Genomic DNA, 55879 nt, shown 5'->3' with positions numbered 1-55879 from the left:
GCAAACAGGAAAAGTTCATATGCTCTACCTATTGCAGGCGAATTTGAGGGCTTGCCCGGCTTGCCACTTACAGACGACGAAATACGCTTCATCGCCTGATTTATGACTGATGGTGGTTTTCACAACGGATGCGTAACAATTTGCCAATCAAAGGATTACCATAACGAGATACGAGACTTGCTCCAGAGGCTAGGATTAGATTTTCGTGAACGCATTAGGGTTAATATCAAAGGGTTCGGAGGCCCCAATAATTTGCCTCTGCATGAATTTCATATTCCAAAGGGAACAGGTACAGTCCGTCGTAATGGATGGTTTAAGTATGCTCCTTACTTAAGCAAAACAGTCTCTCCATTACTCCACAACATGGATAAAAGACAATTTCTCATCTTCTGGGAAGAAATGCTCAAGGGCGACGGCTCCTGTCAGGGAAATAAAGCAGGATGGCTATGGTGTGGAAACAAAGGGAAAGCTAATGCTTACACGCATATGGCTGTGATCAGAGGATTAGCTACCACCTGCACACAAGTGATCACGCCAAAAGGGACAAAGGTATGGCGAGTAACCATACGTGATGCTCAATGGATTACTTCTACCCCTTCAGACAAAAGAAGCGCACGTATACAACTAGAGGATCCACAAGAAAATGAAGTTGTCTGGTGTGTCCGCAACAAGAATAGCACAATCATCACAAGGCGGCAGGGCAAAGTTGCCATTATTGGGAATTGCCCTATAACCTCCTGCATAATCCTGGCCAGGCCCACCAAATCGCGCGCCCTGGTCGTGCAAAAGATCGGACGCGGGGTGCGCCTGGCTCCTGGGAAATCAGATTGTGTGGTGCTCGATATCACCGATAACATCCTCAACCATCGCCTGCAACCTGTGACGCTGGCGCAGGCCATCGGGAAGGAGCTGCGCGACCAGGAGTCGCTCTTGGATATGCTGGCCCGCGAAGAGGATGAAGAAGAGAAGCGCAAGGCGGCTAAGAGCGACGACCCGAAAGAGCGCAAGATCAAGCAGAAGCAACGCGATAAGGACATCGTCCTCAACATTCTGCAGCACTTTGATTGGAAACGGAATGAGCACGGGTATTGGGTCGTCGAGGTTGGCGCACTCAAACATCGCATTGCGCTGATTCCTGCCAAAGACGCCCCCAACATGTGGAAGGTCGCGGCTAGGCTTGCGCCTGCTTACGAACAGCAATGGTGGTCAAAAAGGGCGCTACCGTTGGACTGGGCACAAAACTTCGCGGAGAGCGAGGCCCTCAAGCTCCGTGACGATCCCAAAGCGGTCATGTTGGTCGACCGCAATGCTACATGGCGCCTGAACCCGCCATCCGAAGAACAAATGGCCTTCCTGAACAAACATCACGTCGCCTATCCGACGGATGACGAAGGCCATTGTATGTGGTCTCGTGGAGAGGCATCTGAGGCCATTGGCAAGAAAATTGAGCAATTCAAAAAGCGGCGCGAAGCGAAACAGAAGGTGACAGCGTAAAATGCGTAGTTTTACTCAAGAAGAAGCCCAGGGCCTGGCTGACAAAGCCAGCGCCCTCCCTCGTATTAAAGCCAGCGCGGAGCAAGGGGCAAAACAGCGCGGTAAATATCACATCCTGGTCAAGCACACGCGCGAGCGGCTGCAAACACGTGTGTTTACAAAAGACCAGCTCGACTCAATACTTGAGGCATGGAAGCAAATTGACGGAGGAGAAACAGGCAATGCAACTCACAAACAAAAAGCTTGAAACAGTTCAGGGCCTCTACAGAGACGCGAAAATGCTTGGGACCCAGGGCCGAAAACGAGAGGCCAGCGAACTTGGAGTGAAGGCACTGAGCATCTTCAACGATGCCGCAGTTCAGAAGATCGAGACGAATACCTACGAAAGTAAAGAGCACCTGATCTACACAGATATCTCTGTCCCTCTGCCAGTCAAGGCAGACACCAAGATCTACCGGATTGAAATCGGCCTAATCGACGGTTCCCCGCTGGCGCAGGATATCCTGGCGGTGCTCAAGAAGTACAACGAGCTGGGCTATCCTGAGCCACACGCAGGCGACGAGATCGACCTGAGCACTATGGAGTTCTGAACCTGTCTTGTCTCAGTTGATATACTGAAGGCCGATCAGAAGACCAGGGGACACGCGCCGAGGATCGTGTCATCAAGTCCCACCCAGCGTATGCACAAGGGACCCCTGGTTATTCTTATGATCTGGATAGCGGCAACAAGCAAGATGTTGCGCGACCAACGCAGGCTGCAGCAAGTCAATGCGCCTTCTCTAACCCACGTGCCGTGCGATTGTCATTGGTTCTGCCCCCTGTCCCACAAGAGCGCCTCGAGGCTTGCCAAAGGCGCGCCCGTCATATATACTCATCAATAAACCCGGAGAGAGCTTTATCGATGCACCATTCATCTTCTGGCAAGTCTGTCGCACCAACGCGACGCCATCGTTCATCCCACCAGTGGTACAATGTCCAAACAAAACTTATGAAAATGATCGGGCTAGGCTGCGGTATGTTGCTTGTGGTATTACTGTTGTGTAGTTGCGGAACTGCCTCGGCTACCAATGTTCCCCCAACCCCTACTCAACACATGACTACCAGTGCTCCAGGTACAGCGGTCTCTACAACCCCAACCAGCGTTCCTACCGCGACCCCAACCAGCGTTCCCACCCCAACCCCAACCAAGAAGCCTCAAATGAATGCGACAGATGGTCAGCCACATATAGGTGGGCCAGTCTCGGACTTCGTTGGCAAATATGGTCAGCCAGTCGTGTATACGACATTTAACGATGGGTCCGATATCATCGTTGGCACAAAGCAGGATACTAACAATATTGTCACCTGGATAAGTGTAACCGGCCCCCAGAACTGGACCTTCGATACAACCAGAAATTACTGCCTTAAATTCACGCCATCCGGTGCTGTACAAGATAGCGATTTCAACCAAGGTGGTGATGACACCATTGTCTTTCACAAGAATGCGGACAGGTTTGTCCTGGATATTTTCGTCTATCAAAACTGTGTGTGGAACATGAACATGTAACCGAAACGGGGGTACGATAGAGCAGCAGATTCAACAACAAGAGATGTTGTCATTTATCGGGACAAAAACACGGTTTTCCAGATAACCTGCCACGCGACCAGGCGCGTTCAGCAAATCGGCTTCTCTCATAATTTGGCGTAGCATCGCAAGGGACGCTGTTGCCGTTTTCCATTTCTCTTTACGCGTCAGATTCCGCAACACATTCGCCAAGATACTTGGAGAATGCGCCAAGAAATGCCTGAAAAAGGTCGCATTTCTGGCCTATCTCAGATATACTTCCTCTTGAGAGAGAAAAAGGCACGCGATTTCAGCACGATCTCAGGGAAGATGGTCATGAGAATGACGCCCGAAACATTCCCATGAAGACCCCGAAGGAGAGGAAACAAGCGAGAATCGAGATTTGCGGCGGTTTCGCGTGGATCGTAAACTGTTCTTGGCAATTTTGCATCTCTTCATGAAGTGCAGCCAAAGAAGGCATATGGCTCCAGCATCAGAAGCATTCACCGAGAAAAGCAGTACGCCCCTCACGCGTTTTGCACTGATACTATGTTTAAATGCACATTATTTTGCTTCGCTTCATTTTCGCAAGGCAACCGAAAAAGCTGGGGCGCATTTTTTTGCAAGCGAGATCGGTTTACTCCCCTTGGGAAAGGAGACCAAGAGCCCGTGCTCGTGCGACCGCCTGCGTGCGGTTGGTGACTTCGAGTTTGCTGAGGATGTTCGCAACATGATGCTTAATTGTGTCGGTTGTAACCGTCAATGCTTCCGCAATGTCCTGGTTGGAGGCGCCGCGTGTAAGCAGGTGTAACACGTCCTGTTCACGCGCGCTCAGCGGGTCTAGTGCATTCTGACGAAAGGTCATAGGAAATGTGGTATCATAGAGGGCATGAAAGCCCCCATTTTTATTCGACCACTGACCAAAGACGAACACAGCCAGATCCGGGCGGGGTTGCGTTCGTCCAATGCCTTCGTGTTGCGACGCAGCCAAATATTGCTCGCGTCTGCCCGTGGGGAGCGCGCCCCCGCTATCGCCAAGTATCTGGGCTGCGACGACCAGACCGTTCGCAATGCGATCAAAGGCTTCAATATAGCTGGACTCACCGTGCTCAAAGAGGGGTCTTCGCGTCCCCATCGACTCCGAACGACCTTCACCATCGAAGCGGCCGAGCGGTTGAAAGCGCTCTTGCACCGCAGTCCCCACGACTTTGGACTCGACCGTGGCCTGTGGACCTTGGAACTGGCGGCCAAGATCAGTTTCGAGCAGGGCATTATCCCCCACAAAACGTCGGTGGCGAGCGTGCGCCGAGCGCTCCAAAGCTTAGGGACCAATTGGAAGCGTGCCAAACACTGGATTACCAGCCCCGACCCCCAGTACCAGCAAAAAAAAACGCACGCGATCGGCTGATGGCCTGGGCGAGCACCCAACCAGGCTGGGTCATCGGGTTTGTGGACGAGGTGTGGTGGAGCAGGTTCGCTCTTCCTCGTCTGTCCGCCTGGCAAGGGAAAGATCAACCCGTGCGCTTGGTGGAACAGACGTGGTAAAAAGATGATCCTGATCCCAAAGCTCTCGCCTGTTATGGAGTATTGTGGCAACAGGGACCGATCGATGATCCGATTCGCAAACAGATGTCGCTGCGCTTCGTGACCGGACGCCCCGTCAGCGCCATCACCACCCAATTTCTGGAGTGGTGTTGCACTCGACTGCAAGCTCAAAACAAGACTTCTTGGCTGCTGATCTGGGATAATGCCTCCTTTCACGTGAGCAAGATGGTGCGGACCTGGATCAGAGAGCACAACAGCCTGGTCAAAGCCGAGGGCAAGGGCGTGCGTATTCTGCCTTTGTTTCTGCCCACGAAAAGCCCTTGGCTCAATCCCATTGAGCCCAAATGGGTCCATGCCAAACGCAATGTAGTCGAACATGATGGGCTGCTTACCGCCAAACAGCTTGCCGCACGAGTCTGTGCCTACTTTGGATGTTCCTATGAGCCACATCTTGTTCTTTCCGAAAAGGTTTCGTAATTATGCACTAGCAACGGTTGTAAGCTCGAGGATAGCTTTTTTTTCAGATGCGTCGGCCGGGGCATCGGCTGCTGGTTGAACGCACACAACAGCGTCTCCAGATACGGGAGATCTTCCGCCTGGGGGTTCTGTTTTCTGAGTTGGGGGAGCAATGCAGCCATAAGTGGCCCCTCGTCTACAAAGCAACGGATGTAGCCTTCTGCTGCACCCAGGTGCACAGCTTGCGAAAGCAGAGACAACGCATCTTGTTGTCGCTGGAGCAGATGATATGCCTGCACTTGCAAGAGCCACATTTCCAGCACATGATACCACCGCTGCGTGGCCGTTGCCTGTTTCACCAGGAGCGTGAGCAGGTTCAAGGCAGACTCTGGTTGGGATTCGGCAAGCAGCAGGCGGACGAACGCCACGTTTTGCCGCTCCCGCGCCAGTGGAGAAACCAGCGGCGCTTTCCACTGCAGATCACTCACCCAGCGTCGTGCCTGTTCCAGATCGCCACATGCTAGCCAGAACCGCATCTGATCGACGCAAGTCCAGAGCGCTACGCGATAGGGCGACGGCATCATTCTCCAGGCGTATTCCAACTGCTGAGAGACTTTTCTGGCTTCCTCCAACTTCCCTTGCGAGAGGGTAATCCGCAACAACAGGGTATAGGCGAGGGGTAAAAACGCCAGCATTTCGGCCTGTTCGCCCAGTTGGATCGCCTGTTCGACGAGGGGTTGGGCTTCCTCTAACCGGTTCCACTCGTGCAAGATCCTTGCTTGAAAGGTATAGGGCCAGCATAATTGAGCTGGTTGGTGTCCCTCAAGGGTTTGAAGCGTGTGGATCGTTTGTTCGCTGTATTGCCATGCCTGGCGCAGTTTGCCTGCCATCGTCATTAGCAGTGTTACCTCGAATAAGTAGAGACTTTCGAACTCTCGATCCCCTTCCGCTTTGATCCGGTTCAAGCTCGCCTGCACCTGCTGCAGAGCACGCTCGAGATCTCCCTGAGAGGTGTTCGCCCGAGCCTGGGCAAACGTCACATAGACCCGGGCCGCCCATTGCTGCTCCTCAAGATGGGTCAGCGCCTCCTGGCAGAAAGCCTGTGTTGCTCCTGCATCCCCATAATGCAAGCTGGCAATCAAGCCATGCCATGTGGCGATTTCCCCCAAGAGATGGAGTGGTGCCTCTGGTTCGTATCTGCCTCGCACTTGGCCTGTCTGTTCTTCCCGCTGATGGGCTCGTGTCCAGGCACGTCTGGCATCACGCACCCAGCTTTCGGTGACCCCCGGAGGAGCGACCCAGAACAGGCGCTGAGCAGAGGCCAGGCACAAACGAGGTCGCTCACGCACGACCTCGCGGGGAAGTTGCTCCATCCAGAACGGGTGCAGTTCATCCTTGAACCGGCTCCAGATGCCCTGACTGTGGATCTGTTCCAGAAGCCACGCTGCCCAGGACCACTCGTGCGCCTGCAGCGCGTGCTGGATTGCTTCGCCGCTCATCTGCTGTGCCGCATACCACTGACTGGCCCGCAGATGCAGACCAGGCACCTCCATAGGAGAGGTCTGCTCCAACTGCGCCTGCATGGCCTCGGCAAAGAGGAGGTGGTAGGCATACCACTGGCGCTGGTCATCCAGGGGACTGAGAAAGAGATTGGCTCGTTCCAATTCCTCCAGGAAGAGTTGGCTGTCCTGCTGCTCCAGGACTGTATTACACAGGGAGGTGCACAGGCGGGATAAGATGGACGTTCGCAGGAGGAAGGTCTGCACCTGCGCTGGCTGGCGGTTTAGCACCTCCTGCACCAGGTACTCGAAAAGAGCGGGCTGGTTTCCCTGCAACGCTTGCAGCAGGTCTTTCGGAGGCGCCTTCTCCTTGAAGGCGAGCGCCGCCAGTTGCATACCCGCCCACCAGCCCTGCATGCGTGCGTCCACGTCCTGGATGTCCTGCTCGGAAAGCCGAAGATCCATTACGCTGCGGAGAAAGGCGGTCATCTCCTCTCTGGTCGCGCGCAATTGCTCGGTACGTAATTCCAGGATCTGTCCCTGTGCGCGCAGCCGGGCAAGGGAAAAGGGAGGATCCGTCCGTGTCGCCAGCACCACACACAGGGTAGGTGGCAGGTGCTTGAGCAGCAAGGCAAGCTGGGCATGGATCGCTGGCTCCGTAATCTCCTCATAACTGTCCAGTACCAGCACCAGGTGCTCGCTTTGCCGGGACAAGCCATTGATTAGAGCCGTGAGCATCGCTTGCCAGGAGGGTTGCGGGGTATCATGCAGGGCAGCAAAAGGAAGCCGTGAAAGTCCGGGCCGACAGCGTTCCAACGCCGTCAGCACATAGGTCTAAAACTGAGAGGGAGCGTTGTCACTGGCGTCAAGCGACACCCAGGCTACTGGCGGGTGGCCTGGAACCAACGAGCGCACCCAGCTTGCAAGCAGCGTGGTTTTCCCAAAGCCCGCGGCGGCGGAGAGGAGAATGACGCGTCGACGGAGGCCCGCATTGAGCAGGGCCAGCAGATGAGGGCGCGCAATGATCTCATGAGTGGATACGGGGGGCAGAAACTTGGTCGCAACCAGCCACTCAGAACTTGAGCCTGGGACAGGCTCAAGTTCTGGTGCGTTCCTGAGGTATTTCTGATTCTTGTGGTCCATGATCGTTTTTCCTGTATAATACCCTTTTTTTGCGGCGAATAGGTTAACGCTTTGGAAGCTGCTTTGCCCTTGCACAGAGAGGAGATCCCTGCGCCTCGTTGCTTAAGAATATCTCTTTTTATACATGGAAAATGTCTCCTTTTATACAGGACTCCCCCTCTCGTCTTCTAGTATACTTCAATCGTCAGAGATCATCCGGCAGAAGAAACGCTGGCGAGACGGGGTGCGGTATGTTTTTTTGCGCTGAGCCTATCCAGGTCACAAGCCGCACCCGCCACATTTATGGTAGAGCTACACAATTTATTGTGTTTTTGGAGGAGAAAAAATCAATATCTTGATTCATGGACGCTGTCTCGCGCAAAAAAACTTGTCCCACCCGTCGGCCAGTCGGCCAGGGGTGCGGCATGTTTTTTTGCGTCGAGCTCATCCAGGGCAACGGAGAGGTGGTACGATGTGAGAGAACAACGTGATTGAGGCGTAGCGGAACGATTTTGCACATATGGAGTGGAAGATCATGAGAAAACATCCTGACGAAGTGTATCTGTCCAAGCGCAACAAGATTGAACACTGGCCGGTAGAACTGGCCGAGAAGGTACTTGCCAGCCCACTCCCATGGGGGCCACCAACCTATGCCTTCGGCGGGTATATCGACGACCCAACACAACCTGACCAGAGCGGTGATGTTCATGCCCTCGCTTTTTGTGTCGATGGCGCCTATGAACGCCACGGAGGGGACATCGGTGAAGCCTGGAAATGGGCTCGCCCTCTTCTCCATCACCTGAAATCTGGTGGCTCCTGCGAGCAATATGCAACACAGGATTTGTTGGATCTTGTGTTTCTCAATGTTCGTCTCGAACGCTTCTCAGATGGGCACATCCGTTCCGAGGAAGCGCTCCTGCGTGACATCGTGCGAGAAGTGGTCCGACGGGTCCAATCTTCTCATCCGCCTGTCTTTTTGGTGCAAAAATAGAGACACACGTGATTGACAACACGAGGAGAAGGAGTCGCAACGATACAGGAAGGCCGAGCAAAGTTTGATCTGCTCCGCCTTCGTGTGCTCTCTCATGCCCAAACGAAACAGAGCTCTCAAAAAAAGAGCGAAAGCGAACGTCTTACGACTGCATAGGAGGAAGAACCATGCCCATTCAAGCCATTATAGTTGATTTTTACGATGTCCTCTACTGTGAAAAAGACTCCGTTTCATTGCAAATCTTTGAACAACGTCACAATCTGCCAGAAGGGGGCTTGCGGCAAGCCATGTCGCGATCAAAGTATTTCCGCGAGGCTCGACTAGGCAGAGTGGATGGGGAAACGCTCTGGCGCGATGTCGCCCAACACATCGGGACTTCCCCAGAAGAATGGCGGACACTTGTCTCCCTCTCTGAGTCCGCTTTTGGACTCAATGAAGACCTGGTCGCTTTCTTTGAGAGGCTGCACCCTTACTATAAAATGGCTTTGCTCAGTAATGCGACTCCACACGTGCGCCATCTCGTCACACAACAGTTTCACCTCAGCCATCTATTCGATGTGATGGTGATTTCGGCTGAGGAGGGGGTGAAAAAACCAGACCCAGAAAGTTATGAACGAACCTTACAGCGGCTCCAGGTACCTGCGGCAGAGACAATCTTCGTGGACGATGATCAAGACTATGTGGCGACAGCACAAGCATTAGGGATGTATGGGGTCGCGTTTCACACAACCAAGCAAGCGATGACCGATATTGACAAGCTTCTGCAGTCAAACGAAAGAGAGATCTCTCCCCAGAACACTTGAGCCTAGCTGGTTTGTCAAGAAGGGGTTGATCAGCAAATGAGTATGGATTCCTCTGGAGCGACACAAGGGTCTCAGCTATTGGTGCGCGAAGTTTTTTCCTGGACTCTGCCTCACGCAAAAAAACTTGCCACACCCGGCGAGACGTAATGAATGACAGCATTTGCCACATCAAAGCAGGAGAGATCCTTCATCAGGGATGGGTATATGGAAGGGAAAATAATGATATGACAAGCATAAATAAAAAGAGTATGTAGAAATGGAAGAAGATCAGTATACGCTAATTGATGCTCTTCCCCAATTTGTCTGGATCAGCCGACCTGATGGCTCTCTCGCATACGCAAATCAACGCTGGCGTGACTACAGTCACCTGTTGTCTCAACATATGGGAGAGCAGGCGGGGTTTGCGCATGAGCAACTAGATTGTTGCTCATGCGCAAAGGACAGGCAGCACACGCTGCCCTACACAGGCTCCCTCGCTGACCAAGAGGTCTGGCTGCAAAACCTTCATCCGGAGGATCGAGAGCGTGTCCTGGCACTGCAGCGCCAGGCCATTGCGACGGGTGAACCCTATGCGTTTGAATACCGCCTCAGGGATGGACGCATGGGAGCGTATCGCTGGTTCTTATCACAGCATGTGCCACTGCGCAATGAAGCAGGCCAGATTGTCCAGTGGGTGGCCACCTGCACGGACATCGATGATCAGAAACGAACGGAGCAGCAGCTCAAAGCCAGCGAGCAGAACTGGCGGGTGCTGGCTGAAACGGTGCCCCACCTGGTGTGGGCCGTGCGATCCGATGGCCGTCTGGAGTATGCGAATCAGCACGTGTATACCTACCTTGGTGCTGTTCCTGAATACCTCCTGGGCGAGGAATGGCGGCAATTCGTGCATCCGGACGATTATGAGCGCGTTCAGGCTGCTCGACGTCGCACACTTGAAACCGGTGAGCCTTATGAAGGCGAATATCGTCTCAAGGAGCACCAAACGGGCCGCTATCGCTGGTTTTTAGGACGCATCATGCCGGTGCGCGATGAGACCGGCCAGATCGTCCAGCGGTTTGGGACTGCCACCGATATCGACGAGGAAAAACGAGCCGAACACCAACTCAAAGAAAGCTGGGAAAGGTTGCGTGTGCTTACCGAAATGGTGCCGCAGCTCGTGTGGACAGTTCGACCAGACGGCTGTCTTGACTACTGTAACCAGCACTATTGTGAGTATATGCAGGCCACGTTTGAGCAAGTCCAGGGCTATGGATTGCAGCAGTTTTTGCACCCGGATGATGCTGAACGGACGCTGGCTCATCGGCAGCTTTCGATTAAAACAGGTAAAGACTATGAGATAGAACATCGTATCAGAAACGGCCAAACGGGAGCGTACCGGTGGTTCTTAACCCGTGCGCATCCGGTGCGTGATGGAGCAGGCCAGATCGTCAAGTGGTTTGGCACCTGCACCGATATTGAGGAGCAGAAACGGACGGAGCTGCAGCTCAAAGAAAGCCGGGAGAGCTTGCGTGTACTGGCCGAAGCGGTGCCACAACTGGTATGGGTAAAACAACCCGACGGCCAGGTCGAGTATGTGAACCAGCGCTGGTGTGACTATATCGGGTTGACGCTTGAGCACGTCCAAAGCGACCGGTGGGCGTATCTCCAGTGCATCCATCCTGATGATCGTGAACGCAACCGAGCTCTCGTGCAGCATGCCCTGGAGACGGGAGAAATGTATGAATACGAAGGGCGTGTCAGACAAGCTCAGACTGGGGAGTATCGCTGGTTTTTAGTCCGCGCCCTTCCGGTGCGCGATGAAACGGGCCAGATCGTCAAGTGGTTTGGTACCAGCACCGATATCGAGGAGCAGAAGTGTATTGAGGCAGCCTTGCGCCAGAGTCAGGAGCGGGTGAATGCCTTAATGAACTCCAGTATTATCGGCATCGATATCGCCGAAGGAGAGCAGATTGTGGACGCGAACGAGCCTTTTTGCACATGACGGGGTATACGCGTGAAGATCTGCATGCAGGGCGTATCAACTGGATGCAGATGACCCCCCCCCCAGAATACCTGGCTCGCACCTTGGAGGCTTGTCAGGAACTGACCACCCAACGGTCAACGACGCCCTATGAGAAAGAGTACGTGTGTAAAGATGGCAGTCGCCTTCCGGTGCTCGTGGGTCTTGTCGCCTTACCGCATCACCCATCTCAGGCAATCGTCTTTGTGCTGGATAACTCGGCACGCAAGGAACTGGAACAGCGCAAGGATGATTTTATCAGTATAGCCAGCCACGAACTGAGGAACCCGCTCGCGGCCTTGAAACTGCAGACCATTTTGCTGCACCGGCAACTGGCAAAGCAAGGTACCCTGGATCAGGCTCCGGCCCTTGCTTGCATGGAGGCCCAGATCAAGACCATCACCCGACTGGTGGAAGAATGTCTCCAAGATCCAGGCAGGAAGACTTGAGTACGTCCGGGAGACGGTCGATCTCGACGAGCTGCTCCGGGAGAGCACCAACACGATACAGCAAATCTATCCCAGCCATCGCATTCTGGTGCGCGGTACCGTGCAGACCAGCCTGCTTGGGGATCGAGACCGGCTGGGACAGGTCTTCACCAACCTGCTCTGCAATGCCATCAAGTATTCTCCGGACGCCCAGACCGTCGAGATGGAGCTCTCCGCCTCCGAAGAGGCGGTCACGATCCGTGTGCGCGATCATGGCCTGGGTATCCCGCGCGAGCAGTGTGACAAGATTTTTGAACGCTTCTATCGGGCCGCTAGTCCCAGGCAGCAAGCGATCCCTGGTCTGGGCATGGGGCTCTATATTGTGGCCGAGATCATCAAGGGCCATGGGGGAATCATCACGGTAGACAGCGACGTTGGAAAAGGCTCCACATTTACGGTGACCCTTCCCACGAGGAGGGATGCCTGAGCAGGGAAAGAACACGACGCATGTCATCGGGGGGGTGGTGCAGCGGAACAGGCAAGTGGTTGAAGGCCAATGCTCGCGCGAGAGAGCCTCGGAGAAGCTGTAATGCATGCAAAAAGAGCAAAGAGAGCGGGATTAGCGATCCAACTCTTTTTTCTCTGTGTTGTTAACCAGCTCTGTAAGCCAGCCCAGAGCTTCGACCACGTTTCTGTTCCGCAGCACCACCTACCCCGTTCCCTCCTTTGAGGAACGCAGCACGAGTTGCGCGCGGCGTCCCCAATTTACAAGATGTCAACGGAAGAAGCCCCATCGGGAGCGGCTTCACCTGGATGACCAACACCGAATCCCATGATTCAGATCAATTTCCCTTCGGTTTAAAATCTGCCCACCCTTGAGTGAATTTACCACCACTCGCGCAGGATATCCTGGCGGTGCTCAAGAAGTACAACGAGCTGGGCTATCCAGGGCCACGCGCAAGCGAAGAGATCGACCTGAGCACCATGGAGTTCTAAACCTGTCTTGCCTGGCCAGATACAATAAAGGCCGATCAGAAGACCAGGGGACACGCGCCGAGGATCGTGTCATCAAGTCCCATCCAGCGTATGCAAAAGGGACCCCTGGTTATTCTTGCATCTCATGGTGTAGTATCAAGGCGCACTGTGGTTTGACTCGATTAATCGCCAAAAGGTGGGGATATGCGTCAGTGAGGTTGTGAGTAAAAGAGTGGTCGTTTGAGTCTTAGAGAGCAGAGTTTCTGAACACTTTGTAGTAATCGGGCAGCCGTGAGGCTATCTGATCTGAGAGGCAGCTTTCTGGACGAGGTGCGCAACTTTTTGATCCAGATCCGCTGCGGTCTGCACAAACTCTTCCTCCGTCACCGCGCATACTTGCAGCAAAGAGGATGGCCGATCATAACTGAGACAGGTGTTTCCCCGTGCATTTTCATACAGCAGCACCCGAATCGGCACATAGAGTCCTGCTTGAGCTGAGTACTTCTCGAAGTGCTGGGCTATCAAGGGATTGCCAATAATATAGAGTTTTGCTTTGAGAGGATGAACAAGGCGAGAAAACCACGCGCCATGATCAAGAGCCAAAAACTCCATGAACTCACTTGATCCCAAGAGCTGCTCAATGCCTTGTGTGAACTCTTCCAGTGTACGACTGGATGTGACAACGTTCTGATACGCCTCATGTCCCTTGCGCCCGATTTGCCCCTCAAATGCTTCGGTGACCCGCTCGAATGATTGTGTTGTCTCGACGACCACGTGGTCAACAAGAACTTGCTGCTCTGAAGGAGACATGCTTTTTGTCCTTTTACAGTAAACTAGAAACAAGCCCTCTCGACAAAGGGCCGGAGCAAGCAGTACACTTGCTCATATGAACAGTCAAATCTGGAAAGCGAAAGCCTAGTTTGTCCATGCGGCTCGACCGATTAAGAAAGATCGTGCTTCGCTTTCCATCGTTCCTGGCAAAGCACTCATTGGAGAGTCGTGCTTCGAGCACCACAGTAAAGGGACTGCGCCCTTCCAGGAACCAGTATCTCCAACGAGGAGGACTTGATGTATGTGGTATGCAGGTGTCGATTGGGCGGATAGCCATCACGACATCGTCGTCCTTGACGAGATGGGGCATCGGCTCACCTCGTTTCGCATCATGCACACCCCGAAAGGACTCGACGAATTGACCAGCCGACTGACCGCCATCTGTGGTCAAGAGCACAAGGCGGAGCTGGCGTGCATTGTCGAAACCAATCGCGGATTGTTGATTACGAACTTGTTGGAAGCGGGTTTCGCCGTCTATCCGGTGAACCCCAAAACGGTGGATCGCAAACGCTCGGCATCGGGAGCCAAAACGGACCAGATTGATGCCTATCTGCTGGCAAAACATGGTCGTTCGGAGATCGCAGACCTGCGACGGCTGGAACCTGATAGCCCACTGATTGCCGAACTGAAAGCGTTGACACGGGATCAAGATGGCTTGATCCAGATGCAAACGCGCCTGGTCAATCAACTGACGGCGTGCCTCAAAGCCTACTATCCGGTCGTGTTGCATCTCTTTGGCAAAGTCCAACAACCTTCGACCTTGCACTTTTTGCAACGCTATCCTACCCCAACGGCAGCGATGGAGGCGACGTCGCAGGACATAGCTGCTGTGCTGAAGGAAAGTAGGCATCCAACGGCCGAGCAGACCGGGATGTGGATCGTGGAGCAACTGCATCAACCGCATCTGACTACGGATGCAGTGACGACCCGCACGCGCGTCGCGCTTGATGCTGGCTTTGATCCGACAGCTCTTGCCAGTGCTGGAAGAGGTTGCTGCCTACGATCAGGAGATCGAGCGCCTTTTTTTGACCCATGCTGACAGTCATCTGTTTCGCACCTTGCCTCGTGCGGGCAAACGCCTTGCTCCTCGACTGTTGGCAGAATTGGGAGATGATCGTTCTCGTTACCGAGATGCGAGCAGCTTGCAGGCATTGGCAGGTACTTCGCCTGTGCCCTATGAAAGTGGCAACTATGCCAAACCTCATCGACGGTATGCCTGTATCAAACCCTTGCGCAATGCGCTGCATCAGTTTGCCTGGCAAAGTACGCACACCGAAGCCTGGGCCATGGACTACTATCAACGCAAACGGGCAGAAGGCAAAAGTCATAGTGTCGCGGTGAGAGCACTTTCCAATGTATGGGTGCGCATTCTCTTCGCGCTGTGGCTCAAGCGAGAGGAGTATCAAGCCATCATCTTTGAGTGCGCCAAACGTGAGCATGCGCCTCGTGCTGCTTGAGCACTGAGGATTCTGCTGGATCAGCCGGGATCGCCAAGAGGCAAAACAGCCGCCTGTTTTTTGCCTTTCAATCTGGCATACCTTTTTTTCACCATGCAAGCGGCGGGCTGTCAAGCCGCTTCGCTTTCCTTGACAGCCCGCCGTGGCATGGTAGACTTTCTCATGCCAGATTGAAGCTGTTCCTTTCCTTTGCATCATGGCGTCTTTTCCCTCTCATTCCAAATTGGTCATTTTAGGGCTTGACATAGAGAGTCTTTCTTTTGAAACAGGAAGATGGGAGAGATCGGGTCGTGCTGAAAAGTGAAGACAGGATTGCTCCTCTCCCAACGTCTCTCATCAATCATCTTTCTAGGTTATACGAATACATCCTTAATGTAGCGCTGAGATGCAAACACAGCGCTATATTGACACATAACCTCGTCGTTTTGAAGCATTTGTCCGCCGAAAAAAGGTATCCATTTTGTATAAGCAACCATCACAAAGTATCATCATCTCTTGCATATCTCAAGCAGATAGAGTATACTTGGATGTATGAAGTTATCGAGTTATGCCAAGAAGATTGGGATCAGTTATAACAGCGCCTGGCGTATGTGGAAACGCGGCCAGATTCCCGGCTATCAATTGCCCACCGGCACCGTGATCATTGATCCGCCAGAGCTTCGCTCGGTTCCGGTCCACGCCGTCGCTGTGTATGCTCGTGTTTCAAGCAGCGAAAACAAAGACAACCTGGAAAGGCAAGCCGAGCGGCTGGTGACCTGGTGCAATGCCCAAGGCTGGTCGGTCAGCAAAGTCGTCAAAGAGTGCGGCAGTGGCATCAACGATCAGCGGCCCAAGTTTCTGGCGCTGCTGGCAGATCCCAAAATCGGGCAGATCGTGGTTGAACACAAAGATCGCGCTTCTCGCTTTGGCATGGCCTATATTCAGACCTTGTTGGCTATGCAAGGACGGAAACTGGTCATCGTCAACACCGCTGATACCGCCGACGATGATCTCATGGGCGATTTTATCAGCATCATTCCCTCGTTTTGCGCTCGTCTTTATGGTCGCAGACGAGCCAAACGCAAGACAGAACAAGTGCTAGCGGCTTTGCAGCAGAATGGACCCGCCCGTGAGCAAGAAGCCCCAAAAAGCCTCGCTTGATGAGAAAAAAAAGCGCAAGCGCAAAAAGAAGACGAAGCAGACCATCACTCGAGCGGTGACCCATATCCGTCTCATTGAGGCCAATCCTGGCAAACTTGAGGCGCTCGATCAGCTTGTGGCGGTTTACTTGCCGCTGTGCCAACAGTACACCACCCTGTTTTGCGAGGCCGAGACAAGCCCGGACAAGTACCAAGAAACCGTCTTCAAAACCGATCTTTCCGACCGCTTGCATCGAGTGGCAATACAGCAAGCCGCAGGCATTGCCAAAAGCGTTCGCACGAATCGAGCGAACGCCTATCAGGCGTACCTGGAAGATGTGGCTGATTACGCTCAGGCCAAGGCTCAGGCGGAAGGCCGGATGTCCGCCTTCAAACGCCGCGAACCGACCTGGACCGAATGGGATCTCCCTGTGCTGCGTGTGCCAGTCATCCAAGCCAATGTCAACGTGGTGGTGCTCGAGAAGTCGGAGGACTCCACGTTCGACTACTGGCTGCGCGTGTCCACCTTAGATGTCGGGAATCCGCTTCGAGTCCCAGTCAAACTCGCCTCCTATCACAAACGAGCACTCGAAGGCCGCACGCTCAATGCATCCACAACACTTCACAAGCGCAATGGAGTCTGGTGGCTGACGCTCTCCTTTGACGAGGACGTTCCTCTTCAAACCAAGCCTGACGCCCCTACAGTAGGCGTCGATGTGGGCATTGCCCATTTCCTCACGACCTCCACCAATAAAGCGTATGGCAGTTTTCATGGCAAGATGGCCCGACAGCACAAGCACGATCGGGAAAAGCGTCGCCGCAAGGCGAAACTGCGAGCCTGTCTGGAAAAGAAAGGCGTCCCAAAGGGCAAGCTTCCTTCGACAAGTTCTGAAACGTCGCAACGCTTGAGCCGTCACGTCAAGCAAGAGATCAACCGGGCGGTCAATGCGTTGGTCAAAGATCATCGAGATGCCAGACTCATTTATGAGGACCTCAATGTGGCCTCGATGCGCTTCAAAGCAAGGGTGATGAACAGTTATCTGTATGCTTCTCACCTGGGGCATATCCCAGAGCAGCTGGCCTGGGCCGCCGCCAAACAGGGCATGGCAGCCCACACGGTCCGAGCCGCCTATTCCTCTCAGGAATGCCCCCGCTGCCATTATGTCGATCGCGCTAATCGGCCGAACCAGAAAACCTTCAAGTGCCTGGTCTGTGGTTACGCAGACCAGGCCGACCGCAAAGCCGCACAGACGCTCGCGGGACGCTGGGGGGATCGGAAACTGGCGGCATGTCGCTCGACCTCGGAGGTCAAGGCGCTCCTCATGACGCGGCATGAAGCGTGGAAACAGCAGAATCAGCAGAGGATCCAGGATGCCGGGCCTCCCGTCCAGTTGAGCTTCTGGGATCCCCCAGAGATGTTCCTGGAATCATCTCACGAGTGAACATCTCTCAGTAGAGAGAGGTGCATAGGATGCTCGTAGTGCATCCTCCCGCCTAGTCCGCTGTTTGGTAAACAGGCGTAGGTTAAAGTGAGAAGGATAATCATTGCAATAGATGGTTATGCTTTGATCAACTATTCAACAAACATTTTAGGAGAGAAATCTGCCAGTTTGTAGACACAACTTTTCAGGGCGGGTTTATGCCTCATATTTGAGTTTGGGTGATGTTATGTGTCAGCAAAATGACGAACAGATCTTCCAATCAAGCTCAAGTTTCTGGCAAGGTTATGCGCCAAAAGTGGCGAATTTATGAATCTTACGCAACCTTGCTGATGAGTAATGTGGTATACCAAAAAGTTGAACATTTTTTCGCTTTTTTTCAGAGCTTTTTTGAGGACCCCAAAACATCCCATGATCATTTTTCCAGACCTTCCCAATGTTGAAGTGGAAGGAGTAGAGGGAGCCGAGGAGATCATCCTGACCCTACGTACGACATCCCCAACAGCCTCTTGCCCCTCCTGTGGAACCGCATCTTCGCGTCTCCAAAGTCGCTATACGCGGACGTTGCGCGATCTTCCCTCCGTTGGGCACTCCATCCGCCTCATCATGCATGTCCGCCGTTTCTTTTGTAAAAAGAGTACTTGTGCGCAAAAGATCTTCGTTGAACGGCTTCCAGAGCTTTGTCGCCCTCACGCGGAGCCGCACCAAACGGCTGCAAAAAGCCCTTTGTGAGTTGGGACTCAAAATCGGGGCCAAGCCGGAGCGGATGTAGGAAGTGAACTCGGCATCAGCGGAAGTCGCGATACGATCTTGCGTCTGGTTCGCCAATCACACCCGTCGGCTCAGTCAGCACCACACATTATTGGTCTCGATGACTGGGCACGCAAGCGCAGGCTGCGCTATGGAACCCTGATCTGTGACCTGGAATTGGGCCTGCCCATTGACCTGCTTCCCGACCGCTCGGTCAAAACGGTCTCCGCCTGGCTGCTCAAGCATCCCTCCATCAAGGTGGTTAGCCGCGATGGGTCCTCGGAATATGCGTCAGCTATTCAAAAAGGGGCTCCCCAAGCTGTACAGGTACGTGACCGCTGGCATTTGGTGAAGAATCTAGCTGCATGTGTCTCAGTGCAATTGACCCAAAGCCTGATGCAACTGCGTCGTGCTGAGCAGGCAGAAGCCAAGACCCTCGACGGGCAGCAACCCTCACCTGAGCGTCAAAGTCATCCCAGGACACGCGGCTCCGAAACGAGCACAACACGCTCGTCAAGCGGAGCGAACAGCTCGTTACGAGCAGATGATGGCACTGCAACAGCAAGGGATGAAAAGCATTGAGATTGCGGCTCACATGGGCATGGCACCACGAACCGTTCGGCAGTGGCTTGATCGGGGAGATATTCCTTATTCCGGTTCCCGCAAGCCTCGAGCAAGCCTCATCGATCCCTACAAGACCTATCTCCTGGAACGCTGGCAACAAGGGTGTCGCCAAGGAGCACAACTGGAAAGAGAACTGAGAGCAAAGGGATATAAAGGGTCACCACGAGCCATCTATCGCTACCTGGAGACGGTAGATGCGTTGAGCTTTCCTGCCCGCAAAAGCAGTTCCCCATCAGCGACGAAACCGCTCAATCCCTTGTTGGCTCTCTCGGCACCACAGGCCACCTGGCTCTTTTTCCGCAAGCAGGAGGATTTGCGCGGAAGAAGAACAAGAGAACCTTCGGCAGTTGAGGCAAGCGAGCCCACACCTTGAGACCGCCTACCAACTGGTGGAGATGTTTCTTCACATGGTGCGTAAGCGCACTGGAGAACAGCTTGACGCCTGGTTGGCAGCGGTGAAAGCCAGCCATCTTGAAGCGTTTGAGTCCTTTGTGACGGGTGTGCAGCAAGACAAAGATGCCGTTCTTGCGGGATTGACGTTACCTTGGAGCAATGGTCCTTTAGAAGGAAATGTGAATCGGCTTAAGCTCATCAAAAGAAGTATGTATGGTCGCGCCGAAGTCGATTTGCTCAAGCTTCGTGTGCTCTATCAGAGCAAAACGAGTCGAGACAGAAAGGACAAGAAGAAAAAGATGCAAGGGCAGCAGGTGGTTCATCTGAAGAAACCACAGAGCATGAAAAACGATGCAAACTCTCAGCGTATCACAACTGCGATCAGCAAGGTTGCGTAAGATTCATAAATTGGCTCTTACGCAACCCTGCTGATCTAGAATGTGGTACAATAAGAGCATAAGTTTGTTTTCTCCTACTGAGAACTCCCCGTGCTAAAGCAGTGGGGGTTCCAGAGGTTCAGCCCACGCTTCCTGTTCTTCACCCCCAAGAAGAAGAGCTGGCTCTAGTGGTGGTTCCCCTGAACTTTTCGGCAGACGCGCTCTGGCTCGAGTCACACCCAAGCTTCGGGGCAAGGTCTGCCCCTCTTTCGCGCGTTGTGTGAGACGCTCGTGTGCTGCCATGAGGCGCGCTTCCGCACCTTCCCAATACCCCTGGTATCGGGCACACGAGGGAATGGGGTCTGCTAGATCAAGGTAGGCGGCAAGAAACGCCGAATACAGATCACGTTGGACGGGACCCACGCCACACGCGCATTGGTGCCACCGCTGCGAAAGCGGCTTTTTGACCTTCTTGCCACAGCCATGACACCACTGGCTCAGCGCTGTTGTACGTGTGGGGACTTCCACCAGGGGGCCGCCCGTGCTTGCAACGGTGCGTCTCAGTAGTTCTACAAACATCCCTGGTGCTCTCAGTCCCACACTCTTGCCAAATTGCTTTTGCCATGCCTTGTAGGAAATCTTTTCGATGATGATGGTGGTGCCCAGCTTCACCACCTGATGCATTTTTCTCTCCATGCGACACGCTTCAAGGACGTCAATCATATCGCATGGACGTGATGCAAGCAACTGTCCTCTCGTCAAATGAGAAACCATGTGACATACTATAGTATCTATATTTGTCGAGTGAGAAAGAGAGCATGATGGATTCGTTCCCCCCTGATGCCACATCGGTCCCGATGGTTCCTCCACCATCACCACTTGAGCCGACAGGGATCCCTCATTTGGATCTGGTGTTAGATGGAGGGCTTCCAAAAGGAGCATTAACGGTTATTCTTGGACCGCCTGGGAGTGGGAAAACCACGCTTGCCAGTCAGATCGCGTTCGCCGCAGCTCAGCGTGGAGAGAAAGTTCTCTTTTTGACAGCACTGTCTGAACCAACGACAAAGCTCTTAGATCATCTGCGTTCCTATAGCTTCTTTGCGCCAAACCTCGTTGGTCGCACTGTACAAGTGTTCAGCTTGCAGCAATTTTTCCCACCGGAAGGTCCCATAACGGGGAAGGCGATTGTGGCAGAAGTGCATCGTATGAAGGCGAGTGTCGTGGTGCTTGATGGCTTTCAAGGGTTACGTGGCCAGGACACCGATTTTGTTGCCGCCCGCCGCCTTCTCTACGATCTTGGAACACAATTGAGTATGTTGGGCACAACCTCACTCGTCACAGCGGAGGCAGATCCCCGCGATACAACGCTCTTTCCAGAGATGACCACTGCGGATGTGCTCATCGGGCTCTACAATACATTGCTCGGCGTGCGCACTCATCGGGCTCTTGAGGTGCTCAAAGTACGAGGGAAAGCGGCATTACCAGGCCTCCACGGTTTGGCGATCAACGAGATAGGGATACACGTTTTCCCTCGATTGGAAACCCGCCTCAGGCACCCGTTTAAGGTGGGCTGGAATAAGAAAACGCTCTCAGCAACGCCAGCGAAACGAGCGACCTTTGAATTGCCCGAACTTGATACCTTGCTTGGCGGTGGCTTGACCCGGCAAACAGGGACGGTCCTGATTGGGAGTCCCGGAACGGGCAAGACACTTCTCGCGCTCCAATTTCTCCTTGCTGGCGTAGCAGAGGGAGAACCGGGAGTGTATCTCGGCTTTCGAGAGACAGCAGATCAGTTGGTTCAAAAATCGGAGGACTTTGCGTGGAGCCAACAATTACAGCACGCTTTGTCTGCGAGGAGGGGATTGACCGTCCACCACTGGGATCCGGTTGAATTGGACCCCGATCATGTTGCCACAGAGGTGCTTGCGGCATTAGAGCAAATAGGTGCACGGCGTCTGGTCATTGATAGCCTTGCTGAATGGGAGCGAGCCATCCAAAGGAGCAGTGGAGCCGAACGTGTTCCCGATTATCTCGCGGCATTCCTGAGTCTCTTACGTGAACGGGGTGTGACGCTGCTTGCCATCAAAGAGCCAACGCAAGGCATCATCACGCAACCGGATTTCTCCGTGAATGAACTGACGGTGCTTGCAGAAAATGTGGTGTCTATGCAGCACCTCATCTATCAAGGGAAACTCCATCGCATCCTCTCCGTTCCGAAGATGCGCTTTTCCACCCACGATGAAACGCTCCGTGATTTTCTGATTACGACGCCCGAGGGGGTGCGTGTGCTGACACCCAATGAGCGTGAACAGGACATCTTGATCAAATTAGCAGAGCAGCAAGCAGCAATCCAACGGAGGGAGCCCCCCCCACAGAGGAGTTCCCCTTCAGAGCAAGAGCAACACTAAGAAAGCAGGATGCAACACTTGCATGAGGAAATATACGAACCACCCATCGTCTTGATCGTTGACGATGATATCCCGATTACCGAAATCCTGACGGTGGTGGTCGAGAGCCTTGGGTACCAGCCACTGGTCGCCTTTAATGGACAACAAGCGCTCGACCTCGCCCGTGAGCACTGGCCGGCGCTTGTGCTCACGGACGTGATGATGCCCATTATGGGGGGGATTGGTGTGGTGCAAGGGTTACGTAAGGAAGCAAGCGCAAGGGGAATTGCGCCGCCGCACATGGTACTACTCACCGCAGCCGACATGTGGCCTGAGTTATCTTTGCTTGTAGACGCTCTCATCTCTAAACCATTTAAGTTGCATCAGCTTGAGCAACTCATTCACCGCTTCCTTCCCTCACCAGCTTCCTCCTAGTTTCTCTCCTCACGTGGATACCTTCTCTGCTAGAGAGCAAGCAGAAAAACAAGATGAGCAAAGGCGTACGCAACAGAAGGCCCGTTCTTTTGCCTTGTACCTCATCTGTTCTCAAAAATCAGCGAACCTGCGTAAGAGCCAATTTATGATCATTCTGACACGCACACCGACACATGCAGAAAAGTTCTTGGGGATTTACTTTTTATTGTTTGTCGGAAGAACGGGTTCAACTCCCGAGAGATGCTTAGCGGCAACAAGCAAGATGTTGCGCGACCAGCACAGGCGCGGGGTAACGTACGTGTGCATATCCCCTGAAAAATATGTGCGTTCCAATGCTCCAGGCGGGAGTGCCGGGATGAACTGGGATCCTGTAGATTAGCAGCTGCGACATGCACGCCAGTTGAGAATCTCCGCCTAACCGTACGACATATGCTCTCCTGCAAAGGCGGCGATGATCGCTGCATCGCGAAGTGCCTGGGTTTTCTCTGTATCTGGGTACTGATGTGCATAGTGAAGATTTTGAGCCTGTATATACACCAGGAGATAGATATACCCTGCTGCTTTCGAGTGATACACGCCCATGTCGCCGTTAGGGCCAGCCCACTCCTTCAGGGCAACAAAGGAATCATCCCCGAACAGCTCTCTGACAAATTGCAGTGTCTTACTCATAATTCCTCCCTCTTTTTTTTAGTATATCCAACAAAAAAGAGAAGCCCTCCCCTGGCCTGGACCGGGGAGGGCTTCTTGCTGCGTAGATCTTCTATGCAACCATCTCTTGTGCTCCTGCAAATGCGGCGATGATCTCCGCGTCATGAAACGCCTGAGTTTTCTCTGTATCTGGGTACTGATGTGTGCAATGGCGCTGTTGGGACTGTATGAACACTAAGAGGTAGATATACCCTACATCTTTGGCGTGGTAGACTCCCATACTCCCATTCGGGCCATTCCACTCTTTCAAAATGACGAGCCCCTCGTCGCCGAATAGTTCCCTGACAAATTGTAGTGTTTTGCTCATAATTCCCCCCCTTCTTTTTTCAGTATATCTAACAAAGAAGCCCTCCACGAGACCTGGACGTGGAAGGCTTCTTGCTGTAGTCAATTAGTCATTTATCATTTGTCTTCATTCTGATATGTGGTATAATATTTTCAATCAAGGAGGATTGTTTATGCGTACCATGATTGACTACACGTGCCAGCATTGCGGTGAAACATACCAACGAATCAAAGGGAATACACCTGGGAAGTATTGCTCTCGCCATTGTGGAGCTATGGCAAATAAGCCTAGCCAACATTTAGTTATTCCTGATAACCAACTTATGAGCGCACGCACTCTTGCAAGAAGAAGGAAGGCAGCTGGGCTTACTAAACCCATCAATACTAATCCTTTTAATGAAAAGTTTTTCGATACTTGGACTGATGAAATGGCATGGTTACTGGGACTCATTTGGAGCGATGGATGTCTCTACGGGAATACAATTGATATTTCAACAAAAGACTTCCAGCTTGCAGAGCTTGTTTTAGCAGTTATCGATGGAGGTACCTACGCGCTAAAAAATAACGGGGAACACATTAGGGTTCATTTCTCATCTAAACACACAGCAGATCGCCTTCGTTCTTTAGGGTTAACTGAACACAAAAGCCTGACCATAGGGTGGCCTATAATTGAAGCAGAGTACGAGGGAGCATTCTTAAGAGGGCTTATTGACGGCGATGGTTCCGTATTGCTCAGACAAGCTAGGGCCAATCAACAAGCTCCAGATCTTACGGTACAACTGGTAACAGCTTCTACAATCCTTCGCGATAAAATACGTGATTGCTTAACTCGGCATGATATTGCTCATACGATACAGAAGAGGGAACCACAAAAAGCAGGGTGGTCGCCATTATACAAATTTGTTGTTACTAGACAAGACGCCTTAAAAAGGCTTTACACCATGCTCTATCCAGATGAACACAGACCATGTCTTCACCGTAAACGCGCTCCATATGAAATATGGATGAAAATAGAGCGCCCAAGAACTGGACGCCCTAGTGCTGCTTTTGTTAAATCCACCAGTAACAAAAACAAGCAGGCTTATCGCATGATCCGGTTCTAGAAGCCAATCCGTTTTGCTACTGCACTTAACGAACGGAGCACTAGTACTACAGTTGGAGTTAGGTGCTAGTATAGAAAGAGAGCAACCAATCACCCAGCGAAAGAAGCAGGATCATGAACCACCAGGAAATCAAAGAGGAGGAAGAGGCCGCAGTGCGGTGGGCAGGATGCCTCGATGAAGTGCATGCACGTATCGCAGGGCGCTTTGCCCGCTCCGAACAGCGCCAGCGTGCGCGGGCGTATCTGCAAGGGTTGTTGCGTCCCATTGAGCGCAAAAATGGCTGGCAACTGGCAGAAGCAGCAGGAGAAGCCAATCCCTACGGCTACCAGGAACTGCTCAGTCGGGCACACTGGGATGCTGATGCGGTTCGCGACGACCTGCTGGACCTGGTGCGAGAGAAACTCGCTGATTGCACAGCCGTGGTCGTCATTGATGAAACGGGCTTTGTGAAAAAGGGCACCAAGTCGGTCGGAGTCGCTCCTCAATACAGCGGGACGGTGGGCAAGATTGGCAACTGCCAGATCGGCGTCTTCCTAGCCTACGCGAGTCCCAAGGGGCAGGTGTTGATGGATCGGGAGATCTATTTACCTCACGAATGGACTGATGATCGCCACCGCTGTGAGGAAGCAGGTGTGCCAGAGGAGATGGAGTTTGCCACCAAGCTTGTCCTGGCTCGCCGCATGCTCGAACGGATGCTTGCCCATCACCTGCCCTGCGCCTGGGTAACTGCTGACAGCGTGTATGGAGCCGATTATCACCTGCGGCGCTTTCTCACCGAGCACCACATTCCTTACGTGCTGGCTGTCCCACCTCAGAATCAGATCCGGATGGGATTGGATGAAGGCTTCGCCTCCGTTGGGGTGGATGAGTGGTTCGCGCGCAAGCATTCTGGGCGTTGGTATCGACTCTCAGCCGGATGGGGATCGAAGGGACCTCGGTGGTTTGAATGGGCCTGGCGAAAAATGGATGCAGAGGTTCCCGATGGCTGGCAAGCCTGGATCGTGGTGCGACGTAGCCTCACCGATCCCACTGAGGTCGTCTATCATCGGGTGTGTGCCCCAAAACAGACCACGCTACAACAGATCGTGGACGTAGCCGGCCAGCGCTGGAAGGTCGAAGAAGCCATCGAGCGAGCGAAAGGCGAGTGTGGACTCGATCAGTACGAAGTGCGTTCCTGGACCGGGTGGTACCGGCATGTCACGCTCTCGCTTGTGGCCCAATTGTGTGCAACAATGATGGTCGAACAGGCCAATACCGCCCGGGAAAAAAAAGCGTGGGAACAGCAGTCCAGCCCAAGCAGTTTGCAGCAGTTCAAGTGCCAGAGAGGATTGGTTGTCCATTGATCCCTTACACCCTTCCAGAAGTGCTTCGCCTTGTCTGGTCGCTGGTGTGGCAACAGATCGTTCAACATGCTCAGGTGGTGGCCTGGTCTCTCTTTCGGCGGCACCATCAGGCGGTCGCTCAAGTTTACCATTACAAACGCCGTTTGGCTCTCAATACTTCCTAACTCCAACTGTAGTACTAATGCTGCGTTCCTCATTGGCGCTGACATTCCTGCTAGCTAAACCTATAGGTAAGGCATGCCTGCTTTAGCTCTAGACCTGGATTCATCGTTTTATTCATACCAATGAGGAACGCAGCACTAAATCTAGTTAATGATTAATCGTTGAACATGAGAAGTTGCCCAGTAGCCAAGGCGACTTCTCTTTTTTTGCGTGATCTGGTCTCTTTGGCATGAAGAATATGGTCGTCGTGATCATACGCAAGATGACAAGCCGCGCAGAGTGCCTGGAGATTCTCCCTGCGCACATCATGTTTATCGTGCTTATCCCCAGCGACCCAGCCCTCGCCAGTCGGCCGCGACGCGCCAAGATGGGCTACCGTCAAAACGACCTTGCCAGGGCGCCCGCTGGGGAGTGGGACACCGTTGGCTACGCCACATCGCTCACACCGCTGGCCAGCAATGCGACGGATGGTTAGTGAGACTTTGCGCCAGTTTGAGGGGTAGCGCGACCAATCCATTGGCATCTCACACTACCTCCAGCTCCTGCGCACTACGCAAGTCACCATGCTCATTTATCACGCTCAGAGGGACATTAAACAGCCCTTGATCGCCTTTGTAAGGGATAGGTTCGAGAGGACGGGCGTTCGCGAAGACAAAACCATAGGGTCCACGGAACCAGTCGCTCTCACTCTGTTCAACCACGTCTACCAAATCGGCAATACCCACAATGGCACCAATGGTATAGAGGCTCTTATGCCCAGGCATAATACCTTTAAGCCCAAAGCGCTCAGCATCGTCAGTGTAAAGTTCGCCTTTCTTTGGATGAGGATGAGGATAAAACCAATCCCCATCAATCTTCTTGCTCGCATGGAGGAGAACCGGGCCGCGATAGTTCGTGCGCCAGTTTCGGTTCTCCACATCCTTGTAACCGTGAGCCAATAGCCAGGTCCACGGCTGAATGATTGAGAGACACTTGATTAGTTCGCCTTCGCTGCCTTCGGGATGAACAACCTCAAGCCCTGGCACCTTCTCACGTAGGAGGTCCACAACCGTATGCCGATGACAGGACTCGTATTGCTTGCAAGCACAGAGCAGGATGAGTGTGTAGCCCTTCCGTAGCCCTGCCATCAGGCGAGTAATACCGCGCTCGGGATCAGCCAACACTATGCCCTCATCATTGTTGTAGTTCTTGTTACCCAGCGTCTCGCCAAGCCAGAGATAGCGAGCGCCATACGTCTCTCGCAGGGCTTTGCCATTGAACTGCGGATACCACTTGCTACGAGGGCTGAGACGAATATCACAAAGGATAGCTTTCTCATCCTGCATGAGCTGGTGCAAGCGCTCCTCGCCGCCTGCCCCTGCATAGCCAAACTCTACAACCTTCACGTGTCGTTCTTCCTTTCCTGATTAGCTATTCTTCCATTTCATGTACTCGCGAGGATCCAGACCAGACCAGAGGACCAGGGCCGCAACAGCATTTGAGTTGAAACCGTTCTTTTCCCGTGTTCCCACGCGCCGAATGTTGTTCGGATCCAATCCCGTCGCCTTTGTCACCTGGTACCAGCTCAACTTACGATCCAGGCGAATCTGGTCTATTGCCTGTAGAAATGCCGGTGAGTCAAAGTAGGCCTTGATCATCTCAGGCTTCCACTTTCCTTAGTTCCATGTATGTTTGTGGATTGATACCACTCCATAGGACAAGCGCGGCCAGGGTATTTGTATGAATGCCTGCGTGCTTCTTTCGCAGGACAATCTTGATATTGCTTGCCTGGACACCTGTTTGGCGGTAGAATCGCCGCCAGCTCACATTTCTTTCCTGACGAACCTGATTAACAGCGGTTAGAAATCCCACTGCATCGAAATGCCCGACTGCTAGATCGCTCATACGTTCACCTTTATCAAATCGCGCTCAGATCAAAATCTGGCGTCTCTGTATTCGTTCGTTATCGTTTACCAACATACGAAGTCAGAGCAACTCTACGCCCGCCCTGGCTTCAAAAAACACAACTAGAAGTCGATGGTGGAGAGATCTAGTTCCTCCTCTTCCACAACCTGGGAAGGTTCCGTTTTCAGCATGTCGCGGATCTCCAGCGGGAGTACTCCATAGACCTCGCCCGCGAACTCGATTCCACCATCCACCAGGTGGGGCGTAGGGATAAGCGAGTCATTCCCCACAGCAGGCGCTGGCTGAGGTTCAACCTGGGCGCGCAACTCCTCGACAGAAATGCCACGCAACTTTGCAACGCGACATTGCACATCCTCGGGCGAGGCATGCGTCGTGCTCTTGTACCAATTGGGCCTGCCCGCCAGGATCGTATGCCCAACAAAGTATTCCCAGGCAGGGAAGTCAAGGGCCGCTCCCTCTTGCAGGAGGAATCCGTGGTAGCGGTGCTCGTCGCACCACCAATGACCGTCCGGCAACTGGTCAAAGAACACGCCTGGCTTCTCGCAGCGGAGCCAATGGCAGTACGTGCCGGCGACGAGGGATTGATACCACACTGCAGTGGCAGGATCGAGCAGGATCTGGCGGAGCGATTGCGGGTGGAGAGAGGGGTTACACACAAGACAGACTGCGTCCCTTACAAACTTCTGATGGCGCATGAGTGCGCATGACTTTGGCTTTTCTTCCATGTGGCTGACAACCTTTCTTAGTTCATATGCATTCGTTTGTATTCATATGCATACGTATAATGACATAGAAATACATAGAAGTCAGGGGCAGGATGGGAGAACGGGCAAAAGAGGCATTTCAAAAAAGCGAGAAATAGAGAAAGGAAAAAATAGAGAAATACCCCTTATTTTTCTCTAAGCTTTTCCTTATAGCAGGGATTTAAGCTCACCTTACCTACTATAAAGAAATTTATAGAGAAAAATATATATATCTTCTCTCTTTCTCTACTTCTCTTTTTCTCTAAAATTATGTTCTAATCCCTGCTATAAGGAAATTTATAGAGAAAATATAAAGGGTTTTCTCTACTTCTCTACTTCTCTTTTTCTCTATCTTTTAACAGCCTGTCTGCTTGAGCATAAAAAGAGAACCTCATAGCAGGCAAGCTATGAGGTTCTTCGTGTTGAATGGGTCACTGAGATTTGACGATACGATTGTAAATCCTGGTGACGATCTCATCAGACTGATTTCGCCCAACTTTTTTGTCCAGAGCTTGCTGATGAAATCCCAGGCGTTCGTAGAGCAGTCGCACTGTTTCCGGCGAACGACTGATAGGTTCGTTCATAATAGCAGCCATTTCCTGGTGTTTTGATACTCTAACTCGTAGCAACACCTCCTCAAAAAGATAGGCGAAAAGTTGGCACCTTTTTGGAAATTTGTAAACTTTGAAACTATCAAAGACATCATGCAGCAGAGCTGCGCCACCTGGCATGAAACCGGGAAAGCTATGGCCGTGTTTACTTTTTCTCCGGATGTTTCAGAGGAAATTTACACACAACCCAATAGACGATCCTAAAAATGTAACAACCATTATTTGTAGCATTCGTTACATGTAACAAAGATTACATTGATTTAACAGGTACATCATAATCTATTTACGCTCCATTAAATAAACTGGCTTATGCTTTTCTCGTACACATGACGGTTATGGTTCTGTCTATTTCTCTGAGCCTGAAAGCCTCCCTGCCAGAAGCAGATATACACTCCATGCCTGCCTCAATCGTATTAATTGTTATTTCAGTTAAAAGGGGAAAGTAATTCATGAATTTCTTGTACACACGGTAAAAATCCCGTTTGCTGTATCACTAGTGCTTTATATCGCACTCTGGATAGTTTGCCAGCGAATTTACAATTAGTTTCTTAAATGGTCACGAGCTAAAACCAGGAACGTAAACTGATCTTGAGTAGTTGAGTTCCAAGGTCAGTCACATAGAAGGTAAAATCAAATAGAAGAGGTATCGTGATATTTCATTATGCCATACATGAAAGTGGACTAGATAATCGATGACAAACGAAATCCTCACCATTTCAGATGTACCAGAGCTCCTCAAAATAGCTGAATCTGCAACCAGAGAAGCTGGAAGTTATCTTCTTGAGCGACTGGGGCAGGCAAAGGTTAAACATACGAAAGGCTACAAAGACGAACTGCTTGATGTCGATCTAGGGTCGGAACGGATCATCCTTGCTCAATTGCAAAAAGAGGCCCCACATGTTGGGATTCTTTCTGAAGAGGCAGGCATAATTGGGAGACAGGATCAATATTGGACAATTGATCCTGTGGATGGCTCTGCGAACTTTCAACATGGGAGTCCCCTCTTTGCTATTTCAATCGCACTCGTTGTCAATCAGACAACACTCGGAGGCGTTGTTTACATTCCAACCAGAGATGAATTATTTACAGCCATTTGTGGTCAGGGGGCGTATCTCAACGGGCGTAGGATTCACGTTTCAGATAATGCCTCACTGCAGAAAGCTCTTGTCTATGCTGGCGACCTATCGTCAGCACGAGATCCTCAGATAGTAGAACAAGGATTGAAAATATTCGCAAAGCTGTTCGCGCATGTGCATAGAACCCGCATTCTCGGTACAACAGTGACCGAGCTTGCCTATCTTGCCTGTGGACGGGCAGATGCTTTCGTGAGCCGTACAGCAAATCCATGGGATGTTGAGGCGGGGAGGTTGTTACTGGCCGAATCTGGAGGAAAGACTACGGTTATAACGAACAATGCGAACAAGCCTCTCTTCATCTACAGTAATGGACTCATTCAAGAAGAACTTAACCTGTTACTGATCTCGTGATAAGAAACTCAAAGGAAGCGTCATGCACCGCAGGCCACTGAGATGAACTAAATTAAAAGTAGATCAGGTGACTTTCGTTGTCGGCTGAATAGCCCAGGAGATTTGGCTTGGGACGCTTTCATCGCCTTGGCTTCTTTGGATGCTTGTCGCCTCTGCCACTGTACTTCATAACCACATACGCGTTTGGTTAGTTTTGATGCATGCGCACGTGGAGCCGAGGGTGCGCGTCCCGGCCGTTGTCTGGGCAAATCAGGCGGGTCTGGTTGATAGCACGAACAATCCACCTGGGGATGCTCAGTGCGAGACGTGGGTTTGCACGCAGCAAACCCATATGACGGTCCGCTTGAATGAGCTGTTCGAGCTGGAGCGTTGAAGGGCTGCAAAGCCGAGGCAGCAGCTCGACGGAGATCCCGCGTAACTTCGCGACGCGGCACTGCACATCTTCAACAGTCGCGTGCGTCGTGCTCTTGTACCAGTTGGGCCTGCCCACCAGGATGGTATGGCCTACGCTGTATTCCCAGGCAGGGAAGTCTCTGGCTGCGCCCTCTTGCAGGAACAGGCCATGATAGCGATGCTCGTCGCACCACCAATGACCGTCGGGGAGTTGATCGAAGTGAACGCCTGGCTTCTCACAGCGGAGCCAATGACAATACGTCCCGGCGACGAGGGATTGATACCACCTGGCGATAGCAGGATCCAGGAGGATCTGGCGGAGTGATTGCGGGTGGAGAGAGGGATTACACACAAGGCAGGTAGCATCTCTCACGAACTTCTGATGACGCCTGAGCGCGCAAGACGTTGGTTTCTTTTCTTCCATGTGGCTGACGACCTTTCTTGAAAGTTCATATGAATTCGTACGACTACGTATGTATACATATAATGACGTAGAAACACAGAGAAGTCAAGCCAGGAAGTCTCGCAAAAAAGCGAGAAAAGGGCGAGAAAGCTTTCTCGCCCTTTTCTCTATGGCTCAAGGCAGGTATAGAGCAGTGTGATTTGACAATCGCTTTGTCCTCGCCAGTGACACATAATGCGTATGAGAAGTGAGGAACAATTACCTGCAAATCTTTTTCTACCTCGGATCTTACTTCTGCGGCAAGCTGGAGCGCGGGCGATGCCGCCCTTGTCTGAGGTGGGCCGAGCACTGTGTGCCGAGAGCGAGCGGGGTCCTGCAGTGCGCCGCATCAGCGGCAGAAAGTGAGTGTACCAAAAAGGTATTAGAACTGATGGACGGTTCTATGCACTCCTCGCTTACCCCAACCCTCGAAAGAGGAGGGCGACCATAGCATGCGAGGACAGCCATGTAAGAGGAAGTCACCAATCCTCTGGGTGGTTAGTGCAAGACGTGTATGGCGAATGCTAAACTGCGTCAATCCTAGTCCTACTGGTCTTCACCCGCGACTCCAACGGAAGGTGACTACAAACGTTGGGTCCAACATCTAAGGACATAGAATGCAGATGCGGCCTTATCCATCGATGTTGGCAGACCCTTTCTACGAGGGCAATACGGGACGAACGGGACGCCTGGAGCACGTCTAAACTCACTCTGCTGAAAATGCGGGATCATCTAAACAGGGTTACACCTGCATGATGACGGAAGCTCAATATTACCCAATGTGCGGCTGTAATGGCTTGTGCTGACTGCATAGAGCAGTACCGGCAAGAGGGATAAGCTGTGGTAACACAGACGAAACCAACTCTGTCTGGGGGGAAGTGAGCTAGCGGAGCCTGAAGAACACCGAAGAGGAAAGTGGGATGTGCTGATGCTGTCCCGATAACTCAGAAGCAAGTACTCAGGCGAAGTGGAGAGCCGTATGCCGTGAGAAGCGGCACGTACCGGTTCGGAGAGAGGGGTACGGGCGACCCAGTAATGGGCGACCGGCCCCTACTCTACTTGAGAGCATCTTTCTCTTCCGCTCGCTCTCGTTCTGCAAGTCTTCCCACCCCAGTCAAGGGTCGATGCTCTCGGTATCGCTTGCTCCACGCTCCTAGCTGAAACCGGCATTTCAGCACCGCTCCCAAGCCTCAAGCTCGCAAGGTTTTAACCATAGTACAATAAAGTGCAGTAGAGACGCATAGCAAGCCATGCATCTCTACAAAATGGGAGTTTGTAAGTACTCAAACAAACGAGACTTCCGAGATCCCAAAACGGATGCCTCGCTCCTCCTGAGCTAGTGCAAGATTACGAAACCTTTTCGGAAAGAGATAAATGTGGCTCATATGCACACCCATAATAGGCACAGACCCGCTCAGCGAGGTGATGAGCCGAAAGCAACCCATTGGTTTCGGCCACATTGCGTTTGCCATGGACCCACTTGGGCTCAATTGGATTGAGCCAGGGACTTTTGGTGGGCAGTTGGAAAGGCAAAATCCGTACCCCTTCGCCCGTTTGTTTGACCGCGAGGTTGTGTTTTCTGATCCAGGTGCGCACTCTCGCGGCTTTCATGCCAGGAGGCGTTGTCCCAGATGAGGAGCCACTGACGTTTGCCTTGTGCGGCCAATTGCTGACAACACCAGTCCAGAAACTGGATGGTGATCTCACTCACCGGGCGTCCTGTGACAAAACGAAGCCACATCTGCTCTCGCACGGGTTCCTCCGTGGTTCCCTTTTGCCAGAGAACCCCATAGCACGCCAATGCTTTTGGGTCTGGATCATTCTTTTGCCAGGATTGCTCAACCAAACGGACGGGGTGCTCGGAGTCTTGCCAGGCATAAAGGCGTGGAAGAGCAAATCGGCTCCACCAGACCTCGTCGAGGAAGCCAATGGCCCAATCAGAGCGGGGTTGAGCGTACGCGATCAAGCGGTCACGAGCCTTTTTTTTCGTGCATACTGCGGATCGGGGCTGGTGATCCAGCGCGCGGGCGCGTTTCCAACTGACCCCCAAGCGCTTGAGCGCACGGCGGACACTGGCAGCAGTGGTCGGGGCAGCCACGAGTCCTTGTGACAAGCAGATCTGCGCCACCAGTGGGAGAGACCAGAGATTGCGCGCGATCCCAAAATCGCGCGGGCTGCGATGCAGCAGATCGCGCAGGGCTGGCAGATTCTCGTCGGCAATGCTGGTGCGTAGCCGATGAGGGCGACAGGACTCCTTCTTGAGCACGTCGAGCCCCTGCTCGTTGAAGTCTTTGATCACATTGCGCACCGTCTGGTCGTCGCAGCCCAGTTGCCGCGCAATGGCGATGGCTCGCTCTCCACGGGCTGAAGCCAGAAGGATCTGGCAACGGCGTAGCACAAAGGCTGAGCCGGAGCGTAAGCGAGCCTCGATATGGGCTCGCTCGGGTTCGGTGAGTGGTCGAATGAAAATGGGTTGCATACCTTCTCATATCGGCTACTTTCCTACTTTCTTTTGAACGATTGCACTAGTGGGTCACTTGCCAAGTCTTGTCCGGTTGTGACATACTCAAAAGGAAAATAAAAATCTCTGACCCATGAAAGGACTCTTCAAGAATTCCCGGTATGTCCCACCCCATTTCTCAACGCCTTCGCCCTCTCACGGACGCCGAACACCGCGAACTCACCCGTATTAGCCATGCTCCCAGCGAACGCCTGAACCGCCATCAACGAGCCATTGCCCTGCTGGCTGTTGCAGCGGGAAAACCCCTGACAGATGCCGCTGAAGCAGCAGGCTGGAAAGCCCAGAAAACCGTCACCCGGCTGATTCGCCGCTTTCATGAACGAGGTCTAGCCGCTCTCGATGACCTTCCTCGCAGCGGGCATCCACGCAGGTATGGCCCGAGCGAACGAGCACGCATTCTCCAAGAACTCCAACGCAGTCCTGTGCGTAAGGAAGATGGGACAGCGACATGGTCACTCACGACGTTACGGTGTGCCTTGCGCGAAGCCCCCGGCGGATTGCCGCAGGTGAGCACCTTTACCATTCTCTACACGCTCCATGGGGCTGGTTACAGCTGGCAAAAGAGTCGTACCTGGTGCGAGACAGGCAAAACCCTACGTAAAAAGGATGGTCGTGTCGAAGAAAGCTATGATGAATATACGCAGGAAAAAACAGCAGTAATTGAGCGGGCCTATTTGATCGGCGAACGGCTTGGGCTCCAGGTATGGTGCGAAGACGAGGCTGGTCCGTATCAGACCATCCCGCAGCCCGGCAGTTCCTGGCAGATCGAACATCGGCCGGCACGCCAGGCCCATCAATATCTCCGAGGAGAAACCGCGAAGTTGCTCACCTTGTGCGCGGCCCGCCACAGGAGAACTACGCGCCGAAGCAGTCCAACAAAGTACCAATGCCATTCTGCATCCCTGGCTGCAGCGAGAACTCACCTCCATTCTGAAACACTGTCCTCCTGCTCCTGAAACAGTGCCCATTGGTCGGCGTTGGCAAGATTGGGATATCTATCCCGCCGCCGACCAGCTGGATCGCTTTTTCCCTCCTGTCAGAATCCTGTTGATCTGGGACAACCTGGCCGGGCACAAAAGCCACAGTCTGGTGCAATGGTGTGCTGAGCATGGCATTCTCTTACTTTCCACACCCAACGCGGGCTCCTGGCTCAACATGGCGGAGTCGGTGCAACGGATCATCAAACGGCGAGCGCTGCAAGGCTATCATACCTATGATGTCGAAATCCTGAAGCAGTGGCTGACTGATGCTGTCATCGGTTGGAATCGTCATCCCACGCCGTTTATCTGGGGTGGCAAGCGGCATGCCCGCCGGGATTGAGCTTATGCACGGCGGCATCGGGTGGGAGGTTCTGGGGCTACCGCTATTCACGGTATTCCTCGACGCATTCGCTCGGTCCACTATTACCGCAGGGCGGCTTAACCGGACAAGACTTGGCAACTGACCCACTAGGAGCATGCTTGAACGGGTGGCAGCGCCTTCGGAGTTCCCCACACCACCTCACTGACCACAGACAAGGTGAGTAGCCCGTCTTGCAGAAAAGGAGCTATCATTTTTCTGACTTCCTCATCAAAGACGTCTGCCACTTCCTCACCCATGCGTTCCCGAGAAAAACCGTTGCGTGAGTGAATAGAGTCAGTGACCCCATCGCTGAAGCGAGGGGCTTGCGTCTGGACTCCACCGCAACTCGGCATACCTTGAGAGGCGTGCCGCTTTGGCTTCGCTGTCCGACGTATCAGGGGCTACCGACAACAGCCCCGTTCTGGCCCAGTCTTGCCAAACCAGAAGCGTTCGCAGCACCAGATTCCTCGCTCCCACCAGATCCGCATGGAGCGTGTAATGGCAGTTCTGACAGACAAAGACGAGGCCCTTGCCTGGCCGATTGGCCCGCGCGGTGTGCCCGCACCTGGGGCAAGCCTGGCTGCTGTAATCGGCATCGACTTTGGTGGCCACTGAGCCGGCGAGCATCGCCTTGTAGGCAATCATGGCCTGCAGTTGGGCAAAGGACCATTGGGAGCGCCGCCGGTTTTCCCTGCGCTGCTTGGGGGAGACCAGCTCGCTGCTTTTGCCTTGCTTTGTGCGCCGGTGCTTCTTTGGCTTGGTGCGCTCTCGAATGTCTGTTAGCTCTTCCAGCCCGATGAGGGACGCGGGGTGCCTATGGATGATGCGCTTGGAAATGCAGTGGTTGGTCTCAGCTTTCAACCGTCTCTCTCGCTGCTCAATCGCACGCACTTTGCGCATTGCGCCGCGAGTGCCTTTCTGCTGAAGTCGTTTTCTCAGGCGGGTGTAGTGGTCAGCTTGGGCAACCGCCTCTTTGCCCAAAAAGAAGAGAGGATCACCCGAGCCAGTAGTGGTCGAGGTCACCGCCAGGTACCGCCGTCCGACGTCCACCCCAACCACTTGGGAGAGGTCGCCTGGCTCGGGATCGGGCAGTTCCAGGGAGAGCGCCACCAGCAAGTAGAAGCGCTTTTTCCGCTGGTCATACCACAACTGCGCCGTACCGATGGAGGTTCCCTGCTCGATGAGGGCCACATAGCGCTCGTAGCCGCTGTAGGGAAGGATCAGCCGACCGGAGAGGGTCAGGACCGAAACACGCTGCTCGGTTTTGAAGCCGTAGTCCCGGCCCTGCTGATAGGTCACGGTGGGAGAGAGATAGCGGGGCGGCTGGTCGAGTCCTTTGTAGCGTTTCTTGGTCACCCCGGCCTTGCGGCTGGCGGCATGCTTTTTGTATTTGGTCCACAAGCCCTTGTAGGTCGCTCCTACCTGGCGAGGGACAGAACAGGCCATCTGCGCCGGCAAGGCGTAGAGCACCCGAAGCTCTTGATAGGTGCCCTCCTGCAAGCGCCTTTTGCTGCTCATTTTGCCATGTTCGAAGGCGTAGCGGCTGACATAATTCAGCGCGTCGCGATAGGCCAGCTGCAGGTTACGAAGCTGGGCGAGCTGCTCGCTGGTGGTGTGCAACTTGAGTTTGGCAATGATGGTTTGTTTCATAGTCTACTTTTCTTTTTGCGGGGCAGCGAACCGGAAAGGCTCCCCCTCCGTTGCCCCACTCCGACAAGGAACGCCTGCTTCCTCCCCGCGTTTGAAAACGGGGGCATCCGCAGGCGATGTCCGGTTGATTTTGTGGTTGCACATCTTGCTGCATAATGGGTTCCTTCCTATCTAGCGGCCTCTTTTGTAGGTCGACCAGAGCCACGCTCCAGATCAAATCCGTAGTAGCTGGCTACATCCTCAATATCATCGGCCTTGCGCCAGGTCAGGCCCGCTTTTTTTGCGATTGCATTGATGGTGAGAGGCTGGCCCTCATCTGCAAGCGCGTCCATCGCCTCTAGAATGGCCTCCTCATTGGGGCCTTTCACGCGTTTAACGCTTTCACGGCTTTCACTTTTCACGCTTTCACGAGGGCTTCCTGAGCTCATTTCGGCCTTATTTTCATTTTTGCGTAAAAGCGTTAAAGTGGGGAATGCCGGATCAGTCATAGGAACCATCCGGCGTGTCGGTTGCACAGATGGCTTGCTCTTGATCCAATCTTCCATACGGAACGCAGGCAAACCCAGGTATGCAAACAATGCTTCATTGGTCACCAGGGGGGCGCGCACATATGTACCGCCTTGCATCCCTTCAGCAAGCATGAGGCTCAGGCCTGCCTTACTGGTGGCCAGCGTCTTCTCGACGTCAGCAGGCACTTTCCCCTTCATCATGCGCCCGGCGCTGGTCTTATCACCGCCGCCATAGATGCGCGTCTTGTAATTCGCCTGGGCCGCGGTTGACTGCCCGATCTCACTCACAAGCGCTGTCTGACTGGCAACGCAACAAAACACAAAGAATTGGCGGCCAGTGCGTCCGATCTTATCAAGCAACTCTATTGCTTCAGGGCAGCGAGCAGCTACCTCGGGAAGTTCGTCAATAAATGCCAAAATGGGACGCTCGCGCCAGGAGAAATCTCCTTCTTGCTCCTGCTCGTTGCGTGTGTTGATCTCAGCGACCAGTGAGGTCATGAGTTCGTGTATTTCTGGTCCTTCTTTCACTGGATGCCCATTTGCTAGCCGGTCGAAAATCGGTTTCCACACTTCAATCTTGCGCTCATCATCTACCAGTTTGACGTTGGCTGCGAGGGGGTTAATATAGTAGGTCTCGCAACACGTGACTGTTTGCATCATGATGAGGCGGAATCGATTGCTTTTGCCGTTGCCGCTGCTCGCCACGTCCATAATGTGGTAGACCTTGCTCAGCTTGAGCGAGGCCGCGCCCTCCTCGGTATCACCAAAGTACAATTTGTTTTGCTGGTTGAAGTCGCGCACGACGGCGAGTACATCATCCAGACGGAATTGCGGAGGTACCCAGGGGCCTTCCTGTCGCTGCGTGTCCGCTGCCTCTGGCTCGTTGTTTTGTTGCTCGTCCTGGCCCTCGCTGCGCATACTTTTGCCGTTGAGCATGCGATAGAGGAGTGATGATTCGCCTGGTGCTTTGTCCTTCTTTGTTGGGCTGCCCTTCTCAGCGGCCGCAGTTGGGGAAGTTTCCTCCCCCTCTGCTGATGGACTAAACTCATCGGCCAACCAATAGGCAAAGGCTCCAGCGGCCAGACCAGCAATCACACCAACACCCCCATAATGAGCCATAAGGAAGACAGGTTCAGCGACCAGTGTGGTCGCGCCTGCGATGGCGAGCTTTTGAGTGTTGTTTGTGTCCATGATTTATAGCTCCTGGAAACCATGCTCAATCAGGCCTATGGAAAGCGGCAGGCCGCAAACTGCCATCATACCGACTGCCAACGCTATAAGAAACTGGACCAGAGGAGAGGTCCCGGGCGAGCTGCTATAGTCTGCATAGCTGTTGAGGGCAAGCAGCAGTAAACCACAGTACAAAAAGCCCCTGCCCAGTTTTGGGTTAGCAACGCTAATCTTAGCGACGGCCACGGAAAGGGCCAGGGCAAAAATGAGGGTGATCAGCTCCACTACCCACCCGTAGAGCCAGGCAGTGGCAAATCCAATGGGAGCCTGCCCGGTGATCATCAGCCAGGGCTGGAGCAAGACACCCCAGGACACGTTGGCGACGCGAGTTTGTGCTCCCATCGCCAGGTACTCACTCGTCTGAATCTGGATGACGCTCGCACACCCCCAGAAAAAGAGTGAGGATACACCCAGGATCCAGTTGATCAAGGGGCTACTTCCAAGTTTGTGATGTACGCGGTTGAACTGTGATTGCGCATTAGCAAGAACGTTTCTTCCAGCCATGGTGTTATCCCTCCATCAGATCGCGGCCATACACCGTGTAGTCAGCGACAATTGCGACATCATTCAAAATTGCAGTAAAGAGCTGGTCAACATCGCACTCAAGGTATTCGACAATAATGAACCCTAAACCTTGTTTGTCGGATGTGCCATAATCGACGACGGAGATTTCAGATCGCGTGGCAAACCAGCGGTCAAACATTGCCGCTGTTTCCTCGGCAGCATCAGGGTCATGAAGTGTGATGTAGATGCCCTGTGCCTGGCCAGGGCGAGTTATGACCGGAGCTGCTGTAAATTGTGGATACTCCGTCATGCCGCTGAAGGAGGGATAGATTCTCTCCACAGAGAAGGAATACGGGATGATCCTTTGTGACATAAGATATGTCCTTTCAAGAATGCTACAATACACATGTCCTGAATTCGAAAGCAGGACCACCGCCTGGAAGCGTCCCCACGCTTGTCAGGCTTTTCTTTTTATTGCCCCATCGCTTGTTCGTATGAATACAAACGTATTCGTTTGCACTCATACGTATTCAAACAACAACAGTATAACACACTCTTGCACAAAAATAAAAGAGGCGCACCGTGAACGATGCGCCTCTTTGTGAGTCAATTGTGAGCTTTATGAGGTCAAACATTGATTTGCAATGTCTGTTATTGTTCCCTTTACAAGTATTATAATAAATAATGCCTTGAACCGTATCTCAAGGCGAGGCTTGGTCGCGCCCATCGCGGCCAGGCCGCCCACAACAACAGAATGGTCATGTGTTATTGCTGCTCAACCTCTTTTTTTAATTTTATCCCTGCCGTGCTTTTTCGATGCTTCTCAGGGTCATAAATCACTAAATCCTTAAAATCCTCTGCACTTTCCGGAATTTTGTATCCTTCCGCATATTCCGGATATCGCGCAAAGTACCGTTTCATTCCGTCGATAATGAGCAACACGGTCGTTTCATGGACCGGATTGCCAGCAATCATAGCATTTTTCAAGGTTCGCGCATCAACCTTAATCTCACGCGCGAAAGCTTGCGTTGTTAGCCGTGACTTGACCTGCCACTGCTTTAGCGTAAGCTTCTTTTCCTCTTCCATTCCGTTGTCTCCTCCGTCTGTACATTTTCCCCTTATCCAATCGGCATTGATCAGATATTAAAAACGTATAAAAATCTACAGAAAACGACATTAGAACAAGCATTCTGTAAATCTCTCTTGACATACTTTAAAGCGGTATGTCATATTTTATACTATAACTATAACATACTTTGTAGTCAATTGTCAACAATCGAGTACAGACGAAGTCATATGAGAGCTGATCAATTCAGCCACGAACTGTGATAAAGCTGTGCAATGAAGCGCAGGTCCAGCCACCCCCGGGCATACCATACCCCTAGAAGGAACTTGTGTGTGTTATGCAGGAAGACGATATTTTGAAAGTGTCAGAAGCAGGAGCAGTGCGTCTTATCCAAGAAATGAACTTTGCGCAATCGAAACTATCATTCCGGTCGAACCCTAAGATCTTGCGGCAAGAATTGCAAAGGCTGATAGATGTCCTGAAAATGATTCTTGAGGATCATAATGGGTATACCATTAGATTGGTTCAGGACAAACGCGCTCCCTGGGGAGTTTATTGGTAAATTAACTGAAAGGCTGACCGATTTTGCACCGAAGGATGGAATTAGACATTTCGATGCCTGGAAAAATCGCTCCCCATCTAGGATATCAGGAGCAACGGTTGTAAATAGAGGCAGCTTAACAGAGAAGTCTCCAGCAGTGCTGCTGGAGACTTCTTTCAAAATTGTCCATCAAGAGGTAGGGCTATTCCTCGCAGACGTGTCCCGTATGCGGGGAGCGGAGCAAGCACCGCAGGATATACTGTTGCCCGCACTGTAGGGCCACAGGCCCGCGTGACGCAGCAGGCGCGCTGAATATCCTGGGTCTCGGTCAACATGGTGACATGTCCCAGGCCGTTGCCTGCGCCTGCAGGTGAAGTATCTGCGCCCTTGGCGCAGTAGTTCGGGCGGACACCCCACACATAACTCGGCGTGAGCCGAGAAGCCCCCGGGGCTTTAGCCCTGTCACTTCCACACAAGTGTTGGCGTGCTGAAAAGAAAAGCAAGAACAAGCGAAGGAGGAAGGCTCATGGAACAAGAACCTTTGCAGCATGCTGACACATGGGCCGTCCAGACCTTCGGAGCAGCAGAACTGAGAGATCCGCGTCGTACTGATCGTTTGATCAAGATCGCGAACGCCCTGGCAGAGAACCCATCAGCCTCCTTGCCTCACGACGCGAGAGACCTGGGGAGAAACGCAGGGGGGATATCGTTTCTTGAGCAACCCTGCATTCGGGTATGAAGATCTCTTGCTCCCCCACTGGAGCCAAACCTACCACGCCGCGACCCAATGTTCTCGTACGCTCCTGTTGGCTGACACGACCGAGTTTGACTTCACAACCCATAACGCTCTCAAAGGACGGGGACCAGTGGGCAACAGCCGAGAAGATATCGGTTTCAGTTTGCACACCGTGCTCGCGATGGACCCCCAAACGCAGGCGATCTTGGGATGCATGATGCTCTCACCTTTCATTCGTCAGCTTGCCCCATTGGGGAGACAAAGGCTGAGCGCAAAAAACGGGAGCGAGAATCGCAGGTCTGGGAACAGAGTATCCGACAGATCGGGCGGGTTCCTCAGCACCACCAATGGGTCTACGTGAGCGATAGCAACAGCGATGTGTACACGTTTTGGCAAACATGTGAGGATCTTGGGTACGACTTTGTGTTGCGAGTGGCCCAGGATCGCAACGTGGAGGTTTCTCAAGAGGATGTGCAAGCCGAGCTTGACGCGCGTGCATCTGGGGACCCTGGCTCGTGCCCTTCCTGGCATGGATGCTCATCTGGTGAGTATTGCTGCCCAGCAGGCGCGAGCCCAGGCGAGAAGCACGCTTACAGATCAATTTCTAAAAGGTACGCGTCCAGCCGCCTCTGCACGGAGCGTGTTTACGCAAAATGGAGATTGTTGCCTGGGTGATACGGGTTTGGGAAGCCCAGCCGCTTGAAGGACAAGAGCCGTTGGAATGGATCGCGGTTTTCCACGCTTCCGATCACTTGCCCAAGTGAGGCATGGGAGGTGGTGCAATGGTATGGCTGGCGCTGGCTCCTGGAGGATGCGCCACAAAGCCCTCAAAACGGGCTGTCGGATGGAACATCACAACGTGCAAAGCATGGAGGCTCAGTGGAAATTACTCGCGGTGCTGACTCCCATTGCCTTGCGTTTGTTGATCATTCGGCACACGGCACAGCAAGCGGGAAACATGCCAGCGACCGACGTGGTCTCGCAAAAAGTCATCCAGGTCATCGTCTTCTTGGATCGACGTCACCGCAGCATCACTACCGCCCAAGAAGTGTGGCACGCCATTGCACGCCTGGGAGGCTATCTCGACCGCAAGAGCGATGGTCCCCCTGGATGGCAGACGTTATGGAAAGGATGGATGCGGGTGATGGACGTCTTGGAGGGCGTTCATCTCGCCGCTCTTCTCCATCCTTCATGACTTGTGTATAAGTGACAGCGCTTTAGCCCGTGGGGAGTGTCACACGCCCTGACGAAATCCTTCCTCAATCGAGGTAATGTGCTCGGTCGCATGCTCCGCTCTCCCGGCAAACAAGTCGCCAGCGGCCTGGTCACCGACGACGGTGGGCACCGGAGCGGCCAGCTGATCATCGGTGAACTGGTGCAGGAGGTTCACTGTGTCCTGCCGCGCCGCCAGGTAATCCGCTGCCAGCATCTCCATACTGTCGTCATGGTGCGCGTCCACATAGGCTTGATTGACGATGGCGACGGCCATCTCCAGCCGCTCCTCCTCCTCCGGGGTCAGCGCGCTCAGATCGCCCAGGATGCCCGGCATCGGCATTCCCTCCGGGTATTGGTAAATAAGGCCAAGAGCAGTCAAGTTTTGAGGTCACGAGTGATCAATCAGCGCGAAGAGTGATCAATATACTTATTGTCGTTTGAAAAAGCGCTCTCCATCTAGTATACTTCCTCCAGGCACTGTAAATTGTGTCTTTCTCTCATCAAGCTGATGGTGATGGTTCTGCTCGTACAGGAGGGACGCCAATGGGCTCGCCAGCCACGGAAGGCATTGATCTCTTCAAAATCGCGAACCGCTCCATTTCGGGGTGGGTTCCCAGCTTCAAGCTGAGCAGCGCGGCGGCCCCGGTCAAGCTCCCATTCTGTAGCCAACTCGAAGAACGATTACTTTTGTGGCTTGAGTACCATCCTCTGGTGATCAGCTATGCACGTGGCGATATTGGCCCGCAGTTTGCCGCAACCTATCGACTGCCGATCCCCAAGCATGCGCCGTTCGCCATTGGCTACGCGTTCGAGGGGAAACCACACGAGTATCTGCCCGATGTGGTAGGCCATCTTTCGGACGGAACGCCATTCATTGCCGAGGCCGGCATGGAAGACGACAAACGCAGTGATCGCAGCCTTGCCAAAGCCGAGGCTGCTCGCCGTTTATCACGCATTCAACGAGGCACCTTCTGGATTGGAACGGAGCGTCGCCTTTCCAAACACCACCACTACAATCTGGTCTACTTGCATGCCAGACGCAAGCACTTTCCTGCTTTTGACGACATTGCTATCGCTTTGCAGGAGATCTGGCCCATTGGAGACGTTGCCAGCGTCGAAGAGATCGAGAGCCGTCTCGCCGGGAAATGGCCTGAGAGTCTCGTCGAAGCGGCGATCTGGAAAGTGGCAGGAGACAGTGCGGCAGTGGGACACCTGTTAGTCGATCTGGAGCAGCACACCTTAGACCGCAAGCTCCCTCTTGCCTTGCTCCCGCCGGAGGCTCCCCCCTGGTTCCTCATCCACTTCCCGACACGCTCTTGCCTGAACCAGAAGCCATACCCACGGCCACCCATCCGTCTGCGAGCATATCGCTTCCAGGCCCAACGTTTGATGCGTCTACCCTTGATGAGAAGCGGCGTGACCAGTTTCACCGCAACCTGGCCGCCGTGTCGCAAGTGCTGGCTGGTGCCACTCAAACCAGCGTGGCAGCGGAGTCAGGGATTGCACGCACAACGCTTTCGCGATTGGTTCGGCGAACAAAGCAACTGGGGCAGATTGCCTGCGTTCCGCTTGGCTCCTACGCACGAAAAACCACCATGCATCCTGCTTTTCTCGAATGCATTCGTCGGTTGTATATCCTGCCAACACGTCTGTCAATGGCTGCCATTCATGAGCATACCGAGATGCGCCAGCTCGCTGCGCGTCTCACGGCGGAGACGCGCCAGACGGTCAAGCTTCCCTCCTACGATCAAGTGCGCAGGGAGATTCATCGCCTCAAAAACGATGATGCGCTCGTGGCAGTGCGCGAAGGGATGAAATCGGTTCCTCGCGCCCGCGAATCCCCCCAATCGTTTGCGCTTTCCATTCCCTCACCAGCACTGCTCACTCAGGTTGATGAGCACTCGCTGGAACTGTATGTCGTGACGCCTGATGGAATCGCAGTCACGAAACGGGTTCATGCTGCTGTGCTTGTTTGCGTCAAAACAGCGGCGATCCTTGGGGCTGTGCTGGCTCTGGGACCACTCAAAGAGGAGGACTACATGCGATGGCGCTCTTGCCCAAAGATGAACAGGTGGGACGCGTGGGCTGTCAGCACTCCTGGCCATGTTACGGCAAGCCAGCCATCATCTTTCATGACCGAGGGAAGATTTTCACTTCTGAGCGCGCGCGGCAGGTTCTGGTGGATCGACTCGGTATCATTACCGAGCAGGCCCCGCCTTACGCTCCATCCGCGAAGGGAACCGTAGAAAATCTTTTCCGTTGGATGACTCAGCGTTTTGAGCGTCGCCTGCCCAACACCAGCTATGGCATCCATGACGCGAAGGTATCGGCAGAGGCGGGCGGCATGACCCTGGAAGAACTGGAGCGCTGTTTCATTCAGGCGGTGGTAGACGACTACCAGCAAGCCTGGGACGAACTACGACGACAACGGCGCGCCGTGCTTTGGGAGCAGGCCGCAGCGCAAAGCGGGGTGCCACAGTACCTGGGATATCCTGACGACCTGAAACTGCTGCTCATGAAAGCGCAAAACCGGAAGAGGCCGGGCCAGGGCTATCAGGTCGCAGATACCAACCGGCTCTCATTTCATGGGCGTTGGTACGTCTGCCCCGGCTTGCTCTCGCGGCTCAAGGGGCGCGAATTCGAGGTGTACTTTGACCGGCGCGATATCAGTGTGCTCTATTTGTTCGTGGATGGTATCTACGTTGGAGAAGCCTACTGCCCACAATTGATGGGGAGCCGCGTCAGCGAATGGGAGGCCCGTGCCATGCGTAAACACGATGAGAAGCAGGCGAAACTCGCGCGTTCGCAAGGGCGAGAGGTCCGCGCGCGTATTCAGGACGAAGCAGCGCATGCGCGGAAACGTCGTAGCACCGAGATTCGTGCAAACGAGCAAGCACGTCAATGGGATCGCCAACGGGAAGAGATCCACCCCGCCGAAGTCACTGAGCGCTTAGCGGACATCGAGACGAAGAAACTAGCCCCACCTAAAATCAAGAGAGCGGTTCCCGATGCCGACGCTGATCGTCCAGTCCGTACGCTCCGCGTCCAGCTTGGGGAGGAGAGACTTTCATGACCCACCCCATCTTTCGCAAGAACATTTACATCGAAACGCCCTTTGAAATCCGTTTTCAAGCCATGCTGCGTTACGCCTGGGACAAGCGGAGTTGGCATGTGATCGTGGCAGATCCGGGTTCAGGCAAGACCGTGGGCATTCGCGAGATGATCAAAACGGCTGGCCGTAGCGCGATCCTGGCGGTGGTGGCTCCAAAAAATGATGAGGATGAACAGGCCCTGGGCGACCAACTCTACGCGGCACTTGGTGTGCAGTCGAAAGGACATTGGCGCACCCGAAAGCCCCGCCTCATGGGACACCTTCACCAATCTGGGACGGAGTGTCTCGTGGTGGACGATGCACATGATCTCTCGCTTGAGCACCTGATGTTTCTCAAGGAACTGACGGACCAGGGGCACTTACAGTATGACCATCCGTTTGGCGTGTGCCTGGTCGCTGCCGGGCGAGGAAACACGATCCCCCTGAAAGAATATTTTGATCAGCCAGAGACCACGTGGCAGCAATTCTTCCGCCGCCTCGACCAACTCGAACCATATTGCCGGATAGAAGGACACACCAGCGAAGAAGTGCGAGAGATCTTAGCGGCATTGGAAAAGGTGTACGCGCCCGCCCTTCCCCAACTCAACTTGCTCCGATGGGGAAGTTCTATCTACACTTGGCTCACGAATCCAGTCCTCGACCCGATCCACTCAGGCCGCGTCACGATGAATTATCTGATGAAGCTCGTAAAAACTGCTCTCGAATGGTCATATGAGGCAAAGTCCACGGATGTGTTGATCGAGATGCTAGAGAAAGCCGCAACACTGCTCGTGCTCCGCCGCAATACCCTTTGGATCATTGATGGAGTAGGGCCAAGCGTCAAAGCAGATCGCGCTGAGAGAGCTGAACCTGTGCAGATGGGTGAGAAGCAAGCAGAACAGACCTCTTCCCCAAACGAAGAGCAGAAGATTCCACCGATCCCCTCTACAGAACAGGTGGTTGGAACACCATCTCGGAGGAAGGCTGTGTCCGAAGTCGCCGCATCGGACAAATGCACGTTTTCTGGGGGCGTGCCTATCGATATCAAGCGTTTTGAGCAGAGTGGTGTCTCGCTGGTGGAGTGTCCTGGCTGCGGGAGAGCATGGACTCTTTCGCCAGGTGGTGGAGGGCTGCGTTTCAAAGCGCACCCCAGGCGGAAGACGAATACTCCCGCGACTTCCCGGCGGTGGGTCAGGGGGAAAGACGAAACGGACTGGGATGTGGTCGGAGGGTCCACTTTACCTATGCGCAAGATGCGCAGAAAAGCTTGAAGGGCAGAGGTGTGAAAATGAATGACCGAGCAATCGCGGGAGAGTTTGTGACCGAGACGTTCGACTACGACGGTGGTCGGCAGGTGACGGTGTACGTCCCGCCAGATCCGCCCGAGGCAGTTGTCTTCGCCGGTGACGGTCAGAGGATCTCGCAGTGGGGCCGGTTCCTCGAGGCAGCTGACGTCCCGCCCACGATGATCGTTGGTGGACACGGGCTGACGAACGAGAATCTGCGACTCCAGGAGTACTCACCGGTCTTTGACGCTGAACGGTTCGCGGCACATGAGAAGTTCTTCGTCGAAGATGTGCGCCAATGGACAGAGTCGCGGTTTGGAGTAGCGCTGCCCACTGAACGCACCGCGGTGTTCGGTGCCTCGGCGGGTGGAGAGCTCGCGCTCGCTCTTGGGCTCCGGCATCCCGACGTCTACGGTGCGATCTTCTGCGCCTCGCCGGGTGCGGGCTACAAACCGACTGAGGTGATGCCGAGTCGGATCCCGCGCACGTACCTTGTTGCCGGCACGCAAGAGCCGTTCTTCCTTGAGAAGGCGACGAGGTGGGCGGCCGCGCTGCGCGATGCAGGTGCGGACGTTGTCATGAAAGAGCGGACCGGATCGCACGGCGGCGTGTTCTGGCGAAAAGAGTTCCCGCTGATGGTGGCGTGGGCGTTTGGACGCGAATAGATTACCTTCTACGTATCAAGAAAATGGTAAATGATGTGAAGAGTGAGCAGGTTTTGGCCTCAAGGGTTGGCATTTGCCCCGAAGGTTGAGCAGTACAACCATTGATCGGAGGAGGAACCGCCTCTGAAGCCGTTTGCAGTGCGCCGTTTTTGTAAATTCGCGGTGATAAGAGAGGTCTTGTCGCCCCTCACGCTTTTGGAAGGAGAAAAACAGGAAATCCGTATGCCGATCACCCTGCTCTTCAGCATTGGGAAACAGCTCTTCCTGATACATAGCCAACTGGAGCAAGGATGAAGGAGGAGGTCCTTGCCTGGCTCATCGAACCTCACGAACAAAATCTTCTGTGTGCACATAGACCCTCTTTCAACGAATAATTCCCAAATAAATCAAGTAACTACTCAGGTCTCTTTGGAGCGGACTGGACAAAGCTGATAAACTAAAAGCATGACCGAAGAAGAAGCAAAGCTACTGAGACAAGCGCATGCAGAACTCAAAGATGCGTATGCCCGACTCAAGGAAGAAAGCGAGCAGAAAGATCGGCGCATTGAGGAGTTGGAAGGGCTGCTGATGCGAGCGGTCTTGCGTATCGATGAACTTGAAAGACGGCTGGCGAAAGATAGTCACAACAGTAGCAAGCCGCCTTCCAGCGATGGCCTGGGGCGCAAGCCGGGGAAGCAACGCACAAAAAGGAGAAAGCGATCAGGGGGCCAAAAAGGTCACCAGGGGCACACGCTCATGCAAGTGCTGACTCCTGATACAGTGATTACCCATCGCCCGACGCACTGCGGACATTGCCAGTGCGATTTGCGAGAGGAAACGGGAAGGGTAAAGGAGTGCCGTCAACTGCACGATTTGCCAGAACTGCGTTTGCTGGTGCAAGAACACCAGATCGAAGAAGTCTGTTGTCCAGCCTGCCAGCATCTGACGCCAGGAAGCTTTCCTCTCGGCGTGGATGCCCCGGCACAATATGGTCCTGGGGTGCAAGCGTTGGCGATCTATCTGTCACACTTTCAGTTACTGCCATTGGAACGCGTCTGTGAGGCTCTCGCCAATCTGTGTCAGTGCCATCTGTCGGAAGGAACCCTGGTCAACTGGATTACCAAAGCGGCCAAAACGCTTGAACCGACGATCCAACACATCAAAACCTTGCTCCTAGCGAGTTCCTTGCAGCACGCCGATGAGACGGGCATTCGGGTCAAAGGGCTGTTGCACTGGATGCATGTCAATGGGACGCGCTGGTTGACCTTGTACTCCTGGCACCGCAAACGAGGACAAGAGGCGTTGGAACACATTGGGATCTGGCCGCACTTTCGTGGACGAATGATGCACGACCGTTGGGCCAGCTACGATCGTTACCCATGTGCTCATAGCTTGTGTGGCGCTCATCTCTTACGGGACTGTTTGTATGTTGCTGAGCAGGAAAAGCAGCCCTGGGCACAAGAGATGTTCGATCTGCTGTTGAGCATGGCCAAAGCGGCAGAGCAGTGGCGCGGTCAGGGGGCCAAAGAGATCCCGCAAGAGGAACGAGAGAGTTGGATTGCCCAGTATTTTTCGGTCCTCGTTTCTGGGTTTGCTGCTCACTCGGCCCAAGCGCCTCCTGAACACGGTATCATGCCAAAGCGACCAGGACGAAAAAAACAGGACGCATCAAAAAATTTGCTGGATGCTCTTTTGAAGCGAGCTGACCAGGTCCTCGGCTTTCTGGAGGATCTGACTGTGCCCTTTACGAATAACCTTGCGGAGCGAGATTTGCGGATGATGAAAGTGCAGCAAAAAATTTCTGGGACCTTTCGCAGTGCCGAAGGGGCTACAGCCTTCTGTGTCATCCGTAGCTATCTCTCTACCATGCGCAAACAAGGTCGCTCTCTCTTTGGAGCCATGGTTGCTGTCGTTGCAGGTTCCCCGTTCCCTGTCGCATGGGGAACCTGAGGAGTGACAAAAACGGAGGAAAACGGAGGAATGATGAAAAACGTTCTCAATCAGTTTCTCAACCAACCACGATCATCGCAACCAGCAACTCGTTTTGACCGGGTCGCTTTTGTCTACGGCCTGACGTGTGGTCTGATCTTGGCGATCATCATCACCAGCCTACTCATCTGGCTCCAGGTTCGCGGCATGCAAGAGTTTGGAGGTTTGCCGCGGAGCATATCAGGGGCATTTCCCACGATGCTGAACTTTATGCTCGCCAATGGCATGTTTGCATCAAGGTTTCAGGGAGAGAGCCAGTGGCCTTTCCTATTGCTTTCTTTGGGCCTTGTTGATTTCTGCATCAGTATTGTGGCTTTTAGGCACACTGGGAAGGCAAGCACAGCTATGACTGCCAGCCTCTGGACTGCTTTCTGGTTTTTGCTATTGAACCGTATGGTTAGCTCGATATTTATTTATCAAGGAGTACAGGCCAATAACCGGCTTCTCCAGGAGAACCCCTCTTTCCATATCCCGTCTGCACCGTTCCTCTCAAATTTTATTGCTTCTTCTATTGCACTCCTCTTCTTCTCATTTATTCTCAGTGCGACTATTGGGGCATTTGGAGGCTGGCTTGGGGAGCGCATGCAAAGATTGATGCTTCCAAATAGTGCAAACTCTCGGCCAGAAAATTGAATCACTCTCCTTGTTGCTTCTTTCTTAAGGCAAGGTAACAAGTGTTTTTGACGAAGGAAGGCCCTCAAGTAGTTACCACTTCCTTTGAGAGGAGAGATACCTGAGTAGAAGCCATAACATTTGTCAAGTCCCTTTTTGGGGGGATTTCTTCTCGCTTGACGGGAAAAGACACAATCTCTCCCCCGAGCGCCTGGAAACCTTCCAGGTGTAACCCCACCGCATTCCCTCGGGGGGTGGGGGGCGCATCCAATAGGTGAGCTAGCCGCGCGGCTAGCTCACCTATTGGATGCCAACCTTGTTCGCATCGTAGAGATCCTGGGTCTTGAGCAGGTGAACACCCACGATGATCATTTTTCGCATCACGGCAACCAAAGCCGTCCCTTTTTTCAAGCCACGATCCACCAGACGCTGATAGTAGTCCTTGAAGGGAGAGTGTTTCTCATGCAGCGAGCGCAAGGCAGCCAGGTAGAGCAAGCGACGAACTCGTCCGCTCCCCCGTTTGGAGAGCTTGCTTTGTCCTTTCCATTTCCCACTCTGCTTCACCTGGATATCCAACCCAACGTAGGCCACGACTTGATCCATATGGGCAAAGCGCTGCACGTCCCCCAATTCGGCTCGCAGCACTGCAACGGTCAGTGGTCCAAACTCGGCAACAGCCAGCAAGCGCTTGGCCTGGGGATCATTGGTCAGCAGCTGATCAATTTCTTGCTCAAGCTGAGCCAGATTGATGAGCGTATGCTCCAGCTGATCACACACAATCGACATGCTTTTCGAGCGTGCCATCACCGCCACCCCGCTGGCAATCGAGGTCTGAGCCAAGGCGAAAAGAGCTTGAGCAGTTGGGCGGCCATAATGGTGAGGAGCCAACTCATGCAAGAGGTGAGACAGCTGCTCGACCCCGGCGTCCACGACCGCCTGAGCACTGGGATAGCGCTTCAGGACTGCCAGAGCGGTGGGGCGTGTTGAGTCGGCAAACACCTGCACGAACTCAGGAAACAAAACGACCAGAAGCGCATGCAGTTCGTTTTTGTAGCGGACCACATCCTCACTGAGTTGTTGTTGCAAGCGAAGCAGTTCGCGGTAGGTCCCAGTGTGCTCATCGGGCAAGTAGCCAAAGCGGGCTTCCCCACTGAGCAAGACGCGTGCGATGGTGCCGGCATCCAGTTGATCCGTTTTGGCACGCAGGCCTCGCTGCTGCGCAAAGGCATGCACTTGAGCCGGATGCAACAGACAAAGCCGGTATCCAGCCTTGAGCAGGGCCTGCGAAAGATTTTCTCCGTAACGCGAGGTCGCCTCTAATCCAACGAGAATCGAGGAGGGATCGCTCTTGAGGCTCGCGAGTTTCTCAAAGAGCCAGTCAAAGCCCTCTCTCGTATTGGCAAAGGTGCTTGGTTTGAAGACCTGCCGTTTCTCAGGAGTCAAACAGCACATGGCGCAGGTTTGACTGCCAATGTCGATTCCAACCACATACCGAAGAGATGCCGGTTCTGGCGGCGTCGGGACAACATTGCTGTTGGACATGATCAGCCTTCTCCTTTCTCATGGAGTTGGTTCTCGCATGCATCCATGCTCCACCCAGGTCGTCGCAACAGGAGTCCTGTCCTTTCAGGAGAAGCGAGAACTCACGCTGGATCGGCAGTCATCTTCTCTGCGACAAACGCTGCAACAAGCCCAATGGTCGTTTGCCATCCTGATGGACAGAGAGCCGTCTACTCAAGGCGGTCACCGTTAGGGTCAACAGGCCGCATGTCACGACAAAGGCTCTCCTGTTAGTTCCATCGTCGAGAAGAGATGAGCTTTTGCCTTCTCTCTTCTCTCCTAACAATTAGTATATGAGTTACTAAATCAAAAGGATAGTATATAATATTCGCATGTTTCTATCGAAAATACACTTGAGGAGAGTATAATCATCATGGGCTTAAATATCCGCCTGCACACCTTTCCGACCTTAGAAACAGAACGCCTGATCTTACGGCAACTCGCAGCAACGGATGCGCAGGATTCCTTCCTCTTTCTGTCCGATGAAGAGACTATGCGCTACTACGATCCAGCCCCGATGACACAGCTAGAACAAGCGGAAAAGAGTATTGAGCGTCATCGAAGGCGCTTTGCTCAACATGAAGCACTACGCTGGGGCATCATATTGAAGGGAGAGAACAGGGTTATCGGCAACTGTGGATATTCATGGGATGCCGATAATCGAAATGCAGCCCTGAGCTATATTCTCTCAAAACACTACTGGAATAAAGGGATCATGACAGAGGCCTTGACCGCGATTATTCAGTTCGGCTTCGAACACATCCATTTGCATCGCATTGAAGCTCAGGTTGCGTATCCCAATCTCGCCTCCACACGCCTGCTCGAAAAGCTCGGCTTTCAGGAAGAGGGACGCCTCCGCGATCGTCAATATGCGAACAACCAGTTCGTTGACGAAAGAATATTTGGGCTCATCAATACCAACAACGTGGACGGATAAAATCCCCCTTGATAGCCTGGACAATTAACCAAAAGTATGAACCATACTGCTGGTAGTAATTATCATTTTCCCTTTTAGGGGTGATAAGGGAGGTCTTATCACCGCGAATTTACAAAAACGGCGCACTGCAAACGGCTTCAGAGGCGGTTCCTCCTCCGATCAATGGTTGTACTGCTCAACCTTCGGGGCAAATGCCAACCCTTGAGGCCAAAACCTGCTCACTCTTCACATCATTTACCAGAAAAGGACAATGGGAATGGGTAAGAGAAATTATCTTATCGAGGGAGTCTCCGGCACAGGCAAAACGTCGGTCTGCACAGAATTACAGCGTCGTGGCTACCAGGCCATTCATGGTGACCGGGAATTGAGGTATCAAGGCGATCTGGAAACGGGTACGCCAACGGATATCTTCACGTCTGATCGCCACAAGTCCCCCCTTTGGGATATAGAGAAAGTACAAGCCTTAATCGCTAACAAGGATGAGGCGGTCACCTTTTTCTGCGGTGGGTCGAGGAATTTTTCCAAATTCCTCGAGTTATTAGATGGCGTGTTTATTCTTGAGGTCGACCTTGACACCTGTCTCCGGCGGATTGATGAGCGAGTGGCACTGGACCCAACTGACTGGGGCGGAAAACCAGAGGAACGGGAAATCATTGCGCGCTTGCATCAAACGAAAGAAGACATACCCAGCAGCGGCATCGTACTAGATGCAACACAGCCGCTTGTCAGCGTCGTGGATGAAATCCTTCGCCATGTCCGAGCTTCGGCTTGATTCCGAAAGACCGAAACGCTTTGTGCTCATTCATTTCCTGATCTGTTACTCGCGAAGCGCTTCGTTCTCCTTTATCAGGCTAATTTATCTTCTCTATCTGCTCAAACACCTGAAATGCTTTATTCTTTTTATTATATGGGCTCTACCCCAGGTAGGACCTCGAAGGGAAAAGTGGCGAGGTAATCGCCAGAAGAAATCGTTCGCTCCTATTTAGGAGTGGTTTATTTACAACTTTCTCCGATGCATCCCTGGATGAGAAGCGGTTTTTCCAGGAAACGCGTGTATCAGTGCTCACATGGAAGGGCAAGTGCTTACGTCGGAGGGCAAAACCTCCCCGCTTCGGATGTCATTTACCAGCAACCACGCTGAAGCCTATCCACGCACAGAAGAAGATGTAGAGCGAAAACCGCTACTCTGCCCACATTGTTTCAACCGAGACGGAACCAGACGAGAGCAATACGGCCCTTGAGTATTAACGGACTGGAATACCACGCTAAGCGCTTAGCGTGGTATTCCAGTCCGTTAATACTCAAGGCGTATACCATCGGCGTTAACAGCGTGAAGTTCTGCCACGAATTGCTTCACAAAGCATTACCAATGGCAGCGTAAAATCACAACTGGGATCAGCAGATCAAACACGGAGTGGGTCAGGAGAACGCCCACTCCGTGCTTGGTACAGAAAAGGGGTGTTCAGCGACGAGTCCTCATGACTGCTCCCAAGTCGTGATGAACTGTGTGTGCCCTGAAGCACTGCGGCGGACGTGCGGCTTGTCCATTACTACCCATTTACTGGAGGAGCACCAGCCGCTGTCCCGGGTGGATCATCCGAGGATCGCTACCAATGATGCTCCGGTTGTTCTGATAGAGGCGTTGCCACTGCTGGCCCGATCCGTAAAAGCGGGCGGCGATCACCCATAAACTGTCTTTGGGCCCCACCACATAGGTACCGGATCTGGATCGTGTTGCTCTGTTTCCATGAGTAGACGCAAGGGTCGAGGTACTGCTCAGAGAGGACTGAGTGACACTTCTGCCTCTCGCGATGCTATGAGCGACTGGACGGGATACCGATCCTTTCTTCCCACTGGCCGCATGGACGGCTGGACGGGATACCGATCCTTTCTTCCCACTGGCCGCATGGACGGCTGGACGGGATACCGGTCCTTTCTTCCCACTGGCCGCGTGGACGGCTGGACGGGATACCGATCCTTTCTTCCCACTGGCCGCGTGGACGGCTGGACTGGCAACCGCGAGCAGGAGCAGTGCCATCACCAACGTTATCCCTGCTAAAGACCATTTCCACATATGCATCCTCCATTGCTGATTTGAAGCAAGAGACGTATCAGCACCTCTTGCTCATGAAAATGAGAGCTGTTCAGAACAATCAAAGCAAGATGCTCAACATTTCCTCTCCTCACGCGAGTATTTACGATGCGATGCTATGGCCAGCGCCGTTTCGATCTGGCTGTGTGAAAGCTGATCGGGCTGATAGTGCAAATGCACCGTTTTCGTCGACAGATCAATACGCACATTACACCCACCAGCGAGCGATTGATGCGATTGCTGGACGTTGCTCACAGAGCCCTCACAGGTTATGTCAGGGATCGAAAGAACCAGTTTTTTCCTACATTCCTATTCTCCTTTGCGTGGCTTGTTCAATCCTTTGTTACATGTTCAGTATGCTCATTCCCGGGAGAGAACATGTATACCGAAATTCTAGCATAACCTAACATAAAACACAAATAATGATATTTAATGCTATTTATGTTTAGCTCATCGCGATACCGCAAATTGGCCCTTGAGTATTAACGGACCGGAATACCACGCTAA

61 protein-coding genes and 5 pseudogenes (1 of these 66 cut by a window edge) are annotated in these 55879 nt (G+C 53.2%); 42 read left to right on the top strand and 24 right to left on the bottom strand.

The window, feature by feature from the left end; all coding sequences use genetic code 11:
* From KRAC_RS80445 to KRAC_RS73075, 5 genes are all read left to right on the top strand, one after another.
* On the top strand, positions 1–99 hold the final stretch of the coding sequence (locus tag KRAC_RS80445; protein ID WP_420795880.1) for a helicase-related protein. Its footprint begins 945 nt before the window's first position; the window shows 99 of its 1044 coding nt (coding positions 946–1044); its start codon lies beyond the left edge, outside the window; the stop codon is at positions 97–99.
* A gap of 264 nt (positions 100–363) precedes the next feature.
* Positions 364–1494, top strand: a complete 1131-nt coding sequence (locus tag KRAC_RS52110; RefSeq protein WP_040447549.1) for a DEAD/DEAH box helicase — start codon at positions 364–366, stop codon at positions 1492–1494.
* A gap of 1 nt (position 1495) precedes the next feature.
* Entirely contained in the window at positions 1496–1741 is a 246-nt protein-coding gene (locus KRAC_RS52105; RefSeq protein WP_007921121.1) for a hypothetical protein, read from the top strand.
* On the top strand, positions 1716–2084 hold the full coding sequence (locus KRAC_RS52100; protein WP_007921113.1) for a hypothetical protein: 369 nt from the start codon (positions 1716–1718) through the stop codon (positions 2082–2084). Before KRAC_RS52105 ends, KRAC_RS52100 begins: the two co-directional genes overlap by 26 nt.
* Positions 2085–2395: 311 nt before the next feature.
* Positions 2396–3040 carry a hypothetical protein gene (locus KRAC_RS73075; RefSeq protein WP_007921112.1) on the top strand — a complete coding sequence of 215 codons (645 nt, stop codon included), beginning with the start codon at positions 2396–2398 and terminating at the stop codon, positions 3038–3040.
* 634 nt (positions 3041–3674) lie between these two features.
* Here the strand turns inward: KRAC_RS73075 and KRAC_RS68140 are convergent.
* Entirely contained in the window at positions 3675–3902 is a 228-nt protein-coding gene (locus KRAC_RS68140; RefSeq protein WP_075164595.1) for a response regulator transcription factor, read from the bottom strand.
* 24 nt (positions 3903–3926) lie between these two features.
* Between KRAC_RS68140 and KRAC_RS52085 the strand changes: the two genes are divergently transcribed.
* Genes KRAC_RS52085 through KRAC_RS69885 form a run of 3 tightly spaced genes read left to right on the top strand, consistent with a single transcriptional unit; the run spans position 3927 to position 5059 of the window.
* Positions 3927–4445 (top strand): helix-turn-helix domain-containing protein, encoded by a 519-nt coding sequence (locus KRAC_RS52085; RefSeq protein WP_007921110.1) that lies wholly within the window; start codon positions 3927–3929, stop codon positions 4443–4445.
* Positions 4445–4582 carry a hypothetical protein gene (locus tag KRAC_RS77535; protein WP_244422560.1) on the top strand — a complete coding sequence of 46 codons (138 nt, stop codon included), beginning with the start codon at positions 4445–4447 and terminating at the stop codon, positions 4580–4582. Before KRAC_RS52085 ends, KRAC_RS77535 begins: the two co-directional genes overlap by 1 nt.
* A gap of 42 nt (positions 4583–4624) precedes the next feature.
* On the top strand, positions 4625–5059 hold the full coding sequence (locus KRAC_RS69885) for a transposase (protein WP_007921109.1): 435 nt from the start codon (positions 4625–4627) through the stop codon (positions 5057–5059).
* Here KRAC_RS69885 and KRAC_RS52075 read toward each other — a convergent pair.
* Positions 5020–7365 carry a winged helix-turn-helix domain-containing protein gene (locus tag KRAC_RS52075; RefSeq protein ID WP_244422559.1) on the bottom strand — a complete coding sequence of 782 codons (2346 nt, stop codon included), beginning with the start codon at positions 7363–7365 and terminating at the stop codon, positions 5020–5022. The genes KRAC_RS69885 and KRAC_RS52075 overlap by 40 nt on opposite strands.
* Before the next feature lie 6 nt (positions 7366–7371).
* Positions 7372–7680, bottom strand: coding sequence for a hypothetical protein (locus KRAC_RS77530; protein ID WP_040447546.1), 309 nt, complete (start codon positions 7678–7680; stop codon positions 7372–7374).
* 514 nt (positions 7681–8194) lie between these two features.
* On the opposite strand from KRAC_RS77530, the gene KRAC_RS52065 reads away from it, so the two are divergent.
* From KRAC_RS52065 to KRAC_RS69880, 3 genes and pseudogenes are all read left to right on the top strand, one after another.
* Entirely contained in the window at positions 8195–8650 is a 456-nt protein-coding gene (locus KRAC_RS52065) for a hypothetical protein (protein ID WP_007921108.1), read from the top strand.
* A gap of 167 nt (positions 8651–8817) precedes the next feature.
* Positions 8818–9453: an HAD family hydrolase gene (locus tag KRAC_RS64295; protein WP_007921107.1), complete on the top strand. Its 636-nt coding sequence runs from the start codon at positions 8818–8820 to the stop codon at positions 9451–9453.
* Positions 9454–9835: 382 nt separating this feature from the next.
* Positions 9836–12367: pseudogene (locus KRAC_RS69880) on the top strand (PAS domain-containing protein).
* 785 nt (positions 12368–13152) lie between these two features.
* On the opposite strand, the gene KRAC_RS64290 reads toward KRAC_RS69880, so the two are convergent.
* On the bottom strand, positions 13153–13665 hold the full coding sequence (locus KRAC_RS64290; protein ID WP_007921105.1) for a DUF302 domain-containing protein: 513 nt from the start codon (positions 13663–13665) through the stop codon (positions 13153–13155).
* A 262-nt stretch (positions 13666–13927) separates the two neighbouring features.
* On the opposite strand from KRAC_RS64290, the pseudogene KRAC_RS52035 reads away from it, so the two are divergent.
* From KRAC_RS52035 to KRAC_RS52005, 8 genes and pseudogenes are all read left to right on the top strand, one after another.
* Positions 13928–15143 (top strand): annotated as a pseudogene (locus tag KRAC_RS52035) (IS110 family RNA-guided transposase).
* A 531-nt stretch (positions 15144–15674) separates the two neighbouring features.
* Positions 15675–16283 carry an IS607 family transposase gene (locus KRAC_RS52030; protein WP_007921104.1) on the top strand — a complete coding sequence of 203 codons (609 nt, stop codon included), beginning with the start codon at positions 15675–15677 and terminating at the stop codon, positions 16281–16283.
* Positions 16252–17703 carry an RNA-guided endonuclease TnpB family protein gene (locus tag KRAC_RS52025; protein ID WP_040441717.1) on the top strand — a complete coding sequence of 484 codons (1452 nt, stop codon included), beginning with the start codon at positions 16252–16254 and terminating at the stop codon, positions 17701–17703. Before KRAC_RS52030 ends, KRAC_RS52025 begins: the two co-directional genes overlap by 32 nt.
* 336 nt (positions 17704–18039) lie before the next feature.
* Positions 18040–18324, top strand: a pseudogene (locus tag KRAC_RS80440) (transposase family protein); the annotation flags it as partial.
* A gap of 19 nt (positions 18325–18343) precedes the next feature.
* A complete protein-coding gene (locus tag KRAC_RS78855) occupies positions 18344–18472 on the top strand; it encodes a hypothetical protein (protein ID WP_274532196.1) in 129 nt (42 codons plus the stop codon).
* Between the two features lie 38 nt (positions 18473–18510).
* Complete coding sequence (locus tag KRAC_RS52015) at positions 18511–19032, top strand: transposase (protein ID WP_040447541.1); 522 nt, start codon at positions 18511–18513, stop codon at positions 19030–19032.
* Complete coding sequence (locus KRAC_RS73070; RefSeq protein ID WP_040447359.1) at positions 19019–19447, top strand: hypothetical protein; 429 nt, start codon at positions 19019–19021, stop codon at positions 19445–19447. The genes KRAC_RS52015 and KRAC_RS73070 overlap by 14 nt, the downstream gene beginning before the upstream one ends.
* Positions 19422–19865: a transposase gene (locus KRAC_RS52005; RefSeq protein WP_052569303.1), complete on the top strand. Its 444-nt coding sequence runs from the start codon at positions 19422–19424 to the stop codon at positions 19863–19865. The genes KRAC_RS73070 and KRAC_RS52005 overlap by 26 nt, the downstream gene beginning before the upstream one ends.
* A 93-nt stretch (positions 19866–19958) precedes the next feature.
* On the opposite strand, the pseudogene KRAC_RS52000 reads toward KRAC_RS52005, so the two are convergent.
* A pseudogene (locus KRAC_RS52000) lies at positions 19959–20534 on the bottom strand (AAA family ATPase); the annotation flags it as partial.
* A gap of 128 nt (positions 20535–20662) precedes the next feature.
* On the opposite strand from KRAC_RS52000, the gene KRAC_RS51995 reads away from it, so the two are divergent.
* Together KRAC_RS51995 and KRAC_RS51990 are read left to right on the top strand one after the other, a co-directional pair.
* Positions 20663–22252 carry a DUF7125 family protein gene (locus tag KRAC_RS51995; protein ID WP_007921103.1) on the top strand — a complete coding sequence of 530 codons (1590 nt, stop codon included), beginning with the start codon at positions 20663–20665 and terminating at the stop codon, positions 22250–22252.
* Between the two features lie 9 nt (positions 22253–22261).
* Positions 22262–22666, top strand: coding sequence for a response regulator (locus KRAC_RS51990; protein ID WP_040447538.1), 405 nt, complete (start codon positions 22262–22264; stop codon positions 22664–22666).
* Between the two features lie 414 nt (positions 22667–23080).
* On the opposite strand, the gene KRAC_RS51985 is transcribed toward KRAC_RS51990, so the two are convergent.
* Positions 23081–23335, bottom strand: coding sequence for a hypothetical protein (locus KRAC_RS51985; protein ID WP_007921099.1), 255 nt, complete (start codon positions 23333–23335; stop codon positions 23081–23083).
* A 91-nt stretch (positions 23336–23426) separates the two neighbouring features.
* Positions 23427–23681 carry a hypothetical protein gene (locus KRAC_RS51980; RefSeq protein ID WP_007921097.1) on the bottom strand — a complete coding sequence of 85 codons (255 nt, stop codon included), beginning with the start codon at positions 23679–23681 and terminating at the stop codon, positions 23427–23429.
* A gap of 151 nt (positions 23682–23832) precedes the next feature.
* Here KRAC_RS51980 and KRAC_RS51975 point away from each other — a divergent pair, with 151 nt between their 5' ends.
* From KRAC_RS51975 to KRAC_RS73065, 3 genes are all read left to right on the top strand, one after another.
* Positions 23833–24762 carry an LAGLIDADG family homing endonuclease gene (locus tag KRAC_RS51975; RefSeq protein ID WP_007921093.1) on the top strand — a complete coding sequence of 310 codons (930 nt, stop codon included), beginning with the start codon at positions 23833–23835 and terminating at the stop codon, positions 24760–24762.
* Positions 24763–24875: 113 nt separating this feature from the next.
* Entirely contained in the window at positions 24876–26105 is a 1230-nt protein-coding gene (locus tag KRAC_RS51970; RefSeq protein WP_007918358.1) for an IS701 family transposase, read from the top strand.
* Positions 26102–26269: a hypothetical protein gene (locus KRAC_RS73065; RefSeq protein ID WP_157507913.1), complete on the top strand. Its 168-nt coding sequence runs from the start codon at positions 26102–26104 to the stop codon at positions 26267–26269. Before KRAC_RS51970 ends, KRAC_RS73065 begins: the two co-directional genes overlap by 4 nt.
* Before the next feature lie 152 nt (positions 26270–26421).
* Here the strand turns inward: KRAC_RS73065 and KRAC_RS74205 are convergent, their stop codons facing one another.
* The 6 genes from KRAC_RS74205 to KRAC_RS73055 form a co-directional block, all read right to left on the bottom strand.
* Entirely contained in the window at positions 26422–26790 is a 369-nt protein-coding gene (locus tag KRAC_RS74205; RefSeq protein ID WP_007921092.1) for a hypothetical protein, read from the bottom strand.
* A gap of 1 nt (position 26791) precedes the next feature.
* Positions 26792–27652 (bottom strand): DUF488 family protein, N3 subclade, encoded by an 861-nt coding sequence (locus tag KRAC_RS69875; RefSeq protein WP_007921091.1) that lies wholly within the window; start codon positions 27650–27652, stop codon positions 26792–26794.
* A gap of 21 nt (positions 27653–27673) precedes the next feature.
* Positions 27674–27904 (bottom strand): hypothetical protein, encoded by a 231-nt coding sequence (locus tag KRAC_RS51955; RefSeq protein WP_007921090.1) that lies wholly within the window; start codon positions 27902–27904, stop codon positions 27674–27676.
* A 1-nt stretch (position 27905) separates the two neighbouring features.
* The gene (locus tag KRAC_RS51950) at positions 27906–28151 is read right to left on the bottom strand and encodes a hypothetical protein (RefSeq protein ID WP_007921089.1); all 246 of its coding nucleotides are present in this window, start codon (positions 28149–28151) and stop codon (positions 27906–27908) included.
* A 122-nt stretch (positions 28152–28273) separates the two neighbouring features.
* Entirely contained in the window at positions 28274–28897 is a 624-nt protein-coding gene (locus KRAC_RS51945) for a hypothetical protein (protein ID WP_007921088.1), read from the bottom strand.
* A gap of 449 nt (positions 28898–29346) precedes the next feature.
* Positions 29347–29499, bottom strand: a complete 153-nt coding sequence (locus KRAC_RS73055; RefSeq protein WP_157508080.1) for a hypothetical protein — start codon at positions 29497–29499, stop codon at positions 29347–29349.
* A 719-nt stretch (positions 29500–30218) separates the two neighbouring features.
* Between KRAC_RS73055 and KRAC_RS51935 the strand changes: the two genes are divergently transcribed.
* The gene (locus KRAC_RS51935) at positions 30219–31013 is read left to right on the top strand and encodes an inositol monophosphatase family protein (protein ID WP_007921080.1); all 795 of its coding nucleotides are present in this window, start codon (positions 30219–30221) and stop codon (positions 31011–31013) included.
* 187 nt (positions 31014–31200) lie between these two features.
* Here the strand turns inward: KRAC_RS51935 and KRAC_RS51930 are convergent, their stop codons facing one another.
* Together KRAC_RS51930 and KRAC_RS77520 are read right to left on the bottom strand one after the other, a co-directional pair.
* Positions 31201–31830, bottom strand: a complete 630-nt coding sequence (locus tag KRAC_RS51930; protein WP_007921079.1) for a hypothetical protein — start codon at positions 31828–31830, stop codon at positions 31201–31203.
* Positions 31831–33334: 1504 nt separating this feature from the next.
* Positions 33335–34327: a helix-turn-helix domain-containing protein gene (locus KRAC_RS77520; protein ID WP_007904354.1), complete on the bottom strand. Its 993-nt coding sequence runs from the start codon at positions 34325–34327 to the stop codon at positions 33335–33337.
* Between the two features lie 143 nt (positions 34328–34470).
* On the opposite strand from KRAC_RS77520, the gene KRAC_RS68100 reads away from it, so the two are divergent.
* Both KRAC_RS68100 and KRAC_RS77515 read left to right on the top strand, forming a co-directional pair.
* Positions 34471–35325 carry a helix-turn-helix domain-containing protein gene (locus tag KRAC_RS68100; RefSeq protein WP_007921075.1) on the top strand — a complete coding sequence of 285 codons (855 nt, stop codon included), beginning with the start codon at positions 34471–34473 and terminating at the stop codon, positions 35323–35325.
* A 4-nt stretch (positions 35326–35329) separates the two neighbouring features.
* A complete protein-coding gene (locus KRAC_RS77515) occupies positions 35330–35689 on the top strand; it encodes a transposase (protein WP_007921073.1) in 360 nt (119 codons plus the stop codon).
* A 315-nt stretch (positions 35690–36004) separates the two neighbouring features.
* On the opposite strand, the gene KRAC_RS51910 is transcribed toward KRAC_RS77515, so the two are convergent.
* The 5 genes from KRAC_RS51910 to KRAC_RS51890 form a co-directional block, all read right to left on the bottom strand.
* Entirely contained in the window at positions 36005–37360 is a 1356-nt protein-coding gene (locus tag KRAC_RS51910) for an RNA-guided endonuclease InsQ/TnpB family protein (RefSeq protein WP_007921072.1), read from the bottom strand.
* A 167-nt stretch (positions 37361–37527) separates the two neighbouring features.
* On the bottom strand, positions 37528–39060 hold the full coding sequence (locus KRAC_RS51905; RefSeq protein WP_007921071.1) for a hypothetical protein: 1533 nt from the start codon (positions 39058–39060) through the stop codon (positions 37528–37530).
* Between the two features lie 3 nt (positions 39061–39063).
* Entirely contained in the window at positions 39064–39603 is a 540-nt protein-coding gene (locus KRAC_RS51900) for a hypothetical protein (RefSeq protein WP_007921070.1), read from the bottom strand.
* 4 nt (positions 39604–39607) lie between these two features.
* Complete coding sequence (locus KRAC_RS51895; RefSeq protein ID WP_007921069.1) at positions 39608–39976, bottom strand: hypothetical protein; 369 nt, start codon at positions 39974–39976, stop codon at positions 39608–39610.
* A 392-nt stretch (positions 39977–40368) separates the two neighbouring features.
* The gene (locus KRAC_RS51890; RefSeq protein ID WP_007921068.1) at positions 40369–40689 is read right to left on the bottom strand and encodes a hypothetical protein; all 321 of its coding nucleotides are present in this window, start codon (positions 40687–40689) and stop codon (positions 40369–40371) included.
* A gap of 317 nt (positions 40690–41006) precedes the next feature.
* On the opposite strand from KRAC_RS51890, the gene KRAC_RS51885 reads away from it, so the two are divergent.
* The 6 genes and pseudogenes from KRAC_RS51885 to KRAC_RS51870 all read left to right on the top strand — a co-directional run bounded on the left by KRAC_RS51885 (position 41007) and on the right by KRAC_RS51870 (position 43141).
* A complete protein-coding gene (locus KRAC_RS51885; protein ID WP_007921067.1) occupies positions 41007–41231 on the top strand; it encodes a hypothetical protein in 225 nt (74 codons plus the stop codon).
* 194 nt (positions 41232–41425) lie between these two features.
* Positions 41426–41584 (top strand): annotated as a pseudogene (locus KRAC_RS80435) (zinc ribbon domain-containing protein); the annotation flags it as partial.
* Between the two features lie 152 nt (positions 41585–41736).
* Positions 41737–41949: an IS4/Tn5 family transposase DNA-binding protein gene (locus tag KRAC_RS51880; RefSeq protein ID WP_040447536.1), complete on the top strand. Its 213-nt coding sequence runs from the start codon at positions 41737–41739 to the stop codon at positions 41947–41949.
* Complete coding sequence (locus KRAC_RS73050; protein WP_157508079.1) at positions 41924–42307, top strand: hypothetical protein; 384 nt, start codon at positions 41924–41926, stop codon at positions 42305–42307. Before KRAC_RS51880 ends, KRAC_RS73050 begins: the two co-directional genes overlap by 26 nt.
* 108 nt (positions 42308–42415) lie before the next feature.
* Positions 42416–42649, top strand: coding sequence for a hypothetical protein (locus KRAC_RS51875; RefSeq protein ID WP_040447535.1), 234 nt, complete (start codon positions 42416–42418; stop codon positions 42647–42649).
* 84 nt (positions 42650–42733) lie between these two features.
* Entirely contained in the window at positions 42734–43141 is a 408-nt protein-coding gene (locus KRAC_RS51870; protein ID WP_040447534.1) for an IS4 family transposase, read from the top strand.
* A 39-nt stretch (positions 43142–43180) separates the two neighbouring features.
* On the opposite strand, the gene KRAC_RS51865 is transcribed toward KRAC_RS51870, so the two are convergent.
* Positions 43181–43495 carry a hypothetical protein gene (locus KRAC_RS51865; RefSeq protein ID WP_007921064.1) on the bottom strand — a complete coding sequence of 105 codons (315 nt, stop codon included), beginning with the start codon at positions 43493–43495 and terminating at the stop codon, positions 43181–43183.
* Positions 43496–43704: 209 nt separating this feature from the next.
* Between KRAC_RS51865 and KRAC_RS51860 the strand changes: the two genes are divergently transcribed.
* From KRAC_RS51860 to KRAC_RS51835, 6 genes are all read left to right on the top strand, one after another.
* On the top strand, positions 43705–44976 hold the full coding sequence (locus tag KRAC_RS51860) for a hypothetical protein (RefSeq protein ID WP_040447533.1): 1272 nt from the start codon (positions 43705–43707) through the stop codon (positions 44974–44976).
* Positions 44977–45205: 229 nt separating this feature from the next.
* Entirely contained in the window at positions 45206–46234 is a 1029-nt protein-coding gene (locus tag KRAC_RS51855) for a Mu transposase C-terminal domain-containing protein (RefSeq protein WP_040447532.1), read from the top strand.
* Entirely contained in the window at positions 46231–47523 is a 1293-nt protein-coding gene (locus KRAC_RS51850) for an ATP-binding protein (protein WP_007921063.1), read from the top strand. The genes KRAC_RS51855 and KRAC_RS51850 overlap by 4 nt, the downstream gene beginning before the upstream one ends.
* 17 nt (positions 47524–47540) lie before the next feature.
* Positions 47541–48203, top strand: coding sequence for an alpha/beta hydrolase (locus KRAC_RS51845; RefSeq protein WP_007921060.1), 663 nt, complete (start codon positions 47541–47543; stop codon positions 48201–48203).
* 444 nt (positions 48204–48647) lie between these two features.
* Complete coding sequence (gene tnpC / locus KRAC_RS51840) at positions 48648–50132, top strand: IS66 family transposase (protein ID WP_007921058.1); 1485 nt, start codon at positions 48648–48650, stop codon at positions 50130–50132.
* 138 nt (positions 50133–50270) lie between these two features.
* Positions 50271–50804: a hypothetical protein gene (locus KRAC_RS51835; protein WP_157508077.1), complete on the top strand. Its 534-nt coding sequence runs from the start codon at positions 50271–50273 to the stop codon at positions 50802–50804.
* A gap of 279 nt (positions 50805–51083) precedes the next feature.
* Here the strand turns inward: KRAC_RS51835 and KRAC_RS64280 are convergent, their stop codons facing one another.
* A complete protein-coding gene (locus tag KRAC_RS64280) occupies positions 51084–52325 on the bottom strand; it encodes an IS110 family RNA-guided transposase (protein WP_007921054.1) in 1242 nt (413 codons plus the stop codon).
* A 37-nt stretch (positions 52326–52362) separates the two neighbouring features.
* Between KRAC_RS64280 and KRAC_RS73045 the strand changes: the two genes are divergently transcribed.
* From KRAC_RS73045 to KRAC_RS51820, 3 genes are all read left to right on the top strand, one after another.
* Positions 52363–52536 carry a hypothetical protein gene (locus KRAC_RS73045; RefSeq protein WP_007912987.1) on the top strand — a complete coding sequence of 58 codons (174 nt, stop codon included), beginning with the start codon at positions 52363–52365 and terminating at the stop codon, positions 52534–52536.
* Positions 52537–52716: 180 nt separating this feature from the next.
* Positions 52717–53280, top strand: coding sequence for a GNAT family N-acetyltransferase (locus KRAC_RS51825; protein ID WP_007921052.1), 564 nt, complete (start codon positions 52717–52719; stop codon positions 53278–53280).
* Positions 53281–53536: 256 nt separating this feature from the next.
* Positions 53537–54052: an AAA family ATPase gene (locus tag KRAC_RS51820; RefSeq protein WP_007921051.1), complete on the top strand. Its 516-nt coding sequence runs from the start codon at positions 53537–53539 to the stop codon at positions 54050–54052.
* A gap of 786 nt (positions 54053–54838) precedes the next feature.
* Here the strand turns inward: KRAC_RS51820 and KRAC_RS51815 are convergent.
* Together KRAC_RS51815 and KRAC_RS68085 are read right to left on the bottom strand one after the other, a co-directional pair.
* Entirely contained in the window at positions 54839–55354 is a 516-nt protein-coding gene (locus KRAC_RS51815; protein WP_007921049.1) for a LysM peptidoglycan-binding domain-containing protein, read from the bottom strand.
* 93 nt (positions 55355–55447) lie between these two features.
* A complete protein-coding gene (locus tag KRAC_RS68085; RefSeq protein WP_169461067.1) occupies positions 55448–55654 on the bottom strand; it encodes a cation transporter in 207 nt (68 codons plus the stop codon).
* Between the last annotated feature and the right edge of the window lie 225 nt (positions 55655–55879).

It is taken from the genome of Ktedonobacter racemifer DSM 44963, assembly GCF_000178855.1.
Classification (GTDB): domain Bacteria; phylum Chloroflexota; class Ktedonobacteria; order Ktedonobacterales; family Ktedonobacteraceae; genus Ktedonobacter; species Ktedonobacter racemifer.
Note: the sequence above shows the minus strand (reverse complement) of the source record. Positions and strands in the feature narration are given on the sequence as shown.

Coding starts and splice junctions, on each gene's coding strand:
- KRAC_RS52085 (WP_007921110.1), top strand. CDS start 3,927: ATGAAAGCCCCCATTTTTATTCGACCACTGACCAAAGACGAACACAGC.
- tnpC (WP_007921058.1), top strand. CDS start 48,648: ATGACCGAAGAAGAAGCAAAGCTACTGAGACAAGCGCATGCAGAACTC.
- KRAC_RS52030 (WP_007921104.1), top strand. CDS start 15,675: ATGAAGTTATCGAGTTATGCCAAGAAGATTGGGATCAGTTATAACAGC.
- KRAC_RS51955 (WP_007921090.1), bottom strand. CDS start 27,904: ATGATCAAGGCCTACTTTGACTCACCGGCATTTCTACAGGCAATAGAC.
- KRAC_RS68140 (WP_075164595.1), bottom strand. CDS start 3,902: ATGACCTTTCGTCAGAATGCACTAGACCCGCTGAGCGCGCGTGAACAG.
- KRAC_RS77520 (WP_007904354.1), bottom strand. CDS start 34,327: ATGCAACCCATTTTCATTCGACCACTCACCGAACCCGAGCGAGCCCAT.
- KRAC_RS51860 (WP_040447533.1), top strand. CDS start 43,705: ATGGGCTCGCCAGCCACGGAAGGCATTGATCTCTTCAAAATCGCGAAC.
- KRAC_RS77535 (WP_244422560.1), top strand. CDS start 4,445: ATGGCCTGGGCGAGCACCCAACCAGGCTGGGTCATCGGGTTTGTGGAC.
- KRAC_RS51970 (WP_007918358.1), top strand. CDS start 24,876: ATGAACCACCAGGAAATCAAAGAGGAGGAAGAGGCCGCAGTGCGGTGG.
- KRAC_RS51875 (WP_040447535.1), top strand. CDS start 42,416: ATGTGCAAGCCGAGCTTGACGCGCGTGCATCTGGGGACCCTGGCTCGT.
- KRAC_RS52100 (WP_007921113.1), top strand. CDS start 1,716: ATGCAACTCACAAACAAAAAGCTTGAAACAGTTCAGGGCCTCTACAGA.
- KRAC_RS51995 (WP_007921103.1), top strand. CDS start 20,663: ATGATGGATTCGTTCCCCCCTGATGCCACATCGGTCCCGATGGTTCCT.
- KRAC_RS73070 (WP_040447359.1), top strand. CDS start 19,019: ATGAAAAGCATTGAGATTGCGGCTCACATGGGCATGGCACCACGAACC.
- KRAC_RS51900 (WP_007921070.1), bottom strand. CDS start 39,603: ATGGCTGGAAGAAACGTTCTTGCTAATGCGCAATCACAGTTCAACCGC.
- KRAC_RS51950 (WP_007921089.1), bottom strand. CDS start 28,151: ATGAGCGATCTAGCAGTCGGGCATTTCGATGCAGTGGGATTTCTAACC.
- KRAC_RS51880 (WP_040447536.1), top strand. CDS start 41,737: ATGGAACAAGAACCTTTGCAGCATGCTGACACATGGGCCGTCCAGACC.
- KRAC_RS51990 (WP_040447538.1), top strand. CDS start 22,262: ATGCAACACTTGCATGAGGAAATATACGAACCACCCATCGTCTTGATC.
- KRAC_RS64290 (WP_007921105.1), bottom strand. CDS start 13,665: ATGTCTCCTTCAGAGCAGCAAGTTCTTGTTGACCACGTGGTCGTCGAG.
- KRAC_RS51895 (WP_007921069.1), bottom strand. CDS start 39,976: ATGTCACAAAGGATCATCCCGTATTCCTTCTCTGTGGAGAGAATCTAT.
- KRAC_RS51885 (WP_007921067.1), top strand. CDS start 41,007: ATGCAGGAAGACGATATTTTGAAAGTGTCAGAAGCAGGAGCAGTGCGT.
- KRAC_RS51980 (WP_007921097.1), bottom strand. CDS start 23,681: ATGAGCAAAACACTACAATTTGTCAGGGAACTATTCGGCGACGAGGGG.
- KRAC_RS64295 (WP_007921107.1), top strand. CDS start 8,818: ATGCCCATTCAAGCCATTATAGTTGATTTTTACGATGTCCTCTACTGT.
- KRAC_RS51910 (WP_007921072.1), bottom strand. CDS start 37,360: ATGAAACAAACCATCATTGCCAAACTCAAGTTGCACACCACCAGCGAG.
- KRAC_RS51935 (WP_007921080.1), top strand. CDS start 30,219: ATGACAAACGAAATCCTCACCATTTCAGATGTACCAGAGCTCCTCAAA.
- KRAC_RS51945 (WP_007921088.1), bottom strand. CDS start 28,897: ATGGAAGAAAAGCCAAAGTCATGCGCACTCATGCGCCATCAGAAGTTT.
- KRAC_RS51890 (WP_007921068.1), bottom strand. CDS start 40,689: ATGGAAGAGGAAAAGAAGCTTACGCTAAAGCAGTGGCAGGTCAAGTCA.
- KRAC_RS77530 (WP_040447546.1), bottom strand. CDS start 7,680: ATGGACCACAAGAATCAGAAATACCTCAGGAACGCACCAGAACTTGAG.
- KRAC_RS74205 (WP_007921092.1), bottom strand. CDS start 26,790: ATGCCAATGGATTGGTCGCGCTACCCCTCAAACTGGCGCAAAGTCTCA.
- KRAC_RS51845 (WP_007921060.1), top strand. CDS start 47,541: ATGAATGACCGAGCAATCGCGGGAGAGTTTGTGACCGAGACGTTCGAC.
- KRAC_RS51825 (WP_007921052.1), top strand. CDS start 52,717: ATGGGCTTAAATATCCGCCTGCACACCTTTCCGACCTTAGAAACAGAA.
- KRAC_RS73055 (WP_157508080.1), bottom strand. CDS start 29,499: ATGAACGAACCTATCAGTCGTTCGCCGGAAACAGTGCGACTGCTCTAC.
- KRAC_RS51855 (WP_040447532.1), top strand. CDS start 45,206: ATGGCGCTCTTGCCCAAAGATGAACAGGTGGGACGCGTGGGCTGTCAG.
- KRAC_RS51905 (WP_007921071.1), bottom strand. CDS start 39,060: ATGGACACAAACAACACTCAAAAGCTCGCCATCGCAGGCGCGACCACA.
- KRAC_RS52065 (WP_007921108.1), top strand. CDS start 8,195: ATGAGAAAACATCCTGACGAAGTGTATCTGTCCAAGCGCAACAAGATT.
- KRAC_RS51820 (WP_007921051.1), top strand. CDS start 53,537: ATGGGTAAGAGAAATTATCTTATCGAGGGAGTCTCCGGCACAGGCAAA.
- KRAC_RS51975 (WP_007921093.1), top strand. CDS start 23,833: ATGCGTACCATGATTGACTACACGTGCCAGCATTGCGGTGAAACATAC.
- KRAC_RS52110 (WP_040447549.1), top strand. CDS start 364: ATGGATAAAAGACAATTTCTCATCTTCTGGGAAGAAATGCTCAAGGGC.
- KRAC_RS68100 (WP_007921075.1), top strand. CDS start 34,471: ATGTCCCACCCCATTTCTCAACGCCTTCGCCCTCTCACGGACGCCGAA.
- KRAC_RS52105 (WP_007921121.1), top strand. CDS start 1,496: ATGCGTAGTTTTACTCAAGAAGAAGCCCAGGGCCTGGCTGACAAAGCC.
- KRAC_RS64280 (WP_007921054.1), bottom strand. CDS start 52,325: ATGTCCAACAGCAATGTTGTCCCGACGCCGCCAGAACCGGCATCTCTT.
- KRAC_RS51985 (WP_007921099.1), bottom strand. CDS start 23,335: ATGAGTAAGACACTGCAATTTGTCAGAGAGCTGTTCGGGGATGATTCC.
- KRAC_RS51930 (WP_007921079.1), bottom strand. CDS start 31,830: ATGGAAGAAAAGAAACCAACGTCTTGCGCGCTCAGGCGTCATCAGAAG.
- KRAC_RS51850 (WP_007921063.1), top strand. CDS start 46,231: ATGACCCACCCCATCTTTCGCAAGAACATTTACATCGAAACGCCCTTT.
- KRAC_RS51865 (WP_007921064.1), bottom strand. CDS start 43,495: ATGCCGGGCATCCTGGGCGATCTGAGCGCGCTGACCCCGGAGGAGGAG.
- KRAC_RS51870 (WP_040447534.1), top strand. CDS start 42,734: ATGGCTGGCGCTGGCTCCTGGAGGATGCGCCACAAAGCCCTCAAAACG.
- KRAC_RS73075 (WP_007921112.1), top strand. CDS start 2,396: ATGCACCATTCATCTTCTGGCAAGTCTGTCGCACCAACGCGACGCCAT.
- KRAC_RS51815 (WP_007921049.1), bottom strand. CDS start 55,354: ATGTGGAAATGGTCTTTAGCAGGGATAACGTTGGTGATGGCACTGCTC.
- KRAC_RS73045 (WP_007912987.1), top strand. CDS start 52,363: ATGCATCCATGCTCCACCCAGGTCGTCGCAACAGGAGTCCTGTCCTTT.